Annotated in this window: 51 protein-coding genes and 4 pseudogenes (2 of these 55 cut by a window edge); 30 read left to right on the forward strand and 25 right to left on the reverse strand. The window is 71.8% G+C overall.

What is annotated here, in order from left to right; translation table 11 throughout:
• The 3 genes from ACVDFE_RS19310 to ACVDFE_RS19320 form a co-directional block, all read left to right on the forward strand.
• Positions 1 to 210: the 3' end of an NAD(P)/FAD-dependent oxidoreductase gene (locus ACVDFE_RS19310; RefSeq protein ID WP_360396255.1), read on the forward strand. The gene continues 1158 nt to the left of window position 1, outside the view; 210 of the gene's 1368 nt are visible here — the last part of the coding sequence; the start codon falls outside the window, past its left edge; it ends in the stop codon at positions 208 to 210.
• A 249-nt stretch (positions 211 to 459) separates the two neighbouring features.
• Entirely contained in the window at positions 460 to 1053 is a 594-nt protein-coding gene (locus ACVDFE_RS19315; protein WP_458431303.1) for a hypothetical protein, read from the forward strand.
• An 11-nt stretch (positions 1054 to 1064) separates the two neighbouring features.
• Positions 1065 to 3302: a type VII secretion system-associated protein gene (locus ACVDFE_RS19320; protein ID WP_458431304.1), complete on the forward strand. Its 2238-nt coding sequence runs from the start codon at positions 1065 to 1067 to the stop codon at positions 3300 to 3302.
• Positions 3303 to 3420: 118 nt separating this feature from the next.
• On the opposite strand, the gene ACVDFE_RS19325 is transcribed toward ACVDFE_RS19320, so the two are convergent.
• Positions 3421 to 4740 carry a cytochrome P450 gene (locus ACVDFE_RS19325; protein WP_360396261.1) on the reverse strand — a complete coding sequence of 440 codons (1320 nt, stop codon included), beginning with the start codon at positions 4738 to 4740 and terminating at the stop codon, positions 3421 to 3423.
• A 110-nt stretch (positions 4741 to 4850) separates the two neighbouring features.
• Positions 4851 to 5792, reverse strand: a complete 942-nt coding sequence (locus ACVDFE_RS19330) for a beta-ketoacyl-ACP synthase III (RefSeq protein WP_458431305.1) — start codon at positions 5790 to 5792, stop codon at positions 4851 to 4853.
• A gap of 99 nt (positions 5793 to 5891) precedes the next feature.
• Between ACVDFE_RS19330 and ACVDFE_RS19335 the strand changes: the two genes are divergently transcribed.
• Complete coding sequence (locus tag ACVDFE_RS19335) at positions 5892 to 6488, forward strand: TetR/AcrR family transcriptional regulator (protein ID WP_360396265.1); 597 nt, start codon at positions 5892 to 5894, stop codon at positions 6486 to 6488.
• 21 nt (positions 6489 to 6509) lie between these two features.
• Here ACVDFE_RS19335 and ACVDFE_RS19340 read toward each other — a convergent pair whose 3' ends face one another.
• Positions 6510 to 6971 (reverse strand): hypothetical protein, encoded by a 462-nt coding sequence (locus tag ACVDFE_RS19340; RefSeq protein ID WP_360396267.1) that lies wholly within the window; start codon positions 6969 to 6971, stop codon positions 6510 to 6512.
• Positions 6972 to 7087: 116 nt separating this feature from the next.
• On the opposite strand from ACVDFE_RS19340, the gene ACVDFE_RS19345 reads away from it, so the two are divergent.
• From ACVDFE_RS19345 to ACVDFE_RS19380, 8 genes and pseudogenes are all read left to right on the forward strand, one after another.
• A complete protein-coding gene (locus tag ACVDFE_RS19345; protein ID WP_458431306.1) occupies positions 7088 to 8077 on the forward strand; it encodes an AfsR/SARP family transcriptional regulator in 990 nt (329 codons plus the stop codon).
• 907 nt (positions 8078 to 8984) lie between these two features.
• Entirely contained in the window at positions 8985 to 9635 is a 651-nt protein-coding gene (locus ACVDFE_RS19350; protein WP_458434361.1) for a tetratricopeptide repeat protein, read from the forward strand.
• 36 nt (positions 9636 to 9671) lie between these two features.
• Positions 9672 to 10579, forward strand: a pseudogene (locus tag ACVDFE_RS19355) (LysR family transcriptional regulator).
• A gap of 103 nt (positions 10580 to 10682) precedes the next feature.
• Positions 10683 to 11831: a CaiB/BaiF CoA transferase family protein gene (locus tag ACVDFE_RS19360; protein ID WP_458431307.1), complete on the forward strand. Its 1149-nt coding sequence runs from the start codon at positions 10683 to 10685 to the stop codon at positions 11829 to 11831.
• Entirely contained in the window at positions 11828 to 12574 is a 747-nt protein-coding gene (locus ACVDFE_RS19365) for a crotonase/enoyl-CoA hydratase family protein (RefSeq protein ID WP_458431308.1), read from the forward strand. The genes ACVDFE_RS19360 and ACVDFE_RS19365 overlap by 4 nt, the downstream gene beginning before the upstream one ends.
• Positions 12571 to 13296 (forward strand): acetoacetate decarboxylase, encoded by a 726-nt coding sequence (locus ACVDFE_RS19370; RefSeq protein WP_360396276.1) that lies wholly within the window; start codon positions 12571 to 12573, stop codon positions 13294 to 13296. Before ACVDFE_RS19365 ends, ACVDFE_RS19370 begins: the two co-directional genes overlap by 4 nt.
• Positions 13293 to 14141 (forward strand): 3-hydroxyacyl-CoA dehydrogenase NAD-binding domain-containing protein, encoded by an 849-nt coding sequence (locus ACVDFE_RS19375; RefSeq protein ID WP_458431309.1) that lies wholly within the window; start codon positions 13293 to 13295, stop codon positions 14139 to 14141. Before ACVDFE_RS19370 ends, ACVDFE_RS19375 begins: the two co-directional genes overlap by 4 nt.
• Before the next feature lies 1 nt (position 14142).
• Positions 14143 to 15333 (forward strand): acyl-CoA dehydrogenase family protein, encoded by a 1191-nt coding sequence (locus tag ACVDFE_RS19380; protein WP_458431310.1) that lies wholly within the window; start codon positions 14143 to 14145, stop codon positions 15331 to 15333.
• Between the two features lie 47 nt (positions 15334 to 15380).
• On the opposite strand, the gene ACVDFE_RS19385 is transcribed toward ACVDFE_RS19380, so the two are convergent.
• Positions 15381 to 16346, reverse strand: coding sequence for an aldo/keto reductase (locus ACVDFE_RS19385; protein ID WP_360396282.1), 966 nt, complete (start codon positions 16344 to 16346; stop codon positions 15381 to 15383).
• A 157-nt stretch (positions 16347 to 16503) separates the two neighbouring features.
• Here ACVDFE_RS19385 and ACVDFE_RS19390 point away from each other — a divergent pair, with 157 nt between their 5' ends.
• Entirely contained in the window at positions 16504 to 17496 is a 993-nt protein-coding gene (locus tag ACVDFE_RS19390; RefSeq protein ID WP_458431311.1) for a polyprenyl synthetase family protein, read from the forward strand.
• Positions 17497 to 17579: 83 nt separating this feature from the next.
• Here ACVDFE_RS19390 and ACVDFE_RS19395 read toward each other — a convergent pair whose 3' ends face one another.
• Complete coding sequence (locus ACVDFE_RS19395) at positions 17580 to 17882, reverse strand: SH3 domain-containing protein (RefSeq protein ID WP_360396285.1); 303 nt, start codon at positions 17880 to 17882, stop codon at positions 17580 to 17582.
• Positions 17883 to 18067: 185 nt separating this feature from the next.
• Between ACVDFE_RS19395 and icmF the strand changes: the two genes are divergently transcribed.
• Complete coding sequence (icmF, locus tag ACVDFE_RS19400) at positions 18068 to 21286, forward strand: fused isobutyryl-CoA mutase/GTPase IcmF (protein ID WP_458431312.1); 3219 nt, start codon at positions 18068 to 18070, stop codon at positions 21284 to 21286.
• Positions 21287 to 21471: 185 nt separating this feature from the next.
• Here the strand turns inward: icmF and ACVDFE_RS19405 are convergent, their stop codons facing one another.
• A complete protein-coding gene (locus ACVDFE_RS19405; RefSeq protein ID WP_458431313.1) occupies positions 21472 to 22152 on the reverse strand; it encodes an MOSC domain-containing protein in 681 nt (226 codons plus the stop codon).
• 4 nt (positions 22153 to 22156) lie between these two features.
• Positions 22157 to 22591 carry a nuclear transport factor 2 family protein gene (locus ACVDFE_RS19410; RefSeq protein ID WP_360396291.1) on the reverse strand — a complete coding sequence of 145 codons (435 nt, stop codon included), beginning with the start codon at positions 22589 to 22591 and terminating at the stop codon, positions 22157 to 22159.
• An 85-nt stretch (positions 22592 to 22676) separates the two neighbouring features.
• Between ACVDFE_RS19410 and ACVDFE_RS19415 the strand changes: the two genes are divergently transcribed.
• Both ACVDFE_RS19415 and ACVDFE_RS19420 read left to right on the forward strand, forming a co-directional pair.
• Complete coding sequence (locus ACVDFE_RS19415; protein ID WP_458431314.1) at positions 22677 to 23231, forward strand: CGNR zinc finger domain-containing protein; 555 nt, start codon at positions 22677 to 22679, stop codon at positions 23229 to 23231.
• 110 nt (positions 23232 to 23341) lie between these two features.
• Positions 23342 to 24499 carry a hypothetical protein gene (locus tag ACVDFE_RS19420; RefSeq protein WP_458431315.1) on the forward strand — a complete coding sequence of 386 codons (1158 nt, stop codon included), beginning with the start codon at positions 23342 to 23344 and terminating at the stop codon, positions 24497 to 24499.
• 59 nt (positions 24500 to 24558) lie between these two features.
• Here the strand turns inward: ACVDFE_RS19420 and ACVDFE_RS19425 are convergent, their stop codons facing one another.
• Entirely contained in the window at positions 24559 to 25212 is a 654-nt protein-coding gene (locus ACVDFE_RS19425; protein WP_458431316.1) for a hypothetical protein, read from the reverse strand.
• 156 nt (positions 25213 to 25368) lie between these two features.
• On the opposite strand from ACVDFE_RS19425, the gene ACVDFE_RS19430 reads away from it, so the two are divergent.
• The gene (locus tag ACVDFE_RS19430) at positions 25369 to 26943 is read left to right on the forward strand and encodes a GAF domain-containing protein (protein WP_458434362.1); all 1575 of its coding nucleotides are present in this window, start codon (positions 25369 to 25371) and stop codon (positions 26941 to 26943) included.
• Between the two features lie 6 nt (positions 26944 to 26949).
• Here ACVDFE_RS19430 and ACVDFE_RS19435 read toward each other — a convergent pair whose 3' ends face one another.
• Both ACVDFE_RS19435 and ACVDFE_RS19440 read right to left on the reverse strand, forming a co-directional pair.
• Entirely contained in the window at positions 26950 to 27600 is a 651-nt protein-coding gene (locus ACVDFE_RS19435; RefSeq protein WP_458431317.1) for a response regulator, read from the reverse strand.
• Between the two features lie 173 nt (positions 27601 to 27773).
• Positions 27774 to 28331: a YceI family protein gene (locus ACVDFE_RS19440; RefSeq protein ID WP_360396300.1), complete on the reverse strand. Its 558-nt coding sequence runs from the start codon at positions 28329 to 28331 to the stop codon at positions 27774 to 27776.
• Between the two features lie 95 nt (positions 28332 to 28426).
• On the opposite strand from ACVDFE_RS19440, the gene ACVDFE_RS19445 reads away from it, so the two are divergent.
• Entirely contained in the window at positions 28427 to 28960 is a 534-nt protein-coding gene (locus ACVDFE_RS19445; protein WP_360396302.1) for a MarR family winged helix-turn-helix transcriptional regulator, read from the forward strand.
• Here the strand turns inward: ACVDFE_RS19445 and ACVDFE_RS19450 are convergent.
• Positions 28865 to 29810 (reverse strand): annotated as a pseudogene (locus ACVDFE_RS19450) (GlxA family transcriptional regulator). The gene ACVDFE_RS19445 and the pseudogene ACVDFE_RS19450 overlap by 96 nt on opposite strands.
• 70 nt (positions 29811 to 29880) lie before the next feature.
• Between ACVDFE_RS19450 and ACVDFE_RS19455 the strand changes: the two are divergent.
• The gene (locus tag ACVDFE_RS19455) at positions 29881 to 30030 is read left to right on the forward strand and encodes a hypothetical protein (RefSeq protein WP_360396306.1); all 150 of its coding nucleotides are present in this window, start codon (positions 29881 to 29883) and stop codon (positions 30028 to 30030) included.
• On the opposite strand, the gene ACVDFE_RS19460 is transcribed toward ACVDFE_RS19455, so the two are convergent.
• The gene (locus tag ACVDFE_RS19460) at positions 30023 to 31132 is read right to left on the reverse strand and encodes a citrate/2-methylcitrate synthase (RefSeq protein WP_458431318.1); all 1110 of its coding nucleotides are present in this window, start codon (positions 31130 to 31132) and stop codon (positions 30023 to 30025) included. The genes ACVDFE_RS19455 and ACVDFE_RS19460 overlap by 8 nt on opposite strands.
• 50 nt (positions 31133 to 31182) lie before the next feature.
• On the opposite strand from ACVDFE_RS19460, the gene ACVDFE_RS19465 reads away from it, so the two are divergent.
• A complete protein-coding gene (locus tag ACVDFE_RS19465) occupies positions 31183 to 32301 on the forward strand; it encodes a citrate synthase (RefSeq protein WP_458431319.1) in 1119 nt (372 codons plus the stop codon).
• A 633-nt stretch (positions 32302 to 32934) separates the two neighbouring features.
• Here ACVDFE_RS19465 and ACVDFE_RS19470 read toward each other — a convergent pair.
• The 9 genes and pseudogenes from ACVDFE_RS19470 to ACVDFE_RS19510 all read right to left on the reverse strand — a co-directional run bounded on the left by ACVDFE_RS19470 (position 32935) and on the right by ACVDFE_RS19510 (position 43465).
• Complete coding sequence (locus ACVDFE_RS19470; RefSeq protein ID WP_458431320.1) at positions 32935 to 34641, reverse strand: 1-deoxy-D-xylulose-5-phosphate synthase; 1707 nt, start codon at positions 34639 to 34641, stop codon at positions 32935 to 32937.
• Positions 34631 to 35572, reverse strand: a complete 942-nt coding sequence (locus ACVDFE_RS19475; protein WP_360396314.1) for a 4-hydroxy-3-methylbut-2-enyl diphosphate reductase — start codon at positions 35570 to 35572, stop codon at positions 34631 to 34633. Before ACVDFE_RS19475 ends, ACVDFE_RS19470 begins: the two co-directional genes overlap by 11 nt.
• A 27-nt stretch (positions 35573 to 35599) precedes the next feature.
• A complete protein-coding gene (locus ACVDFE_RS19480; protein ID WP_458431321.1) occupies positions 35600 to 36646 on the reverse strand; it encodes a family 2 encapsulin nanocompartment cargo protein polyprenyl transferase in 1047 nt (348 codons plus the stop codon).
• A gap of 14 nt (positions 36647 to 36660) precedes the next feature.
• Entirely contained in the window at positions 36661 to 38061 is a 1401-nt protein-coding gene (locus ACVDFE_RS19485; RefSeq protein WP_360396318.1) for a family 2B encapsulin nanocompartment shell protein, read from the reverse strand.
• 37 nt (positions 38062 to 38098) lie between these two features.
• Entirely contained in the window at positions 38099 to 39109 is a 1011-nt protein-coding gene (locus ACVDFE_RS19490) for a terpene synthase family protein (protein WP_360396320.1), read from the reverse strand.
• A gap of 22 nt (positions 39110 to 39131) precedes the next feature.
• Positions 39132 to 40181 (reverse strand): annotated as a pseudogene (locus ACVDFE_RS19495) (terpene synthase family protein); the annotation flags it as partial.
• Positions 40182 to 40184: 3 nt separating this feature from the next.
• Positions 40185 to 41592, reverse strand: a pseudogene (locus tag ACVDFE_RS19500) (family 2B encapsulin nanocompartment shell protein).
• A 402-nt stretch (positions 41593 to 41994) separates the two neighbouring features.
• On the reverse strand, positions 41995 to 42444 hold the full coding sequence (locus tag ACVDFE_RS19505; protein WP_458434363.1) for a heme-degrading domain-containing protein: 450 nt from the start codon (positions 42442 to 42444) through the stop codon (positions 41995 to 41997).
• A gap of 13 nt (positions 42445 to 42457) precedes the next feature.
• The gene (locus ACVDFE_RS19510) at positions 42458 to 43465 is read right to left on the reverse strand and encodes a Gfo/Idh/MocA family protein (RefSeq protein WP_458431322.1); all 1008 of its coding nucleotides are present in this window, start codon (positions 43463 to 43465) and stop codon (positions 42458 to 42460) included.
• A gap of 37 nt (positions 43466 to 43502) precedes the next feature.
• Here ACVDFE_RS19510 and ACVDFE_RS19515 point away from each other — a divergent pair, with 37 nt between their 5' ends.
• The 7 genes from ACVDFE_RS19515 to ACVDFE_RS19545 all read left to right on the forward strand — a co-directional run bounded on the left by ACVDFE_RS19515 (position 43503) and on the right by ACVDFE_RS19545 (position 49075).
• Positions 43503 to 44480: an ROK family transcriptional regulator gene (locus tag ACVDFE_RS19515; RefSeq protein WP_458431323.1), complete on the forward strand. Its 978-nt coding sequence runs from the start codon at positions 43503 to 43505 to the stop codon at positions 44478 to 44480.
• A gap of 51 nt (positions 44481 to 44531) precedes the next feature.
• Entirely contained in the window at positions 44532 to 44927 is a 396-nt protein-coding gene (locus tag ACVDFE_RS19520; RefSeq protein WP_458431324.1) for a GntR family transcriptional regulator, read from the forward strand.
• Positions 44924 to 45823, forward strand: a complete 900-nt coding sequence (locus tag ACVDFE_RS19525) for an ABC transporter ATP-binding protein (RefSeq protein ID WP_458431325.1) — start codon at positions 44924 to 44926, stop codon at positions 45821 to 45823. Before ACVDFE_RS19520 ends, ACVDFE_RS19525 begins: the two co-directional genes overlap by 4 nt.
• Positions 45820 to 46785, forward strand: coding sequence for an ABC transporter permease subunit (locus ACVDFE_RS19530; RefSeq protein WP_458431327.1), 966 nt, complete (start codon positions 45820 to 45822; stop codon positions 46783 to 46785). The genes ACVDFE_RS19525 and ACVDFE_RS19530 overlap by 4 nt, the downstream gene beginning before the upstream one ends.
• A 55-nt stretch (positions 46786 to 46840) precedes the next feature.
• Positions 46841 to 47650: a helix-turn-helix domain-containing protein gene (locus ACVDFE_RS19535; protein ID WP_458431328.1), complete on the forward strand. Its 810-nt coding sequence runs from the start codon at positions 46841 to 46843 to the stop codon at positions 47648 to 47650.
• Positions 47651 to 47654: 4 nt separating this feature from the next.
• Positions 47655 to 48053 carry a VOC family protein gene (locus tag ACVDFE_RS19540; RefSeq protein WP_360396340.1) on the forward strand — a complete coding sequence of 133 codons (399 nt, stop codon included), beginning with the start codon at positions 47655 to 47657 and terminating at the stop codon, positions 48051 to 48053.
• Positions 48054 to 48334: 281 nt separating this feature from the next.
• Positions 48335 to 49075, forward strand: coding sequence for a class I SAM-dependent methyltransferase (locus ACVDFE_RS19545; protein ID WP_458431329.1), 741 nt, complete (start codon positions 48335 to 48337; stop codon positions 49073 to 49075).
• On the opposite strand, the gene ACVDFE_RS19550 is transcribed toward ACVDFE_RS19545, so the two are convergent.
• The 3 genes from ACVDFE_RS19550 to ACVDFE_RS19560 form a co-directional block, all read right to left on the reverse strand.
• Positions 49072 to 50733: a DEAD/DEAH box helicase gene (locus ACVDFE_RS19550; protein ID WP_360396346.1), complete on the reverse strand. Its 1662-nt coding sequence runs from the start codon at positions 50731 to 50733 to the stop codon at positions 49072 to 49074. The two genes, ACVDFE_RS19545 and ACVDFE_RS19550, sit on opposite strands and share 4 nt — an antisense overlap.
• 127 nt (positions 50734 to 50860) lie before the next feature.
• Entirely contained in the window at positions 50861 to 53986 is a 3126-nt protein-coding gene (locus ACVDFE_RS19555; protein ID WP_458431330.1) for a phosphodiester glycosidase family protein, read from the reverse strand.
• A 54-nt stretch (positions 53987 to 54040) separates the two neighbouring features.
• Positions 54041 to 54316: a hypothetical protein gene (locus ACVDFE_RS19560; protein WP_360396350.1), complete on the reverse strand. Its 276-nt coding sequence runs from the start codon at positions 54314 to 54316 to the stop codon at positions 54041 to 54043.
• Between the two features lie 199 nt (positions 54317 to 54515).
• Here ACVDFE_RS19560 and ACVDFE_RS19565 point away from each other — a divergent pair, with 199 nt between their 5' ends.
• From ACVDFE_RS19565 to ACVDFE_RS19575, 3 genes are read left to right on the forward strand one after another with little or no spacing between them, the layout of a single operon-like run.
• Positions 54516 to 55025 carry a hypothetical protein gene (locus tag ACVDFE_RS19565; RefSeq protein WP_458431331.1) on the forward strand — a complete coding sequence of 170 codons (510 nt, stop codon included), beginning with the start codon at positions 54516 to 54518 and terminating at the stop codon, positions 55023 to 55025.
• A gap of 50 nt (positions 55026 to 55075) precedes the next feature.
• Positions 55076 to 55420 (forward strand): AAA family ATPase, encoded by a 345-nt coding sequence (locus ACVDFE_RS19570; protein WP_458431332.1) that lies wholly within the window; start codon positions 55076 to 55078, stop codon positions 55418 to 55420.
• Between the two features lie 45 nt (positions 55421 to 55465).
• Complete coding sequence (locus ACVDFE_RS19575) at positions 55466 to 56323, forward strand: ornithine cyclodeaminase family protein (protein ID WP_458431333.1); 858 nt, start codon at positions 55466 to 55468, stop codon at positions 56321 to 56323.
• Between the two features lie 125 nt (positions 56324 to 56448).
• On the opposite strand, the gene ACVDFE_RS19580 is transcribed toward ACVDFE_RS19575, so the two are convergent.
• Positions 56449 to 56858, reverse strand: the end of a protein-coding gene (locus ACVDFE_RS19580; RefSeq protein ID WP_458431334.1) for a family 16 glycosylhydrolase. It continues 814 nt past the right edge of the window; 410 of the gene's 1224 nt are visible here — the last part of the coding sequence; its start codon lies off the right edge, out of view — the gene reads right to left on this strand; the stop codon is at positions 56449 to 56451.

The raw sequence follows: 56858 nt of genomic DNA on the forward strand, positions 1-56858 counted from the left end.
CTCAGCCGTCCGGTGTGGACCCAGCCGGCCGAGGAGACCCCGCAGCCGCTGCCCACCACCCAGATCCCCGTTCCCGAACCAGTCGCCGCCCGCGCATCGTCGGTTCCCCCGTCGGTCTCGTCGTCGACGTCCCCGCCTTTGCAGCGGCGGAGGCACTCGCGGTCGAGGCCGGAGATGGTGCGCTCGGGCGGAGGACGCGCGAGGCCCTAGATCCGAGGCCGGCCCCACCGGTACAGGGCAAGCGGCGACGAGCGACTCCGACGCGCCGCGCGGCCAGGTGGCGGACCAGACGCCCGCGGCGTGCGCTCGTACCGCGCCGGTGGGGCCGGCCTCGCCCTCTCGCGTCCACAGCGGTGTGGCGGCCCGGCGGGCTCCCGGGCCGCCACACCGGCCTTTCCAGTCCCGCGGTCAGGTGGAATCCACCACTGGGCCCGCCGGTGCCCCGATAACGTCGTCGCCATGAGCGATCCGCCGGTGCGCAACGAGATCGGAACCGTCAACGGCGTCGCCCTCCAGGTGGGCACGATCAACGGCCCGGTCACCGTGCACGTGCCACCCGAGGTGCCCGAGGACGATCCCGGCGCCGACCCGCTCGTGGTCGACGTGCGGCTGCGCAACCTCGACTACGTCTCCCTCACCGACGGCGACCGGGTCGTGGACGTGCCGGCCAGCGGCCACTCCGTGCAGCTGATCATCACCGGCGTGTCCAGGACCCCGGTGGTGCTCGCCGAGCTGCGGGTCGAGGTGCTCACCAGGACCGACCGGTCAGGGCCGCTGAACCGGCACGCCGCCGCGGTGCCCCGCCGCCGGTTCGAGGTGCTGCTCGACGCCACGCCTCCACGGCTGCGTGCGCTGGGGGACACCGACTTCCCCTACGAGGTCGGCCTGCACGAGTCGGAGGCGTTCGACCTCAAGGTCGTCACCGAGCAGGGCGACGTCGAGTGGGTGCTGCACCTGGACTGGGTGTGCGGGCGGCGCAGCGGGTCCCTGCGCGTCGGGCTCGGGCACTGGCCGTTCCGCACCGCCGCCCGCTACCCCGGGGCGGTGCGGTGACGGGAGGTCGCGTGTACGTGCTGACCCACCCCGTCCGGGTCGTGCCGGTGGTGGTCGAGGACCCCGCGTTCGCCGGCGTGGTCGAGGTCAGCACCCGCACCCACATGAGCGCGGTCATCGCTCCGGGACCGGTCACCGGGCCGGTGGCCGAGCACGTCCCGCTCACGGGGCACAACGTCGTGCTGCGGGTGCGCGGCGCGGTCGTGGTCGAACGGGTCGGCATCGCGCAGGTCCTGGAGCTGCCGCTGGACGCCGACGGGGTCAGCCTGGTCCACAACCACCACACCGCGCCGCTGACACCGGACTTCGTCGAGGAGGTGGTGCGGTCGGGCGCCGCGTACGCGCCGCTGGCGGCTCCCGACGTCGAGGTGGACCTGGACCGCGGCACCACGCGCGGACTCGACGGCGCCACGACCCTGCCGTTGCGGGTGGCGGCGGGGGAGGTCGCCGAGCTGGTGCTGGCCCCGGTGACGAACGTGGTCGACCTGGTGCGGTGGACGCTGGTCGTGCACCTGCGCCGCGGCGAGGACACGGCCGCGGTCACCGCCGGGCTCGCGGTCACCGCGGAGACCTCGATGGGGAACGGTGCCACCGGGGAACGTGCCGCGGTGCAGGTGTTCTACCCGGACCACTGGCACCGGGGTGCCACGCGGGAGGACGTCGTGGCACGGCAGGGGGCGGCGGAGTTCTACGCCTTCGCGGCCCACCTGACGGCGGACGGTTCCGGGTTCGTCCGCTTCCCGGAGCTGGACGGGGACCCGGAACCCGCAGAGGCCACCCGGCTGTGCGCGGAGGCCGACCGGATCGCGGAGGAGGGCGACCGGGACGCCGCGCTCGCCGCGTACACCGCGGCGGCGGAGGCCGGCAGCGGTGCCGCCGCGTTCCGGCTGGGCCACCTCGCCGACGTGACCGGGGCCGTCGAGGACGCCGTGCGCTGGTACACCCTCGCGGCGCGGCGGCAGTTCCGGCCCGCGTTCAACGACCTCGCGGCGCTGTACAACCGGCTCGGCCGCCTCGACGAGGCCGAGCACTGGTACCGGCGGGCCGTCGAGGTCGGCGACTGGGTCGCGGTGAGCGGGCTGGGGGTGGTGCTCGTGCGGCGCGGTGCGCCCGAGGCGGAGGCCGTGCTCCGGATGGCCATGACCACCCCGGCCGGCGAGGCGATGGTCAGGACCACCGGCGACGAGTACGCGCACCGGGTGCGGCAGGCCGCGGCCGTCGCGGCGGGTCTGCTGGGCGACCTGCTGGTGGCGCGGGGCCGCGTCGACGAGGCGGCCGAGGTGCTGCGGGAGGCGGTCCGCGGTGGCAACGCACTCGCCGCGCACTCGCTCGGGCAGCTGCACCACGACCGCGGCGACCTCGACGCGGCACGGCGGTGGTGGCGGGAGTCGGCCGAGGCCGGGTTCCCGTTGAGCGCCCACCACCTGGGCCGGCTGGCCGAGGAGGAGGGGGACGCCGCCGAGGCCGAGCTCTGGTGGCGGCGCGCGGCCGCGGCGTTGCCGGCGACGCTGACCCGCGGCACCTTCGCCCTGGACGGGGAGCACGGGGTCAGCTTCGTGATCGGCGACCTCGCGGAGTCCGGGGAGGTGCTGGCCGCGTACGCGCTCGGCATCCGGTTGCGCTACCGCGGCGAGGCCGAGGAGGGCGGCCACTGGCTGCGGCTCGCGGCGCGCGCCGGTCACCGGGCCGCCCGCTACGAGCTGTCCGACGAGCCGGACTGGACGCAGGTGGCCGAGGTCCACCTGCTGGAGCCGCACCGGCTCGCCGTGCGGCAGGACGGCTGGTACCGCCTGCCCGACCCCGGCTGGACGGCGGGCGCACCGGTGCCGGTCGACGCGCTCGTGGGCGCGTACGCGGTCGACGGGGACGGTGGGCTCGGCCCGTTCCAGCCGAACCCGCTGTACGTGCCGCAGACCAGGGCGCTGCCGACCGATCCGGTGCACGCACTGCTGAGGCGGGTCCTGACCGACGAGACCGCCGGTGCGCGGCTCCTCGGCCTGCTCGCCGGCACCGTCGTCGAGATCGCCACCGACGAGCGGGGCCACCTGCGGCTGCTGCGGTCCCCGGACGGCCGGCCGTGCGTCGCGGTCGTGACGGCGGAGCTGCACAAGCGGCGGCTGCCCGCGGTGCGGTGGCACCGGGTCGTCGGCGACCGGCTGGCCGAGGTGGTCCCGGACGAGGTCGAGATCCTGCTCAACCCCGGTGACACCGCTCAGCTCCTGCTGCTGACGGCCGCCTTGCGCCCATGACCGGCACGGTCCGCGTCGGGCACGGCGCACCGGAGGTGGTCACGGCCGGGAGCCGAGCGGGCACGCGCAGGCGCAGGCGCAGTCCGAACAGGACACCGGCACGACCGCCCGCCGTGGCTCAGCTGAGCAGCTCGTGCGCCGACGTCGTCGGTTTGCCGGGGTGGACCGGCAGCGACTCCAGGCCGTACACGATCGACAGCCTGCGGAACGCGAGCGCCCCCGGTTCGACGGCCAGGCGCATCTGCGGGAACCGCCGCACCAGCGCCGGGTAGGCGATCCGCAGCTCCATCTTGGCCAGCTCCGCGCCGATGCAGCGGTGGGCGCCGTAGCCGAACGCCAGGTGCTGGCCCGCCGCGCGGGACGGGCAGATCCGGTCGGGGTCGGAGTACACGTCGGTGTCGCGGTTCGCCTGCGACAGCGAGCACACGACGATGTCGCCCGCCTTCACCCGCGTGCCGGCCACGTCGACGTCGCGGCGGGCGATGCGCGGGAACGCGACCTGCACGACCGTGTGGTGCCGCAGCAGCTCGTCGACCAGCGAGCTCACCGCCTTCTCATCACCGTGGACCTGCTCCATCAGCTCGGTGGAGCGCAGCAGTGCGAGCGTGCCGAGCGAGATCATGCTGGCGGTGGTCTCGAAGCCGCCGGTGAGCAGACCGTCGGCGAGGCCGGCGAGCTCGTCGTCGTCCAGGTCGTCGCCGTGCTTGCGGATCAGCTCGCCGAGCAGGCCGTCGCTCGGGTTGGACCGCTGTGCGCGCACCAGCTCGCGGAAGTAGACGATGGACTCCGACACCGCCGACAGCGACGCGGTGGCGGCGCCGGCCAGGTCGAAGCGGGCGACGCTGCGGCGCTGGAACTCCTCGCGCTCGCTCAGCGGCACGCCGAGGAGCTCGCAGATCGTCAGCGCGGGCACCGGCAGCGCGAAGTCCTCGACCAGGTCGACGGCGCCGTCCTTCATCGACATCAGGTCGAGCTGGTCGGCGACGATCTGCTCGATCCGCGGCACCAGCCGCGACAGCCGGCGCATGGTGAACTCCGGCGTCAGCACCTTGCGCAGCCGGGTGTGCTCCGGCGGGTCGCTGAAGCCCAGGCCACCCGGCGCCTCGTCGGCGAACAGGCCCAGCTCCTTGAGGTGGCCGAAGTCGTTGCTGAACGCCTCGACGTCGACGAGCACCTGCTTGGACGCCTCGTGGCCGGTCACCAGCCAGACCGGCACGGGCAGTGGCAGCCTGGTCACCGGGCCGTGCGCGTGCATCCGCGCGAGCTCCGGGACCGGGTCCACACCGTTGCGGCGCAGCGGGGCCAGCACGCGCGAGGGCACGAACCACGACGACTCCAGGTCGAAGCCGGTTCGGCTGAGCCGGGCGAGCAGGCGCCGTCCCACCCACTCGGTCAGTCGGGAGCGCACGTCCGTGCCCGACCGCAGCATCTGCTTCATGAGACGGTTTCCCTTCGGCGGCAAGGGGGCTGAGGGATCGGACAATAGCGACAGGACCGTGCGCGTGTCGTCATACCTGAGATCTAGTACCCAGGTAGGTACGCCCGTTCTCAGGGAGTGGTGACGACCTGGCCGGCCCACGACAGCCCGCCGCCGAAAGCGAAGAGCAGCACCGGAGCACCCGAGGGCAGCTCGCCGCGTTCCGCCATTTTGGACAGCGCGAGCGGGACGGAGGCCGCGGAGGTGTTGCCGGAGTGGACGACGTCACGTGCGATGACCACGTCATCGGACAGGTCGAGCTTGCGGGTGAGCGCCTCGACGATCCGCAGGTTGGCCTGGTGCGTGACGACGCCGGCGAGGTCGGTGGTGGCGATGCCCGCCCGCTCGCAGGCCTGCCTGGCGATCGCGGGCAGCTCGCTGGTGGCCCACCGGAACACGGCCTGGCCCTCCTGGGCGAACCGCGGCTGCCACTCGTCGACGAGCCGGACGGCGCCGCTCCTGGTCGGGTCGGAGCCCCACACCACCGGGCCGACCGCCGGGTCTTCCGAGGCGCTGAGCACGGCGGCGCCCGCGCCGTCGCCGAGCAGGATGCACGAGCTGCGGTCGGTCCAGTCGACCAGGTCCGACATCTTCTCGGCGCCGACCACCAGCGCGTGCCGGGCGGCACCGGCGCGGATGGTGTGGTCTGCGGTGGCGAGCGCGGTGCAGAAGCCGGCGCAGGCGTTGTTGAGGTCGAACACGACCGCGGAGGGGATGCCGAGCCGGGCGGCGACCTGGGCCGCTGTCGACGGGCTGCGGTCGATCGCCGAGCACGTGGCCACGATCACCTGGCCGATCTCGGCCGCCGGCACCCCGGACGCGGCGAGGGCCTTGGCGGCGGCCGCGGCGGCCATGTCCGTGACGGACTCGTCGTCGGCGATGCGGCGCGTGGCGATGCCGGTGCGCTGCAGGATCCACTCGTCGTTCGTGTCGACCATCTGCTCCAGGTCGGCGTTGGTCAGCACCCGTTCCGGCTGGTGGTGGCCGAACGCGACAACACGGGATCCGGACAAGGTCAGCTCCTTCAGCAGGCGGGTCGCCGGGAATATAGCAACCGATCGGTCGGTAGCTGAAGGGCCTGTGATCATCGTCGGCGCGGCTATCATCAGGCCGTGAGCCCGCGCCGATCTGCCGCCGACACCCGTGAGACGCGGCAGCGCATCCTCGGCCACAGCCTCGCGATCGCCTCGCAGGAAGGCCTGGAGGGGCTCACGATCGGCCGGCTCGCGACCGAGCTCGGCATGAGCAAGGCCGGGCTGCTGGGCCACTTCGGCACCAAGGAGGCGTTGCAGCTCGCCGTCGTCGACGCCGCCGCGGAGGTGTTCCTGCGCGAGGTGCCGCGCCGGGTCAAGCAGCTGCCGTCCGGGCTGCCGCGGCTGAAGGACGTCTGCGAGGCCTGGGTGTCCTACCTGGAACGCAACGTGCTGCCCGGCGGCTGCTTCTTCACCGCGGCCACGGCCGAGTTCGACGGCCGCAGCGGACCGGTGCGCGACGCGCTGGCGGGCATGAACGCGTTGTGGCGCCGCGACTTGCGCATCCACATCCGGCGCGCGGTGTCCGACGGGGACCTGCCGCCCGACACCGACGTCGAGCAGCTGATCTACGAGCTGCTCGGGATCATGCTGGCGCTCAACCACTTCCTGCAGCTGGAGAAGGACCCGGCGGCACCGGCGCGGGCCCGTCGCGCGCTGGAGCGCCTGTTCCGCTGACCGCTCAGGTCCGAAGTGGACTCACGTGTTCCGCCGCTGCGCCAGCCGGACCTGGATCGACTCGACGGTCACGCCGCCGTCGGCGTGCCGCTGCAGCTTGCCGCGGCTCACGAGGTCGTGCACGCCCTGCCGGGTGATCCCGAGCATCGCCCCGGCCACCCCGAACGACACGTGCTGCCGGCTCGGGTGACCGGCCCTGCGCGCGACGACCCGGCCCAGCGGGGTGGCCCACCAGCCCTCCGGCGGGTCGAACGGGGTGTCGCCGGGGTACAGCACCGTCATCAGCCGGATCGCCAGGTGTCGCGCCTGCTCGTCGCGGCCGCCGAGCAGCTGCTCGGCCCACGTGTTCGCGTCGGCGTGCACCTGGTCGTGCAGCGCGTCGAGGTCCGCGGTGGGCAGCAGGATCTCCAGCGGGTCCAGCAACCGGCTGGTCACCAGGCGGATCAGGTCCACGCGCAGTTCGAGCTGCTCCTGACTGCTCACTTGACAGAAGATAGCAAGTACTTGACGGCTTATGTCAAGTACTTGCGCCGTCCCAGCCACCACCACGAGCGCGTGGCATGTGTCCGGTACGCGTCCGGTAGTTACGATCAGGCGCTGTGGAGTTCCGGGTGCTGGGGCCGGTGGAGTGCTACGGCGACGACGGCGCGCGCCTGAACCTGGGCCCGCCCAAGCAACGGGCCGTGCTCGCGCTGCTGCTCGCCCAGGCCGGGCGGGTGATCCCGGTCGACCGGCTGATCAGCGTGCTGTGGGACGACGCACCGCCCAAGACCGCGCTGAAGAACCTCCAGGTCTACGTCTACCAGCTGCGCAAGGTCGTCGGCTCACGGCTGCTGTCGCGCGCGCCCGGCTACCTGATGTCGGTCGACGCCGCGGAGCTCGACCTGACCCGGTTCACCGGGCTGCTGGAGGTGGCCCGCCGCGAGCGGACCCCGCAGCGCTACCGGGAGGCGCTCGCGCTGTGGCGCGGGCCCGCGCTGGCCGACCTCGCCGCGTCCGGGCTGCTGCGCGGGGTGGTCGCCCGGCTGGAGGAGCTGCGGCTGGCGGCACGGGTCGAGTGCGCCGAGGCGGAGCTGGACCTGGGACGGCACGTCGAGGTCGTCGCGGACCTCTCCGAGTGGGTGCGCGAACACCCGTTGAACGAACGGCTGCGCGAGCAGCAGATGACCGCGCTGCACCGCGCGGGCAGGCCGACCGAGGCGCTGGCGGCCTACCAGGAGTGCCGCGGCGTGCTGGCCGACGAGCTGGGCGTGGAGCCCGGTGAGCGGCTGCGCCGGTTGCAGGCCGAGCTGCTGCGGGCGAAACCCGTTGGCGCGCAAGCGGTCCGGCAGCTGCCGCCGGACGTGGTCGCGTTCGCGGGACGGTCCCGCGAGCTTCGCGCTGATCCGCTCGCAGGTCCGGTCCGACCGGGTCGCGGTGTGCGTGGTCACCGGGCAGGCGGGCATCGGCAAGTCGGCGCTGGCCGTGCGGGCGGCGCACGAGATCGCCGGGTCGTTCCCGGACGGCCGGCTGTACGCGGACCTGTCCGACGGCGCCGCGGACCGGGTGCTCGGCCGGTTCCTGCGGGCGCTGGGCGACCGGCCCGGTGACGAGGAGGCGGTGCGCTACCGGTCGCTCACGGCGGGGCGGCGGCTGCTCGTGGTGCTCGACAACGCCGCCACGGCCGATCAGGTCCGGCGGCTGCTGCCGACCGGTCCCGGCTCGGTCGTGCTGATCACGTCGCGGCGGCCGCTGACGGCGTTGCCCGGCGCGTCCTGCGTCCGGCTCGGCGCGCTGCCGCTGGACGAGGCCACGCAGCTGCTGCCCGGGGTGGCCGGTCCGGTCGGTGCCGCCACCGAGCTGGTGCGGTGGTGCGGCGGGGTGCCGCTGGCGCTGCGGATCGCGGGCGCCCGGCTGGCAGGTAGTCCACAGTGGACGGCCGGGGTGCTGGCCGCGCGGCTGGCCGGCGAGACCCGGCGGCTCGACGAGCTGCGGCTCGGTGACGTGGCGGTGCGGTCGGCGTTCTCGGTCAGCTACGCCGAGCTCGGTTCTCCCGCCGCGGCACGGGTCTTCCGGTTGCTCGGGCTGCTCGACGGCCCCGACTTCGCGGTGGCCGCGGCGCGGGCGCTGACCGACGTGCCGGACGTGGAGGAGCTGCTCGCCGAGCTGGCCGGCGCGCACCTGGTCGAGGAACCGGTGCCGGGCCGGTTCGCGGTGCACGACCTGCTGCGCCTGTTCGCCCGCGAGCGGTGCCGCGCCGCGGAGTCGCCGGCCGAGCGCGCGCTCGCGCTGGAACGGCTGCACAAGCACTACCTGGAGGCGCTGGCGGACAACCCGGGCGACCTGTGGCTCGCGGAGGAGCGCGACAACCTCCTCGCCGCCGCCCACCAGGCGTCCCCCGCCGACGCGATCGCCTTCGCCGCCGGGCTGTCGTGGTACTTCCGGCGGCGCTCCGAGGTGGCCGACTGGGCGGAGCTGAACGTGCTGGCGCTGGAGGCGGCGCGGTCGCTGGGGGACGTGCGGGCGGAAGCCCTGGCGTTGAAGGAGCTCGGCGCCGCCTGCGAGCGCGGGTTCCGGTTCGCCGAGGCGCTGGCGCACTGGACCGGGGCACTGGAGCTGGCGCGGTCGTTGCACGACCGGCAGCTGGAGGCGGTGCTGCTGAACAACCTCGGCATCGTGCACTGGCGGCGGCGTGACCTGGCGGCGGCCCTGTCGTCGCTGGGTGCCTCGCTGGCCCTGCGGGAGGAGCTGTCCGACGCGCGGGGTGCGGCGTACGTCCGCACGAACCTCGGGCTGGTGCACGCGGCCTCGGAGGACCTGTCGGCCGCTCTGGGGTGCTACGAGGAGACCCTGCGGACGTTCCGGGCGTGCGGTGACCGCTCCGGCGAGCTGCACGCGCTCGCGAACATGGCCGACGCGCACCGCCGGCTGGGGTCGCTCGACCGGGCGCTGGAGCTGGCGGCCGAGGCGCTGGCGCTGGCGCGGTCGGTGGGGGACCGGCAGATCGAGGCCGGGGTGCTGCTCGACCGGGGGAGCGTGCACGAGCTGGCCGGGCGCGCCGGTCCGGCGCGGGAGTCGTACGCGGAGGCCGGGGAGCTGTCGCGGCGGATCGGGTTCCGCTGGGGCGAGTCGGAGGCGGCGCGCAAGCTGGCGGCGCTGGACGGCTGACCGGGGAGCGCGGCCGAACGGCCTAGTCTGGGGTCCGTGGAACTGCTGCACCTCAGGTACTTCGTCGCGGTCGCCGAGGAGCTGCAACTTCTCCGCGGCCGCCCGCAAGCTGCACATGGCCGCCTCGCCGCTCAGCCAGCGGATCAAGGACCTGGAGCACGAGCTGGGCAGGCAGCTGTTCGACCGCAGCACCCACCACGTCGCGCTCACGGAGGCGGGCACGGCGCTGCTGCCCCTCGCGCGGGACGTGCTCGACCGGGTCGGGTCGATCCGGTGGCGGCTCGACGAGGAGACCGGGCCGCAGCGCGCGACGGTGTTCGTCGGCATGCCCCCCGGCGTGCACCCGGCCCTGCGCGAACGCGTGGCGGTCCTCGCGGAACGGGTGTGCGGGCGGTTCGAGCTCAAGCGGTGGCCGGGGTCGAGCACGGACCTCGTCGAGGCGGTGAAGGACGGCAGGCTCGGGCTCACGCTGGCCAGGCTGCCGGTGCAGGAGCCCGCGCTCGAGACGGTGCACGTGATGTCGGAACGGCTCGGGGCGGTCGTCCCGGCCGACCGGTTCGCCGGGCACGACTCCGTCAAACTGGCCGAACTCACCGATCTCGCCTATGCGCGGTCGCCCGAGGAAATCATGCCGTCGTATTTCGAGCAGCTCGACGCGCAATTGAACGAGCTGGGCATCAGGAAGCGCATCCAGCTCACGAACACCGGTTACGGCGGCGTGAGCGAGCTGGTGTCCGGCGGGCTCGCGTTCTCCGTCTCGATGCTCGACGAGGAGAAGCTCGATGCGGGGCTACCAGCTGGAGAACATGGTGGTCCTGCCGTTCGCCGACTTCCGCGCCCAGCTCGACACCGGCCTGCTGTGGCGGCACGACCGCGGCGAGGGCGACCTCCGGGAAATCGTCCGGATCGCGCAAGAGCTGTTCGTCGAACCGATCGCGAAATAATGGTGTGACCGCCGTGGTCATGCCATTGTGAGCGACTTGATCGTTCCCTTCGGAGAAAACCCGCACTAACTTCGGTGGTGCAGGAACTTCGAAAGGACGAACGATGCAGGACATCACCACCGGTCCGTTGGACGGCGTGCGGGTGATCGACCTCTCGACCGTGGTCATGGGCCCGTACGCGGCCCAGATCCTCGGAGACCTCGGCGCCGACGTGATCAAGATCGAGTCCCCGGTCGACACCGTGCGCAACGGCCGCCACCGCACCACCCCCGGCATGACGCCGCTCAGCCTCAACGTCAACCGCAACAAGCGCAGCATCGCCCTGAACCTGAAGGACGAGGACGACCGCGAGTGCGCGCTCAAGCTGATCGACACCGCCGACGTGCTGATCACCAACATGCGGCCCGGCGCGCTGAGCAGGCTCGGCCTGGACTACGCCGACGTCGCCGGGCGCAACCCCGGTCTCGTCTACGCCCACGCCCAGGGCTTCCGCGGCGACTCCGACCGCGCCGGCACCGCCGCCTACGACGAGACGATCCAGGGCGCGTCCGGGCTGGTCGACATCGCGAACCGCGCGCTGGGCCGGCCGGTCTACCTGCCGACGATCATCGGCGACAAGGTGTCGTCGCTGACCATCGCCTACAGCGTGCTCGCGGCGCTCGTGCACCGGGACCGCACCGGCCAGGGCCAGCGGGTCGAGGTGCCGATGGCGGACACGATGATCGCGTTCAACCTGGTCGAGCACCTGTCGGGCCACGCGTTCGTGCCGGAGGAGGGCCCGACTGGGTTCGGCCTGTCGATGGCCAGGGGCCACCACGCCGTGCACACCGAGGACGGTCTCGCCTGCGTCGTCCCGTACACCCCGCAGAACTTCCGCGACTTCTTCGCCGCCGCCGGACGCCCCGACCTGGTCGAGGACCCGCGGGTGGCCGGTGAGCGGATCGACCCCGGCGACAGCGACGACCTCATGGGCCTCGTCGACGGGTGCGCCGCCGCCCTGCCCACCGAGGAGTGGGCCGAGGTGTGCGCGAAGCACAGCATCCCGTTCGGGCCGGTGCTGGAGCTCGACAAGGCGCACGAGGACGACTACGTCCGCGACGGTCACCTGCTCGACACCGTGCGGCACCCGACCGAGGGCGAGATCCGCTCGATCGGCATCCCCGTCCGGTTCTCCGCGACCCCCGCCACCGTCCGCCGGCTCGCCCCCGTGCCCGGCCAGGACACCGCGGAAGTCCTGAAGGAGCTCGCATGACCGCCGAAGTCCGCACCGAACGCATCGGCTCGGTGCTGCTCATCACCCTCGACCGCCCGCAGGCGCGCAACGCCGTCAACGCGGCCGTCGCCGGTGGCCTCACCGCCGCACTGGACGAGCTGGAGACCACACCCGAGCTGCGGGCCGGCGTGCTGACCGGAGCCGGTGGCACGTTCAGCGCCGGCATGGACCTCAAGGCCGCGCTGAAGGGCGAGTCGCCGTCGGTGCCCGGCCGCGGGTTCGGCGGGCTGACCGAGGCCGAGCTGACCAAGCCGCTGGTCGCCGCCGTCGAGGGCGTCGCGCTGGGCGGCGGGTTCGAGCTGGCACTGGCCTGCGACCTGATCGTCGCTGCCGAGGATGCGCGGTTCGCGTTGCCCGAGGTCAAGCGCGGTCTGATCGCCGCGGGCGGCGGAGTCGTGCGGCTCACCGACCGCATCCCGCACCACCTGGCGCTGGAGCTGCTGCTCACCGGCGAGCCGATCGACGGCCGCCGCGCGGGTGAGCTGGGCCTGGCGAACCGGGTCGTGGCACCGGGTGAGGCCGCCGCCGTAGCAGTGCAGCTGGCCGAGCAGATCGCGCGCAACGCACCGCTCGCGCTGGCCGCCGTGAAGACGGTCGTGCGGTCCGCCGACCGCTGGACCGCCCAGCGCGAGGAGATCGCGAAGTTGATGAGCACCGCCGATGTGCGCGAGGGCATGACCGCGTTCGCCGAGCGCCGGGCTCCGCAGTGGACAGGAGAATGACCGTGCTGGGTGTCACACCGTTGAGCGCACCGGCGTTTCCCGCCGTGCAGCCCCGGTTCTTCGACCGCGAGTACCTCAACATCGTCTACCGCACCGATCCCGAGGCGCTGCGCGCCGTCGTGCCGCAGCCGCTGGAGGTCGACGAGCCGCTGGTCCGGTTCGAGGTCATGAAGATGACCGACGTGACCGGCTACGGCCCCTACACCGAGGCCGGTCAGGCGATCCCGGTCGTGTTCGACGGCGAACGCGGCGAGTACCTGCACGCGATGTACCTCGACAGCTTCGCCGCCACCGCGTCCGGCCGCGAGGTGAGCGCCTACCCGAAGGTGATGGGCTCGCCGTCGCTCTACGCCGACCGCGGTGCCCTGGTCGGGACCCTCGACTACGGCACCGTCCGGGTGGCCACCGCGACCATGGGGTACAAGCAGTACGAACTGGACACCCGTCTGGCTGAGGCGGAGATCACGGTTCCAACGTTCATGCTGAAGACCATCCCTGGATATGACGGAACGCCGCGGGTCCAGGAGCTCGTGCGCACGCGGATCACGGACGTCGTGGTCAAGGCCGCGTACACCGGGCCCGCGCGCCTGCAGCTGTTCCAGCACGTCCTCGCACCGCTCGCCGACCTCCCCGTGCTGGAGGTCGTGTCCGCCAGCCACATCGTCACCGACCTGACGCTCGCTCCCGCCAAGCCGGTCCACAACTACTTGGAGGAAGCGTGAACACCGGGAAGAAGGTCAGCACCGTCGCCGTCATCGGTGCGGGGGTGATCGGCCTGTCGTGGGCCCGCCTGTTCTGCGAGCACGGCCTGACCGTGCGCGTCGCCGACCCCCGCCCCGACCTGGTGGTCCCCGACGGCGTCGAGGTCGCGGCGACCGTCGCGGACGCGGTGCGGGACGCGGACCTCGTGCAGGAGAACGGCCCGGAGGACCTGGAGTTCAAGAAGGCCCTGTTCGCCGAGCTGGTCCGCGAGGCCCCCGCGCACGCGTTGCTGCTGAGCTCGTCGTCCGCGATCCCGTCCACCGCGTTCACCGAGGGCATCGACGGATCGCGTGTCCTGATCGGACACCCGTTCAACCCGCCGCACGTGATCCCGCTGGTCGAGGTCGTGCCGGGCGAGCAGACGACCGAGGAGTCGGTCAGCCGCGCCGTCGAGTTCTACCGCTCCGTCGGCCGCACGCCGGTCGTGGAGCGCAAGGAGGTCCCCGGCTTCGTCGGCAACCGGCTGCAGGCCGCGCTCTCCCGCGAGGCCGCCTACCTCGTCGAGCAGGGCGTCGTCACACCGCAGGACCTCGACACCGTCGTGACCAGCTCGCTCGGCATCCGCTGGGCGACCGTCGGCCCGTTCCTCGGCGCCCACCTCGGTGGCGGCCCCGGCGGGTACCGGCACCTCGCCGAGCACATCGGCAGGTCCATGCGGGACCTGGCGCTCGGCACCCCCTCGGACGACCCCGAACGGCTCATCAGGGCCGTGGAAGACGCTTACGGCTCCTCCACGTACTCGGCGCTGGCCGAGGCGCGCGACCGCAAGCAGCTCGCCGTTCTGACCGCAGTGGAGGACAACTGACATGGACCGCATCGAAGACCAGCTCGTCGCCGACTTCTACGACTACGAGGCGCTGCTGAGCGACGAGGAGCGCAAGATCCTGCTGCACGCCCGCGAGTTCATGGCCACCGAGGTCAAGCCGATGGTCAACGAGTTCTGGGCGCGCGGAGAGTTCCCGCCGGAGCTCATCGACAAGTTCCGCGGCGCCGGTCTCACCGCGTTGTCCTACGAGGGCTACGGCGAGCACCCGGCCGCCGTCAGCAACCTGCTCACCGGCATGCTGGCGATGGAGCTCACCCGCACCGACGCCTCGGTCGCCACGTTCTTCGGCGTCCACAACGGACTCGCGATGTACTCGATCTACTCCGGCGGCTCGCAGGAGCAGCGCGACCGCTGGCTGCCCGCCATGGCAGCGATGGACAAGATCGGCGCGTTCGCGATGACCGAACCGCTCGGCGGCTCCGACGTCGCGGGCGGCATGCGCACCACGGCCCAGCGCGACGGCGACACGTGGGTGCTCAACGGCGCCAAGAGGTGGATCGGCAACGCCACCTTCGCCGACTACGTGGTCGTGTGGGCGCGCGACCTGGACGACAACCAGGTCAAGGGTTTCGTGGTCGAGAAGGGCATGCCCGGCTTCACCGCGGCCAAGATCGAGGGCAAGATCGCGTTCCGGATCGTCGAGAACGCCGAGATCACCCTCACCGACGTCCGCGTGCCCGAGGCGAACCGGTTGCAGAACATCAACTCGTTCCGCGACGTCGCGGAGATCCTGCGCGCCACCCGCGGCGGTGTCGCGTGGCAGGCGCTCGGCGTGATGATCGGAGCCTACGAGGCCGCGCTCGCCTACGCCCGTGAGCGCGAGCAGTTCGGCCGCCCGATCGCCGGTTTCCAGCTGGTGCAGGACCTGCTGGTGAAGTCGCTGGGCAACATCACCGCCTGCTGGGGCATGCTGGTGCAGCTCGCCCGGCTCCAGGACGCCGGCATCTTCCGCGACGAGCACTCCTCGCTCGCCAAGGCGTTCGTCACCGCGCGGATGCGCGAGGTCGTGGCGTGGGCGCGGGAGATCTTCGGCGGCAACGGGATCGTGCTGGAGCACGACGTGGCGCGGTTCTTCGCCGACGCCGAGGCCATCTACTCGTTCGAGGGCACGCGGGAGATGAACACCCTGATCGTGGGCAAGGCGATCACGGGCGAGAGCGCGTTCGTGTAGGCACGGCGCAGAAGGGCCGCCGGTGCGCACCGGCGGCCCTTGCCATGTCAGCCGTGCCCGGCGACGCGGTGCGGCTGGTAGGCCTGCTCCAGCGAGCGCGCCTCGTCGTCGGTCAGCTCGAAGTCCAGCGCCGCCACCGCGTCGTCCAGGTGCGCGGGCTTCGTGACGCCGACGATCGGCGCCGTCACGACCGGGTTGCGCAGCAGCCACGCCAGCGCCACCTGCGCCCGCGACACGCCCCGCGCGGCGGCGACCGCGGCCACCTGCTCGACGATCGCCCGGTCCGACTCGACGTACAGCGTCGACCCGAACTCGTCGGTCTCCGCGCGTGCGGTCGTGGCGTCCCAGTCGCGGGTCAGCCGCCCGCGCGCCAGCGGGCTCCACGGGATGACCGCGATGCCCTGGTCCGCGCACAGCGGCAGCATCTCGCGCTCCTCCTCGCGGTAGAGGAGGTTGTAGTGGTTCTGCATGGACACGAACCGCGTCCAGCCGTTCGCCCGCTGCGTGTACAACGCCTTGGAGAACTGCCACGCGTACATCGACGAGGCGCCGAGGTAGCGGGCCTTGCCGGACTTCACGACGTCGTGCAGCGCCTCGAGGGTCTCCTCCAGCGGGACGGCGGGGTCGAAGCGGTGGATCTGGTACAGGTCCACGTAGTCGGTGCCCAGCCGGCGCAGCGAGTTGTCGATCTCGGCGAGGATCGCCTTGCGCGACAGGCCGGCGCCGTTCGGGCCGGCGTGCATGCGGCCGTTCACCTTGGTGGCGAGCACGACCTCGTCGCGGCGGGCGAAGTCCTTGAGCGCGCGGCCGGTGAACTCCTCAGACGACCCCGCCGAGTAGACGTTGGCCGTGTCGAAGAAGTTGATGCCGGCTTCAAGGGCGTTCTTGATGAACGGCCGGGCCTCCTCCTCCGGCATCGACCACGGGTGCGTGCCCAGCGACGGATCGCCGTAGCTCATCATGCCGAGACAGATCTCCGACACGTCCATGCCGGCGAGCTTGGTGTAGCGCACGTTCAGCCCCTCAGGAAAACGACGGTCACGGTCGGGTGATGGCGACAACAACCCGTTCAACATCAACGTAGTCCCGATCGCCGGATCGTGCCCCTTCTCGACACGACAGTGGCTGCGCACCCGGAGGAACCGGCTCGCGGGTCTAGCTTCTGTGGGCATGACGAGCACCGACGTGGTCACCGCGGCGCGACCCGCTGGAGAGGTGCTGGCCTGGAGCCGTGCCGTGGTCGAGGCACCGCTGACGGCCGCCATCGCCACGTTGCCGGACCAGACCCGCGCGGTCGTCGGCCACCACCTGGCCGGGCAGGACCCCCTCGTCGCCGCTCTGGCCCTGCTCGCTGCGGAGTCCGTCGGCAGCGCGGATGCCGCTGTCGAGGTCGCCGTGGCGTTGCAGCTCGCGCACCTGCACGACCAGGTGCACGCCGACCTGATGACCCGCGCGGCCCGCCGCGGCTCCCGGCCGAGCGCGTGGGTGGAGTTCGGCGACCGCCGGGCCGTCTCGGCGGCGGACGCCCTGCTGACGCTCGCGTTCACCCACCTCACCGGGCCCGGGGTGATGGCGCTCAACGCGGCACTGCTGTCCGTTGTGGACGGTTACGTGCGGGAGGTCGAGATGCCCGGCGCCGTCGAGGTCACCGAGCACCTGCGCGTCGCCGCCGCCCAGCACGCCTCCCTCGCGGCCTGCGCGTGCGAGCTGGGCGCACTGGCCGCCGGCGCGACCCGTGACCAAGCCGCTCGCCTCCGCGCGTTCGGCGACCACCTCGGCCTGGCGCGCAAGCACGTCGACGACGTCCTCGCCCTGTGGGGCGGCCCCGCGGTCTCCGGCCGTCCACTGCACGACGACCTGGCGCACGACCGCCGCACGCTTCCCGTGGTGGCCGCGCTGGCCGCCGGTGCCGAGTTGACCGGCTCACCCGCGGAGCAGGCCCGCGCGGTCGAGCAGGCGGGCGGGCGCCGGTGGTGCGAGCAGCAGGCCGGGGTGTTGCTGGACAGCGCGCTCGGTCACCTGCGCGCGGCGGGTGTGCGGCAGCGGGCGGTGGACGAGCTGGCCGGGCTGGCGGTGGCGGTGACGACCGGCCGGTTCTCGCCGGTGCGCGTTCCCGCGGTCGTCGTGCCCGCTCAGGCGACCGCGGATCAGGTGCCGTCGTGAGGTAGGTGGTTCGGTTGCTCGCTGGTCCCGGTCGGCCACCGTGTTCCGGCAGGACGACCGCCCTGCCGGAACACCGGCCGGAATCAGCTGCAGTAGGCGTACATCAGGTCGTTCTTCGCCCAACCGCGGACACCCGTCGCCACGTTCTGCACCTCGATCCACTCCCAGCCGGACACGGCCTGCCCGCAGGACAGGTACGCGTACTGACCGGGGTAGCCCGAGCCCAGGACGGTGTACCCCGTGCCGGGCCCGGAGCGGATGTTGACGCCGGCGACCTTGAAGTCGCCCGAGTTCTGCAGCGGGTCGGCGCTCGCAGGAGCGGCGACGAGGGTGATGGCAGCCGCGGACACCACGGTGGCGGACGCGAGCATGCGGAACAGAGACATTCGAAACCCCCCAGGTTTGAACGATCTGCACACATGCCTACCGGATCTGCCGCCGGGAGCGCAACCGCCCGCCGAGTCCCGGTCGAGGCGTGCGGAGCACAGTCGGGGTGCCGGGTTCGGGTTCGATACAGAGACCTGGACCACCCTCGGTTGCACGTCCAATAGTAGGAAGTCAAACTATTCTCATGACGACGTCCCTCGCGCCCGCGTTGCACAAGCCGGTCAACCCGGTGCGCTTCGTGACCGCGTCCAGCCTCTTCGACGGCCACGACGCGGCGATCAACATCATGCGGCGCATCCTGCAGGCACAGGGCGCGGAGGTCATCCACCTCGGGCACAACCGGTCGGTCGCCGAGGTCGTGACCGCGGCGGTCCAGGAGGACGCGCAGGGCATCGCCATCAGCGCCTACCAGGGCGGGCACGTCGAGTACTTCTCGTACCTGGTCGAGCTGCTGAACGAGCGCGGTGCCGGGCACATCCGGGTCTACGGCGGCGGTGGCGGCGTCATCGTGCCCGAGGAGATCGAGCTGCTGCACTCCCGCGGGGTCGCGCGGATCTTCTCGCCGCAGGACGGGCAGACGCTCGGCCTCGCCCGCATGATCAACCTGATGATCGAGGAGTGCGACCACGCGCTCACCGCGCCGTTCAGCCACGACGCGCTGCTGACGGGAGCCGACGAGGCCCTGGCGCGCGCGATCACGCACATCGAGGCGGGCACGGCCGAGCCGCTGGAGGCCACGCGCAAGGTCCCGGTGCTCGGCATCACGGGCACCGGTGGCTCCGGCAAGTCGTCGCTCACCGACGAGCTCGTCCGCCGCTTCCGGCTCGACCAGCAGGACAAGCTGCGCATCGCCGTGCTCGCGGTCGACCCGACCCGGCGCCGCGGCGGTGGCGCGCTGCTCGGCGACCGGATCCGGATGAACTGCCTCGACGGCGACCGGGTGTTCTTCCGCTCGCTGGCCACGCGCCGCGCCGGCAGCGAGATCCCGGACGGCCTGGAGCAGGCCATCGTGGCGTGCAAGGCCTCCGGTGCCGACCTGGTCATCGTCGAGACCCCCGGCATCGGCCAGGGCGACGCGGCGATCGTGCCGTTCGTCGACTTCTCGCTGTACGTGATGACGCCGGAGTTCGGTGCCGCGTCGCAGCTCGAGAAGATCGACATGCTCGACTACGCCGACGCCGTGGCGATCAACAAGTTCGAGCGCCGCGGTGCCGAGGACGCGCGCCGCGACGTGGCCCGCCAGATGGTGCGCAACCGCGAGGCGTTCGGCGTGAAGTGGGAGGACATGCCGGTCTACGGCACGTCCGCCGCGACGTTCAACGACGACGGCGTCACCGCGCTCTACCAGTTCCTGCGCGACGGCCTGAAGGAGCACGGCCTGCACGTCGAGGACGGCGCGCTGGCACCGGTCTCCGGCAAGACGTCGACCAGCGCGTCCACCGTCGTGCCCGCCTCCCGCGCCCGCTACCTCAGCGACATCTCCGACACCGTGCGCGGCTACCACCGCCGCACCGAGGAGCAGGTCGCCGCGGTCCGCGCGCACACCCAGCTCACCGCGGCGCAGAAGGCGCTGGAGGCAGCGGGGAAGGGCGTCGCGGACATCGCGGAGCTCGCCTCCGCCGCCGAGCGCGGCCTCGACCGCGACACCACCGACCTGCTCGGTGCGTGGCCCGCGACCGTCGAGCAGTACAGCGGTGACGAGCTCGTGTTCACGGTGCGCGACAAGGAGATCCGCACCAGGCTCACGCGGGAGACGCTGTCCGGCAACCAGGTCCGCCGCGTCAGCCTGCCCCGGTACGACGACGAGGGCTCGTTGCTGCGGTTCCTGCGCAAGGAGAACCTGCCGGGCTTCTTCCCGTTCACCGCGGGCGTCTTCCCGTTCAAGCGCGAGGGCGAGGACCCGGCGCGCATGTTCGCGGGCGAGGGCGACGCGTTCCGCACCAACCGCCGCTTCAAGTACCTGTCGAAGGGCAACCCGGCCACCCGCCTGTCGACCGCGTTCGACTCGGTGACGCTCTACGGCCGCGACCCCGACACCCCGCCGGACGTCTACGGCAAGATCGGCACCTCCGGTGTCTCGATCGCGTCGCTGGACGACATGAAGGCGCTCTACGACGGCTTCGACCTGGTCGCGCCGACGACGTCGGTGTCGATGACGATCAACGGCCCGGCGCCGACGATCCTCGCGTACTTCCTCAACACCGTGATCGACCAGCAGGTCGCGAAGTTCACCGCCGAGGAGGGCCGCGAGCCGTCCGCGGAGGAGCACGCCCGGATCAAGGCGTTCGCGCTGGGCAACGTCCGCGGCACCGTGCAGGCCGACATCCTCAAGGAGGACCAGGGCCAGAACACCTGCATCTTCTCCACGGAGTTCTCGCTGCGCATGATGGCGGACATCCAGGAGTGGTTCATCCAGCAGCAGGTGCGCAACTTCTACTCGGTGTCGATCTCGGGCTACCACATCGCCGAGGCCGGGGCGAACCCCATCAGCCAGCTCGCCTTCACGCTCGCCAACGGCTTCACCTACGTCGAGTCGTACCTGGCGCGCGGCATGAACATCGACGACTTCGCGCCGAACCTGTCGTTCTTCTTCTCCAACGGCATGGACGCGGAGTACAGCGTCATCGGCCGCGTCGCCCGGCGGATCTGGGCCGTGGCCATGCGCGACCGCTACGGCGCCTCGGAGCGGTCGCAGAAGTTCAAGTACCACGTGCAGACCTCGGGCCGTTCGCTGCACGCGCAGGAAATGGACTTCAACGACATCCGCACCACGCTGCAGGCGTTGTGCGCGCTGTACGACAACTGCAACTCCCTGCACACCAACGCCTACGACGAGGCGATCACCACTCCCACGGAGTCGTCCGTCCGGCGCGCGATGGCCATCCAGATGATCATCAACAAGGAGTGGGGCCTCTCAGCCAACGAGAACCCGCTGCAGGGCTCGTTCGTCATCGACGAGCTGACCGACCTCGTCGAAGAGGCCGTGCTGATGGAGTTCGACCGCATCTCCGAACGCGGTGGCGTCCTCGGCGCGATGGAGACCGGCTACCAGCGCGGCCGCATCCAGGACGAGTCGATGCTCTACGAGCAGCGCAAGCACGACGGCTCGCTGCCGCTGGTCGGCGTCAACACCTTCCTGCCGGAGGACGGCACCCGCGAGGTCGTGAAGATCGAGCTCGCGCGCGCCACCGAGGAGGAGAAGGAGTCGCAGGTCGAGCGGACCCGCGCGTTCCAGGCCGTGCACCGCGACGAGGCCCAGAAGGCCCTCGCACGCCTGCGCGAGGTGGCGCAGACGAACGAGAACGTGTTCGCCGTGCTGATGGACGCCGCACGCGTGTGCACGCTCGGTCAGATCACCGAGGCGTTCTTCGAGGTGGGCGGCCAGTACCGCCGCAACATCTGACCCCTGCTTCTGCGAGTACCACCAACTCAACATCAACAGGCACTTTTCTACTACCAACAGCGCCTCCGACCGCCTGCCGACGCGATCCTAGTTCGGTGGACGACGAACATGTTGGTAGTAGTTGGCGGCGGTTTGATCAAGGGTTGGTGGTACTTGCAGACGCCCTTGCCGACAGGGGCAAGGGGCTAGACGGCGTAGGGGCGGCCGACGATCCACCCGCCCACCCGGTCGGGCAGCTCGTCGGTCGGCACCAGCTCGACCGGGTCGCCCACGTTCACCACGCCGGGCCGCACCACCCAGCTGTCCAGGCACAGCACCCCGCCGAACTCGTGCCGGATCCGCCGGTGCACGTCCAGGTCCTGCGCCCCGGTGTCGGGGTCGATCGTCGTCACCACGCACCGCGCCCGCTGCCGGTACATGCCGATGACGACGTCGCCGACCACCAGCGCGTGCCCCGGCCAGCTCTCCTCCTCGCCGGCCTCGACCCCGCCGACGAGGATGTTGGGCCGCAGCCGCCGCACGTCCACGCCCGCCGCCGCGACCTGGCCGTCGGTGGCCACCAAGACGTTGAGCACGTCGAAGCGCTCCGGCCCGGTGTAGCGGGTCAGCCGGCCGCCGAACGGCAGCACCCGCTCGTGCGCTTCCCAGCTGTCCCACGGGTGCCCGTCCACGAGCGGGCCGTCCGGCCCGGTCGTCGCGGGGATGGTCAGCAGGCCGTACCGGGTGCGGCCGGTCAGGACCCCGCGCGGGCCCTGCACGTGCACGAGCCGGTCGCCCTCGACCCCGTCGGAGGTGAAGGCCGCCGACTTCAGCGGCTCGCCGCCGAGCGACTTCACCGGGTAACGCCACAGTCCTGAGACGTGCATCGGTCTACTCCGTCGGGAGGTCGTGGGTGGAGGTGGGGTCGACGCGCCGGTCCGCGGCGGCGATCCGCACGTCGTTGATGCTCGCCTCACGCCGGGACATCAGGCCGGACGGAGCGAACTCCCAGTTCTCGTTGCCGTAGCTGCGCCACCACTGGCCGTCGTCGTCGTGCCACTCGTACTGGAAGCGGACGGCGATGCGGTCGTCGCCGAACGCCCACAGCGACTTGCGGAGCGCGTAGCCGTGCTCGCGCTCCCACTTGCGGGTCAGGAACGCGACGATCTCGCCGGTCCCGCGCACGAACTCGGACCTGTTGCGCCACACCGAGTCCGGTGTGTAGGCGCGGGCCACGCGCTCCGGGTCGCGGGTGTTCCAGGCGTCCTGCGCGGCCTGCACCTTCTGCCGGGCGGTGTCGGCGTCGAACGGTGGCACGAGGGTCACGGCGGCATCCTTTCCAACGGTTGGAAGACGCCGCAAACGTTAGAACATGGCACTAACGGATGCAAGGACGTGTTACCGTTAGGTCGTGTTGCTCACGCCCGACGAACCCCGGCCGGTCCTGCTCATGAACACGATCTGGGCGAACCGGTCGCAGGTGAACGACGACCTGGTGACCGTCGCTGGGCTGAACGGGTTCCTCGGGTTCGCCGCCGGTGAGACCGGCGAGGACGACCTGCGCGCGTTCCGCACGCTCCGCCAGGCCCTGCGGGACCTCGCCGCCGTGCTGACGCAGGACACGCGTGCGGTCGCCCAGGACCGCGACCTCGCGCGGGCCGTCACCGACCTCAACCTCGCCGCCAAGCGCGCCACCGAGTGGCCGCAGCTCGCGGAGGAAGACGGAAAACTGGTGCGGCGCAACGAAGTCCGCGGTTCGCGGGTCGACCGCGCGCTGGCCTCTATCGCGGCCGAGGCGGTGGAGCTGTTCACCGGCGAGCAGCAGGTGCTGTTGCGAGCCTGTTACGCACCAGGGTGTGTGCTCTACTTCGTGAAGGACCACCCGCGGCGGGAATGGTGCTCACCAGGCTGCGGCAACCGGGTCCGCGCGGCCAGGCACTACCGGCGCAACCGGGCGGGCGAGTGAGCGAACCGCCTGGTCCGAACGGGTTTTCCTGATCGCACGGCCTACACGTGAGCCGCCCGAGTTCCGATAAGTGGACAAGGGAGCGCTTTTTTGTGTGGTGGTGATCCGCGATGTCCCGAGAATCCGTACCAGGCCACGACATCAGCTATCACCTCGTCTGCTTCGACGAGACCGGCAACGAGCGGGGGCACGACAGCGCGGACGTCCTACGCGACGCACGCGCCGGTGTCACCGATGTTTTCTTCTTCGTGCACGGGTGGAACGGTGACGTCCCGGCCGCCCGGCACCAGTACGGCCAGTGGGTCGAGACGATGGCCGCCTGCGGGGCGGAACGTGCGGCGGCGCACCGGCTTCCGGGCGGGTTCCGCGCACTGCTGGTCGGCCTGCACTGGCCGTCGAAGGCGTGGGGCGACGAGGACGTCAGGTCGGAGGAGTTCGTCAGGGCCTCGGCCGCGCGGCTCGGCGGGGGAGCGGCCCGCACGGCCGCGGTGCGCACGATCGTGCAGGCCGCACTGCACCACCCGTGCCGGATGTCGCCCGCCGTCAAGGAGGCCTACGTCTACCTCGAAGGCTCGGTGCCGGACCTGCCGGGCGAGGACGGGATGCCGTTCGACCCCCAGCAGCTCTACCGCGCGTGCCTGGAGGACCCCGCGCTCGGCGGCATCCTGTCGCCGTTGCGAATCCTGACGTTCTGGAAGATGAAACGACGCGCGCGGGTGTTCGGCGACAGCGGTGCGGCCCGGATCGCCCGCGAGGTCGCCCAGGCCGCACCGGACGCGCGCATCCACCTGATGGGCCACAGCTTCGGCTGCATCACCGCGACCGCCATGGCGACCGCGGTGCCGGCGGCGACGCTCACCCTGGTGCAGGGCGCGATGTCGCTGTGGTCGTTCGCGGAACGGCTGCCGGACGAACCGGGAGCCGGTCACTTCCGCGGCGTGCTCGGCCGGGTGCCCGGCCCTATCGTCGTGACCACCTCGGCGCACGACCACGCGATCGGCCGGTTCTACCCGCTGGCCGCGCGGTCGGGCCGGCAGCTCGACCTCGACGCGTACCCGAAGTACGGCGGCATCGGAGCCCATGGCGTGCAAGGCACCTACGTCCACGGCCACCACGTCGGGTCGGTCGGCGACTTGGTCAGGGGTCAGGTGCACAACGTCGACTGCTCGTCGGTGATCCGCCGCGGCGACGGGATCGCGGGTGCGCACAACGACATCTGCCACCCGGAGCTGGCACGCGTGCTGTGGCGGGCCGTGCTGGCCCGCTGACGGGGTCGTGCCCGTCCGTGCCGCGGGCTCGACCCCCGCGCGGCACGGGACGGGCACGGTCACCCCGTGCCCAGTCGCAGGACCACCTGCGGCACCAGCCTGCTGCCCAGGCACGGGCGCAGGTCCGCGCGCAACGCGGACAGGCTCACCGGCGGCTGCGCGGGCAGCACCGCCGCACCGACCGTCGCCGCCGTCAGGACGACCCGCTGCATCGCCTGCCCCGCACGGATCTCCGCCGCGGCGCCCTGCGCGAACGTGCACAGCACCAGGTCCTGCCCACCGGGTGTCACGTGCAGCCACGCGCGTTCCACCTCCGCGGCCCGCGACAGCAGCCCGCGCCAGGGGCCCACCCCGGGGAACGTCGTCCACGTGCGACGGTTTGCGCGCAGGGCGTGCATCAGCGCGAGCACGTCCGGGTCCGGGTCCTGGTGCCCGCCCAGCCGCACGGCCGCGGCGGCGTCGTGCGCACCGGCCCCCGGCAGCAGCGTCACCAGCGGGCGGATCCCGTGGCCCTGCAACGCCAGCCGGACGTTCAGCAGCGCCACACCGCACGCGATCCTGGCCTCCCGGCTGTGCGGGCTCGTGGTGTGCAGCTCGATCCGCTCGGGCCGCACCTCGAACCGGACCTGCGGCGCGGCGTGCGTGGCGAGCGCGAGCACCCCGCGCACGTCCTCACCCGCCAGTCCGAGCGATTCGGGCACGACGGTGGTCATGCCCTCACTGTCCGGGCAGCGCGGTGCGCGGACCACGGCCGAAGGTCCTCACTTGCCAGGGCCGTGTGATCGCGGGATGTGTGCGACGCTAGCGGCGTGCCCACCCCTCCCGGCCGCCGTGACCTCGACGAACTGCTCGACGAGGTGCGGGATCGCATGGACGAGATCGTCACCACCCGTGACCACATGCAGGAGCTGCTCGGCGCCGTCCTCGCCGTGGCGTCCGGGCTGGAGCTCGACTCGACGCTGCAGCGGATCGTGCAGGCCGCCGTCGACCTCGTCGGTGCCCGCTACGGCGCGCTGGGCGTGCTGGGGACGCGCGACGACCTGTCCGAGTTCGTCCACGTGGGCGTGGACGCGGAGACGAGCGCGAAGATGGGCCACCTGCCCGAGGGCAAGGGCCTGCTGGGGCTGCTGATCAAGGACCCGACCCCGTTGCGGCTGCACGACCTGGCCCGGCACGACATGTCGGTCGGCTTCCCGCCGAACCACCCGCCGATGCACAGCTTCCTCGGCGTGCCGGTGCGGGTGCGCGACGAGGTCTTCGGCAACCTCTACATGACCGAGAAGATCGACGCCGCCGAGTTCACCGCCGACGACGAGGCGGTCCTGCAGGCACTGGCCGCGGCGGCGGGCATCGCGATCGACAACGCCCGGCTGTTCGAGAAGTCCCGGATGCGGGAACGGTGGCTGGAGGCCATCGGCGAGGTCAACTCCGAGCTGCTGGGCGGCGCGTCCGGTGAGTACGCGCTGCGCCTGATCACCCAGCGGACCGTGGAGCTGGCCTCCGCCGACGCGGCGCTGGTGGTGCTCGGCGACGGCCGGCACGCCCCGCTCGCGGTGGCCGCGAACGCGGGCGCGCGGCTCGGCGACTTCGACCCCGCCGACTACGCCCTCGACGAGGTGGTCCGCACCGGAACACCCCTGCTGTCCGACGACCTCACCGCCGCCTTCGGCTCCGTGCTCGCGGTGCCGCTGCGGTCGGGTTCCGCCGTCACCGGCGCCCTGGTCGTGCTGCGCCGCGGCACCGAGTCCCGCTTCCTGCCCGACCAGGTCCCGGTGCTGGCCTCGTTCGCCCACCAGGCGGCGGTGGCGCTGGAGTTCGCGGAACAGCAACGCTCCCAACGGTTGCTGTACGTGCTGGAGGACCGCGACCGCATCGCCCGCGACCTGCACGACCACGTGATCCAGCGGCTGTTCGTCACCGGGCTGACCCTGCAGGCCACCCTGCGCCGCATCACCGAACCGGAGGTCGCCGCCCGCCTGCGCACCGCCGTGGAGCAGCTCGACGAGACCGTGCGCGAGATCCGCACCTCGATCTTCGACCTGCACTCGACCGACAACACCTCGCTGCGCCGCCGCCTGCTCGACCTCGTCGCCGGCTTGACCGAGTCCACGCACCTGTCCCCGGCCGTGCGGATGTCCGGCACCGTCGACAACTCCGTGCCGCCCGAGCTCGCCGAACACGTCGAGGCCGTGGTGCGCGAGGCCGTCACGAACGCCGTGCGGCACGCGGAGGCCACCGAGCTCACGGTGCTGGTCGACGCGGGCGACGACGTGGTGATCACCGTGCAGGACAACGGGATCGGCATCGCACCCGACGTGGCGCGCAGCGGGCTGCGCAACCTCGCGCACCGGGCGGCGCAGTTCGGCGGAACGTTCGCGGTGCGCGCGGCCGACGGCGGGGGAGCGCGCGTGGTGTGGCGGGTCCCGCTGGACCGGTCGTCCTAGCCCGTTCTAGCGGGGCTTCTCGCCGTCCCTGCGGAACTGCGACGCGAACACCGCCGCCTGCGTGCGGCGCTGCATGCCGAGCTTCGCCAGCAGATGTGAGACGTAGTTCTTGACGGTCTTCTCCGCGAGGAACATCCGCTCGGCGATCTGCCGGTTCGTCAGCCCCTCGCCGATGAGGTCGAGCACCGTGCGCTCCTGCTCGCTGAGCACGCGCAGCGGGTCGCCCTCCTCGCGTTCGCGGCGGATCCGGTTGAGCAGGGCGCTGGTCGTGCGCGCGTCGAGCAGCGACTGGCCGGCGGCGACCGTGCGGACCGCGTTCACCAGGTCGGCGCCCAGGATCTGCTTGAGCACGAACCCGGAGGCACCCGCCATGATCGCGTCGAACAGGGCCTCGTCGTCGGCGAAGCTCGTCAGCATCAGGCACTGCAGGCCGGGAACGCGGCTGCGCAGCTCCCGGCACAGCTCGATGCCGTTGCCGTCGGGGAGCCGGATGTCGAGCACCGCCACGTCGGCCTGGGCCTCCGGCACCGCGGCCAGCGCCTCCGCGACCGTCGCGGCGTCACCGACCACCTCCAGGTCGGGCTCCTCACCGAGCAGGTCCGCGATGCCGCGGCGGACGATCTCGTGGTCGTCGACGAGGAAAACACGCGTCGCCATGGGGTTCACGGTAGTCCAAGGACACTGCTCCGAGGGGCCTGGAGGCACTCGCCGCACTGGGCCGATCGGGCGTCGTCCGGGGCTGCTGGAACGCGGGAGGCCCGCCCGCTGGAACGCGAAAGGTCCGGGTCGCTGGAAAGCGCCCGGACCTGTCACGACGTGACCGGCTGCGGTCAGCCCTGCTTGATCGCCGAGATCTCGAACTCGAGGACGACCTTCTCGCTCACCAGCACGCCGCCGGTCTCCAGCGCCGCGTTCCAGGTGACGCCGTAGTCCTTGCGGTTGATGGTGTGCGAGCCCTCGAAGCCCACGCGGGTGTTGCCGAACGGGTCCACGGCCACGCCCTCGAACGCGAACGGGATGGTGATCGACTTGGTGACGTCCTTGATGGTCAGGTCACCGGTGATCTCGAAGTTGCCGTCGTCGACCTGCTTCGCGGAGGTCGAGACGAACTTGATCTCCGGGTAGGTCTCGACGTCGAGGAAGTCGTTGGTGGTGAGGTGGCCGTCGCGCTGCGCGTTGCGGGTGTCGATCGTCGCGACCTTCACGGTCACCTCGGCGGTGGTGTTCTCCGGCTTGTCACCGTCGATCTTGATCTTGCCGTCGAACTCGTTGAACGCACCACGAACCTTGGTGACCATCGCGTGGCGGGCGACGAAGCCGATGCGGGAGTGCGACGCGTCGATGACGTAGTCGCCGGTCAGTTCGGAGAGGTTGGTGGGCGTGGTCATGGCGGTATGTCCTTCGGTCGGTCGGGTTGGTTGAACTGTCATCTACCTTGCACCAACCATGGATGATGTGTCAACTATTCCCGTATGCTGAGCGTGTGACCCGATGGCTTGAACCTGAACAACAGCTGGCGTGGCGTGCCTACGTCCGCATGCAAGGGGAGCTGAACGCCCACCTGAGCAGGCAGATGTCCGCCGACTCCGACATTTCCATGGCCGACTTCGCCGTGCTCGTCCAACTGACCGACACGCCGGACGAACGCGTGCGCGTGCTGGAGCTGGCCCGGTCGCTGAACTGGGAGAAGAGCCGCATCTCGCACCACCTCGGACGGATGGTGAAGCGCGGGCTCGTCGCCCGCGAGGGGTGCGCCAGCGACGGGCGCGGCTCCTACGTGGTGCTGACCCAGCAGGGCCGCGCGGCCATCGAGGCGGCGGCGCCCCGGCACGCCGAGACGGTCCACCACCTGGTGTTCGACCTGCTCGGTGACGAGGAGGTCGCGGCGCTGCGGTCGATCTCGGAGAAGATCTTCACGCGGTTAACGACAGGCGAATGTGCGGCGGTAGTCGCTCGGTGCGACGCCGACGACCCGGTGGAAGTGGTGGCGCAGGAGTGCGGCGGTGCCGAAGCCTGACCGGGTCGCCACCGCGTCGACGTCGAGGTCGGTCTCCTCGAGCAACCGGCGCGCGTGCAGCACCCGTTGGAGTGACAGCCACTTGTTCGGCGTGGTGCCGGTCTCCGCGACGAACCTCCTGGCGAACGTCCGCTCGGACATGACGGCGAGCTTCGCCATCGACGCCACCGTGTGATTGTCCGCGATCGTGTCGAGCACCTGCTCCAGCACCGGTTCGAGGCTGTCGGCCGAGCAGTCGGGGATGGGCAGCTCCACGAACTGCCGCTGACCGCCGTCGCGCTGCGGCGGCACGACCATCCTGCGCGCGATGGTCGTGGCGACCCTGGTGCCGAGCTCGCGGCGCACCAGGTGCAGGCAGGCGTCGATGCCGGCGGCCGTGCCCGCGCTGGTGATGATGTTGCCGTCGTCGACGAACAGCACGTCCGGGTCGACCTGGGCCCTGGGGAAGCGCTCCTGGAACGCCTTCGTCTCACGCCAGTGGGTGGTGCACCGGCGGTCGTCGAGCAGGCCCGCCTCGCCGAGGATGAACGCCCCGCTGCAGACGCTCAGCAGCGTCGCGTCGGTCTCGCGCAACGTCTTGAGCAGCTTCTCCGGGTAGGCCTCGCGGATCTTGGCCGCGGGCAGCGCGACCAGGTCGGCGTCGAGCAGGGCTTCGAAGCCGTGCTCCGGGGTGATGGAGACACCGGGGACGTCCGTGTGCACCGGCTCGTTCGGGAAGCTCGCCGCAGACCCGGAAGTCGATCAGCGGCACGCCCTCCTCGGTCCGGTCGACGCCGAACACCTCGCAGAGCACGCCGAACTCGAACGGCGCGACGCCGTTGATGAGCGGAACCGCCACCGATCGGAGCATGGCAGGATTTTAGCGCGCATCGTCAGATCTGCCACTGTTGGCGGGATTTTGTCGGCCGCAAACTTTCTACATGACTCTTGCAGCGATCCTCCTGGTAGTGGCAGTCCTCGCCGTCTGGCTCGACCGGCACCGCGACCGCAGTGCCGGCCTGGCGGGCTCCTCCGACGTCGTCGACCGCGACCGCATCCGCGTGCGCAACGACATCCGGTACCTCACTTGATGAGCGGCTGCGGTCCCGTGTAGCGGGCGATCGGGCGGATGATCTTCGTGTCCTCGGACTGTTCCAGGGCGTTGGCACACCACCCGATCACCCGGCTGCACGCGAACGTGGGCGTGAACATGTCGCGCGGGATCCCGCACTGCTCCATCACGACACCCGCGTAGAACTCGACGTTCGCGTACAGCTGCCGGCCCGGCTTGAGCTCGGCCAGCAGCTCGGTCACCCGGCGCTCGACCGTCGTCGCGAACTCCGTCAGCGGCGTCGGCCGCTCCAGCGCGATCTCCCTGAGCAGGCGTGCCCGCGGGTCCTCCGTCCGGTAGACGGCGTGGCCGAAGCCCATGATCCGGTTGCCCTGCTCGATCTGCTCGCGCACCCAGGCGTCGACGTCGTCCGGCGAGCCGATGAGGTCGAGGCTCTCCAGCGCCCGGTCCGGCGCGCCGCCGTGCAGCGGCCCGGAGAACGTGCCGATCGCCGCCGTCACCGCCGACACGACGTCAGCTCCCGAGCTCGCGACGACGCGTGCCGTGAACGTTGACGCGTTGAAGCCGTGGTCGATCGTCGCGATCAAGTACTGCTCGACTGCACGACTCGTCCACGTTGACGGCTCCTGTCCAGTCAACATGTACAACCAGTTCGCTGACGTTGACAGCTCAACCCTGGGGCGGACGGGCTCAAGCCCGAGCTTGAGCCGGTGCAGTGCGGCCAGGATCGTCGGCGTCACAGCACACACGCGCAGCGCGTCGGCCCGGCGTGCCGCCATCGGCGCGTCCCACATCGGCTGCGACGGCAGCAACGACAACGCCGTCCGCAGCCCGGCCAGCGGCGTGACCCCGGCCTGCGCAATGGCGGGCAGCACGGCAGCGATGCCGTCGGGCAGCTCGCGCAGCTCCGCGGTCCGCCGCGCGAACAGCTCGCTCTCCGCCGCGTCCGGCAGCCGGCCCTCGGCGAACAGGAACCACACGTCCTCGAACGACCGGGTCCTGGCCAGCTCGATCGCGTCGTGCTCGCGGTAGTGGTAGTAGCCCGCGGCCCCATTCACATCCCCGATCAGGGTGGTGGTGACGACGACGTCCTTCAACCCTTTGGGTGCATCAATCAACATGGACAAGAGGCTCCGTCAACCTCCAGGTACAGTCAACGTTGATGGAATCAATGCTGACGACAACCCAGACCGCTCGCCGCCTCGGCGTGAAGCCGGCGACGGTGTACGCCTACGTCAGCCGCGGCCTGCTGACCAGCACGAAGCTGAACCGCGCGAGCATGTTCGACGTCGCCGAGGTCGAGGCCCTGGCGCAGCGCACTGGTGCGCGCGGAGCAGTGGCCGCTGTGACCGATCGCATCCGCACCCGCATCTCCCTGCTGGAGCACGACCGGCTGTTCTACCGCGGCCGTTCCGCCGTCGAGCTGAGCGGGACGCGCCGCTTCGAGGACGTGGCGCAGTGGCTGTGGACCGCCGTGGAGACCACCGGCGTCGAGTTCCCCGAGGGCCAGGAGATCTGGATGGCCCTCCCCGACAGCGCGACCCTCACCGACCGCGTCCGCGTGGCCGTGGCCCTCGCCGGCGCCGGTGACCCGCTGCGCTTCGACCTCGACCGCGCCGTCTCGACCGCCAAGGCCCTCATCGCCGACGTCGTCGAGTCCCTCCCGCTCATCCAGCGCCCGCAGGGCACCGACATCGCCGACCGCCTCTGGGCCCGCCTGTCACCCGAACCACCCCAGCCCGCCGTCCTCAACGCGGCCCTGGTCCTGCTCGCCGACCACGACCTGGCCGTCTCCACGATGGCCGCCAGGGTCGCCGCCTCCGCCCGCGCCCACCCGTACGCCGTGGTGTCCGCGGGCCTCGGCGCCATGGAGGGCCAGAAGCACGGCACCGCCAGCACCCTCACCCACCGCTTCCTCCTGCAAGCCGCCCCCGACCCGATGGCCGCGGTGGCCGAACGCCTGCGCGCAGGCGAGCCGATCCCCGGCTTCGGCCACGCCGTCTACGAACGCCACGACCCCCGCGCCGACCACCTGCTCGCCCTCCTGCGCACCCACGGCGACGCCGACCTGGTGGCGGACCGCGTCATCGCCACCCAGCCACTCACGTTCCCCAACGTCGACCTGGCCCTCGCCCAACTCGGGGTCACGTTCCAGATGTCCCCCGACGCCGGCGAGGCGATCTTCGCCATCGCCCGGATCGTCGGCTGGATCGCGCACGCGATCGAGGAGTACGCCGAGCCGGGACTGCGGTTCCGGACGCTGGGCGTGTACACGGGCGATCGCCCGTAGCCGCCCGGCGCAACCGTCGCGGTAGCCGCCAGGACAGCTGGCGAGGTAACTGCCGGGACAGTTTCGGAGCAGCCGTCGGGGCAGACGCCAGGGCAGCTGTCGGGCGCGGGTGCGCGGCACGGGCGTCGGGGCGCGCAGTTGGGCACGGCACCGGGCGCTGGACGGTGCGGTTGGGCACGGCACGGACGCTGGGCAGTGCGCTTGCATGTCGGCGGCGAGCCGGTGGGCGCGCCTCGCCTGCACCGTCGCTCGTGTCGCCCCGGCCCGACGCGGCCGCTGTCAGCTCGTGCTGCGCTGGCCGCATCGCCGTGCTTGCGCCGCTCCGCCCGCCTGCTCGCCCCGCTGCGACTGCGTCACGCTGGACGCGTCGCCCGCGCCGCGTCGCCCGCGCTCTCTTACGCCGCGCTGACGATGCCACTCCGTTCGTGCCGCCCCGCCTGCCTGCGCTGCCCAGCCCGCCCACGCCGCCCAGCCTGCTCCGCGCCGCTCCGCCCGCGCCATGCTGGCCGCGTCGCGCTGCTTGCTCCCCGCCGCGCTACCGCCCTGCTTGCTCCACGCCGCCCTGCCTGCACCACGCCGCGCCGCGCCGCGTGGGGGCGGGTGCGGTCGGCCTTGCGTTCGCGGCGCGGGTGGTCAGCGCACGCCGAGGCGCTTCAGCACGCTCGTCGTGATGCCCGCGGCGTCCAGGCCGTGGGCGCGCAGGATGCGGGCGCGGGAGTCGTGCGGCAGGAAGCGCGGGGGCAGGGCGAACGTCGCCACGCACGTCGGGCCGCCTGCCAGCGCCTGGCCCAGGCGGGCGCCCAGCGCGCCTGTCGAGGTGGTGTCCTCCACGGCCAGCACCAGGCGGAAACCGCTGCTGTACTTCACGAGGTGCGGGTCCAGCGGCGCGGTCCAGCGCGGGTCGACGACCGTGACACGGACGTCGTGTCCAGCCAACTCCTCCGCGGCTGCGAGGCACGGGCCGGCGAGCGGGCCGACCGCGACCAGCAGGACGTCGGCGTCCGGGGTCTCGTGCAGCACGTCGAAGTGGCCCACCCGCCGCACCGCGGGCACGTCGGGGCCGGCGGACGCCTTCGGGTAGCGCACGACCGTCGGGCCGTCGGAGACGTCGACCGCCTCGCGCAGCAACGCGGCCAGCGACGCCGGGTCCCGTGGTGCGGCCAGGCGCAGGCCCGGCACCACGGGCAGCACGGAGGCGTCCCACATGCCGTGGTGCGAGGCACCGTCCGGGCCCGTGACACCCGCGCGGTCGAGCACGAACGTCACCGGCAACCGGTGCAGCGCCACGTCCATCAGCAGCTGGTCGAAGGCGCGTGACAGGAACGTCGCGTAGACGGCCACCACCGGGTGCAGGCCGCCCATCGCCATGCCCGCCGCCGACGTCACGGCGTGCTGCTCGGCGATGCCGACGTCGAACACCCGGGAGGGGAAGCGCGCCGAGAACGGCCGCAGGCCGACGGGTTCGAGCATCGCCGCGGTCACGCACACCACGTCGGGCCGGTCGGCGCCGATCGCCACGATCTCGTCCGAGAACACGTCGGTCCACGTGCGCGCCGAGGTGGTACCGGCCGCGCCGACCGCGTGCATGCGGTCCGCCTCGTCGGCCTCGGCCGCGTCGTACCCCTTGCCCTTCACCGTCCTGCAGTGCACGACCACGGGACGGCCCAGCGACTTGGCCTCCCACAGGGCGTTCTCGACGGCGTGCACGTCGTGCCCGTCGACCTCGCCGAGGTAGGCCAGGCCCAGCGCCTCGAACAGGCAGCGCGCCGTGCCGTCGAGCAACGACGCCGCGAGCCCGCCGGCCGTCGGGTCGTAGGAACGGCCGTTGTCGTTCAGCAGCACCACGACCGGCCGCGACGACCCGCCGATGTTGTTCAGCGCCTCCCAGCACATGCCGCCGGTCAGCGCGCCGTCACCGACGACCGCCACCACCCGCCGGTCGACGCCGCCGAGCTCGAACGCCTTCGCCAGACCGTCCGCATAGGACAGTGCGGTGGAGGCGTGCGAGTTCTCGACGACGTCGTGCGCCGACTCGGCCGCGGACGGGTAGCCGGACAGGCCACCGGCCTGCCGCAGCGAGTCGAAGTCGGCGCGGCGACCGGTCAGCAGCTTGTGCACGTACGACTGGTGCCCGGTGTCGAACAGCACGACGTCGACCGGGGACGAGAACACCCGGTGCACCGCGATCGTCAGCTCCACCGCGCCCAGGTTCGGGCCGAGGTGCCCGCCGGTGCGGTGCACCTTGGCGATGAGGAACGACCGGATCTCCGCGGCCAGCCGCGCCAGCTCGGACGAGGACAGCGCCCGCACGTCCGCGGGCGAGATGATGTCAGCCAGCACGGCGCACCGCCAGCGGCAGTGTGAACGAGATCGTCTCGGTCGCCGTCGTGTGCGTGGACACCGACACCGTGCCCAGCGCCTCCAACGCCGCCACCACCTCGTCGACCAGCTCCGGTGGCGCCGACGCACCCGCTGACAGGCCCACCGTCGTCACGCCCTCCAGCCACGCCGGATCGATCTCCGAGGCGTCGTCGACCAGGTGCGCCGGGGTGCCGGTGCGGGCCGCGAGCTCCACCATCCGCACCGAGTTCGACGAGTTGCGCGACCCCACCACGAGCACGAGGTCGGACTGCGCGGCCACCTCCCGGATCGCGATCTGCCGGTTGGTGGTGGCATAGCAGATGTCGTCCGAACCGGGACCGCGCACGTGCGGGAACCGCCGCCGCAGCGCCGCGACCACCTCGGACGTCTCGTCGACCGCCAGCGTCGTCTGCGTCAGGTACGACACCGGCCCGGTGATCTCCAGCGCCTCGACGTCGGCGACGGTCTCCACGAGCACCATCCGGTCGGGCGCCTCGCCCAGCGTGCCCTCGACCTCCTCGTGCCCGGCGTGTCCGATGAGGACGATCGTGTCACCGCGGGCGGCGAACCGCCGCGCCTCCGCGTGCACCTTGGTCACCAGCGGGCAGGTCGCGTCCAGCACCTCCAGCGACCGCTCCGCGGCCTCGGCCCGCACGGCGGGGGAGACGCCGTGCGCGGAGAAGACGGCCGTGGCACCGGGCGGAACCTCCGACAGCTCCTCCACGAACACGGCGCCGCGGGCCTCCAGACCGCGCACCACGTGGACGTTGTGCACGATCTGCTTGCGCACGTAGATCGGGCCACCGCGCTGGTCGAGCAGTCGTTCCACGATCTCGACGGCCCGCTCCACCCCGGCGCAGAACGACCGGGGTGAGGCGAGCAGCACCGAACGCGGCGGGTGTTCCGTCATCGGGCGCCTTCCGGGGAAGAGGGGCGGTCAGTGGTCTCGGTGGGTGACCAGCTGGGCGAGCGTGCCGAGCTCCACGGCCGCCCGCGCGGCCGGCGAGGACTCGCCCAGGTGCAGCAACGCCCGCGTGTGCAGCTCGTCGGCCTGCTCCTGGCTCCACGCCCGCCCGCCGGCGGAGTCGACCAGCGAGGCCGCCAGCGCCAGCTCGGCCGCAGACAGCTCGCCCGCCCGGAAGTACAGCGCCGCCAGCTGCTCCGACGCGGGCGTGCCGGCCGTGAGCGCCCGCACCACCGGCAGCGACTTCTTGCGGCTGTGCAGGTCGGTGTGCGCGGCCTTGCCCGTCACCGCCGGGTCGCCCCAGATGCCGAGCAGGTCGTCCACGTGCTGGAACGCGAGCCCGAGCTGGGTGCCGTAGCCGCGCAGCGACTCGACCTGCCCGTCGGTCCCGCCGCCGTACAGCGCGCCCAGCGCGGTCGAGGCACCCAGCAACGCGCCGGTCTTGCCCAGCGCCATCGTGACCACCTCGGGCACCACCACGTCCGTGCGGTTCTCGAAGTCGAGGTCGTGCGCCTGCCCGTCGAGCAACGCGACGACCGCGTCGCCCAGCACCCGGATCGCCTCCAGCGCCCGCGGGTGCCCGGACGCCGCGAGGACGTCCACCGCGAGCGCCTGCAGCGCGTCACCGGCCAGGATCGCCGCGTTGACGCCGAACACGGTCCACGCCGTGGCGCGGTGGCGGCGGGTCTCGTCACCGTCCATCACGTCGTCGTGCAGCAGCGAGAAGTTGTGGATCAGCTCCACCGCCACCGCCGCCGGGATGGCGGCCGCCGCCTTGCCGCCGACGGCCTCGGCCGCCAGCAGCACCATCGCCGGCCGGATCGCCTTGCCGCTGTTCTCCAGCACCGGGTTGCCGTGCTCGTCGCGCCACCCGAAGTGGTACTCGGCGATCACGCGCATCGACTCGGGCAGCTGACTGACGGCCCTGCGCAGAGCCGGGGTCACCAGGCTCCGGCTCCACGCGAGCACCTCGCCCGCGGGGCGTCCCGCGGCGAGCCGTTCGGTGCTGTGGGAGGACATCTCCGCTGTCATCGCTAGAGACCGATCTCCACGTTCTCCAGCACGCCCAGCGCGTCCGGCACGAGAACGGCGGCCGAGTAGTAGGTCGACACCAGGTACTTGAGCATCGCGTGCTCGTCGACGCCCATGAACCGCACGTTCAGGCCGGGCTCGTACTCGTCGGGGATGCCGGTCTGGCGCAGGCCGACGACGCCCTGCTTCTCCTCGCCCAGGCGCATCGCGATGATCGACGTCGTGCCGTTCTTGCTGACCGGGATCTTGTCGCACGGCGCGATGGGCACGCCCCGCCACGTCTGCATCGGCTTGCCCTCCACCACGGCCGTCGGCGTGTAGAGGCCGCGCTCGGACAGCTGGCGGCCGAACGCCGCGATCGCCCTGGGGTGGGCCAGGATCAGCTTCGTGTTGCGGCGCCGGGAGATCAGCTCGTCCATGTCGTCCGGCGTGACCGGTCCCGACCTGGTGCTGAGCCGCTGCTTGAGGTCGGCGTTGTGCAGCAGGCCGAACTCGCGGTTGTTGATCAGCTCGTGCTCCTGCCGCTCCCGCAGGGCCTCGATGGTGAGCCGCAGCTGGTGCTCGACCTGGTCCATCGGCTGGCTGTAGAGGTCGGCGACGCGGGTGTGCACGCGCAGGACCGTCTGCGCCACCGACAGCTCGTACTCGCGCGGCCGCAGCTCGTAGTCGACGAACGTGCCGGGCAGCACCGGTTCGCCGTCGTGACCGGAGGCGATGTCGATCTCGGCCTCGCCGTGCTTGTTCTGCGGGTTCGTCGGGTGCGCGAGCTGCTGCTCGATGTGCGTGCGCAACGGCTCGACCTGCTGGTTGAGCTGGTTGAACACCGAGCGCGGCAGCTCGACCACGGTCGTGTGGGTGAGCGCGCGGGCGGTGAAGCTCCACGCCACCTCGGCACCGGACAGCACCTCGTTGTCACCGAAGTGCTCACCGTCGGCCACGGTGCCCAGCGCCACGTCGTCGCCGAACTTGCCGCGACCGGTCTTGGCGACCTTGCCGTGCGCGATGACGACGATGGTGTCCACCGGGGTGCCGCGCTCGGCGATCACCTCGCCCGGCTGGTACTCGCGCTGCTCGAACCGGCTCGCGAGGGCCACCAGCGAGTCCTCGTCCTCGAACCCGCGCAGCAGCGGGAACTCGGCCAGCTCCTGCGGCACCGGGCGCACCTCGGAACCGACGCTGGTGAACGTGACCCGGCCGTCGCCGATCGCGAACGTGAGCCGCCGGTTGACCCGGAAGGCACCACCCTTGGCCTCGACCCACGGCAGCAGTCGCAGCAGCCACCGCGGGGAGATGCCCTGCATCTGCGGCGCGGACTTGGTGGTCGACGAGAGGTTGCGGGCGGCTGCCCTGGAGAGGCTCAGCTGCTTGTCGTCGACCCCGAGACCCGGATCGGTAACAGTCACTGCGAGTCCTGCCAATCTTGTTCAGCGGGAGGAGGGATCAGCGGACCAGCACCGCGGCGGTGCCGAGTCCGGACGGCGCGTGGAACGACCGTCGGGTGGGGGTGGTGGTGGGGCGGTAGCGGCCGGAGCGCTGCGTCCACAGCAGCTCACCGGCCAGCCACGACCGCATGGCCTCGGCGTACCGGGACAGCCCGGCCGTCGCCTCGGCGTCGAGGTCGTACTCGGTGGCCAGGGCAGGCAGCTCGGCCATGATCGTGCCGATCTGCCGCAGCCGCGCCGAGATCAGGTCGCCCACGAGGTCCACGGCCTGCTGCAGCTCGCAGTCGAAGAACTGCCGCACCGCCAGCACCGCGCTGGTCGTGCTGCCGCCGGTGGCGTGCACGCGGTCGTGGTTGAAGAGGTCCATCCGCAGCGACGGGACGTCGCCGAACGAGTCGACCAGCGCCCTCATCGTGGAGTTGCGCAGCAGCTCCTCCGGCAGGTCGGCGCGGGCGGCCTTGCGCACGAGCCGGGCCGACAGCTCACCCATGATCGACCTGCGGCGCATCTCCACCAGGTCGACCGGGTCGGGAACACGGCCCTGCACGGTGTTGTGCAGCTCCCACAGCAGTGCGTCGAGGTAGTCGAGCAGCATCGCGCGGTCGGCCTCGTCGGGGGTGCCGCGGGACAGCAGGTCCGCGAGCCCCCTCTCGGCCGGGTTCACCGCCGGCACCGACGGGTCCGCGAGCACCGCCTTCAGCCGGGCGGCGAACGCCCGGCCGCCCGCGAGGTTGCGCGGCCGCAGGAAGCCGTCGAGGAACGCGTCGTCGACGTAGAAGCCCCAGACGCCCCAGTCGTTGACGTACCGCAGCTCCTCGGCCGGCAGCGCCGGGAACGCCAGCGGCGTGAAGCCGCCGTAGTCCGCGGCGTCGTAGAACGCCTCCGTCCACGGCGAGCCGGTGAACATGCCCATGTCCCGCGCCCACGCCCTGCTGTGCTGCCGGACGCGGTCCACGTGCGGCGAAAGCCGTGCCGCGTAGGGCATCTCGAACTCGGGAAGCTCAACCACGGGCCACCCCGAGCCACGCGCCGGACGTGCCCAGGCCGGTCGGCCCGCGCAGGATCGTGCGGAAGAACGCGCTGTTGCCCGCACCCGAGTCGGACTTGGTGTAGCGACCGGCGTGCAGGTGCCACTCGTGGCCCCCGGACTGCCAGTCCTGCAGCCCCTTCACGTACTTCAGCACGCGGGCCTGCTCGGACGGGTCGGTCCCGTGCTCGGCGAACAGCACCGGCAGCTCGGTGAACACGGTGTTCTCGAACTGGTGCAGGCGGGAGGTGAGCAGCTTGTTCACCGCCTCGACCGCCGTCTGCGTGTCGTGGCCGAAGAACTTCTCGAACACCAGCACACCGTTGGAGTTCTCGCCCTCGCGCAACACTTCCCGCTCGTAGGAGAAGATGTCGTTGCGCAGGTGGATCGCGTCGGAGAACGTGTCGGAGAGGACCCGCAGCGGGCGGGTGCCCGCGATGGACGCGGGCACCTCGGCAGCTTCGGAGACCTCCACCAGGTTCGCCGACCAGGGCGCGCCGCCGACCTTGCGGCGCATCTCGATGTACTCGATCGGGTTGGCGACCGTGCCGCTCTCGATGTTCTTGATCTCCCACATGCACTCGAGCAGCAGGTTGTGGGTGCTCGTGGTGAACCGGCGCCGCCAGTCCTGCGACATCAGCGGAATCGTCCGCTGCCACAGGTCGACGAGACCGCGCTCGGTCGGGTTCTGCGGCTCCGGCCACGGATCGGTGCCGTTGAGCGGCATGAACGCCGGCAGCCGGTCCAGGTAGGCCTTCGCCCCCGCCACGTCCTTGGTCTGCTTGAACTCCGCGAAGAACTCGTCGTCGAAGTAGAAGACCCAGACGTACCAGTCGGTGATGAGGTCGAGGACGTCCGCGGGGGCGTCGGGGTGGGTCCACGCGCACATGAACCCGTAGTCGTCGCCCGCGAGGACCTCCTCGGTCCACACCCCGGTGTCGAGCATCCCCATGTCCCGCGCCCACTGCGTGGAGTGGACGCGGGCCCGTTCGAGGTGCGGGTTCATCCGCGCCGGGTGCGGCACGTAGAACTCCGGCATGGTGAAGGAGGCCAAGACCTACCCCTCGCGACCGAGCTCGACGTGCTCCAGCACGCCGATCGCGTCCGGCACCATGATGGCGGCGGAGTAGTAGGCGCTGACCAGGTAGTTGATGATCGCCTGGTCGTTGATGCCCATGAACCGCACCGACAGGCCCGGCTGGTACTCGTCGGGGATGCCGGTCTGGTGCAGGCCGATGACGCCCTGGTTCTGCTCGCCGACGCGCATGAGCATCACCGACGACGTGCGGGTGTCCGAGATGGGGATCTTGTTGCACGGCAGCACCGGGATGCCGCGCCAGGCAGGCACCTGCTGGCCGTTGAAGTCGATGTGCTGCGGGTAGACGCCGCGCTTGTTGCACTCGCGGCCGAACGCGGCGATGGTGCGCGGGTGGGCCAGGAAGTACGAGGGATCCTTCCACACCACCGAGAGCAGGTCGTCGAAGTCGTCCGGGGTCGGCGGGCCGGTGCGGGTGTGGATGCGCTGCTTGAGGTCGGCGTTGTGCAGCAGGCCGAACGACCGGTTGTTGACGATCTCGTGTTCCTGGCGTTCGCGCAGGGCCTCGATCGTGAGCCGCAGCTGCTGCTCGACCTGGTCCATCGGGTGGTTGTAGAGGTCCGCGACGCGGGTGTGGACCTGCAGCACGGTCTGCGCGACGCTCAGCTCGTACTCGCGCGGCGAGAGCTCGTAGTCGACGAACGTGCCGGGCAGCACCGGCTCGCCGTCGTGGCCGGCCGCCATGTCGATCTCGGCCTCGCCGTGCTTGTTCTGCGGCTTGTTGCGGCTGTTGTAGGCCTGCTGGATGTGCGCGCGCAGGCCGCCGGCCTCACCGTTGAGGGCCTGGAAGTCCTCCCACGACAGGGTCAGGACGGTGACCGGGGTGACCGCCTTCGCGGTGTACTCCCACTCGCCCTGCGGCCCGGCGAGCACGGTCTCGCCGAAGTACTCGCCGTCGGCGAGGTTGCCCAGGACGGTCTGGCCGCCGTACTCGCCGGTGCCGACCTTGTCGACCTTGCCGTGCGCGATCAGCACGACCTGGTCCTTCGGGCGGCCCTGCTCGACGATGACGTCGCCGACGCGGTACTCGCGCTGCTGGAACCGACCGGCCAGCGCGGCCAGCACGGCGTCGTCGTCGAACCCGCGCAGCAGCGCGAGCTCCGCGCAGCTCCATCGGGATGACCCGGATCTCGGAGCCGGTGTTGGTGAACGAGACGCGGCCGTCGCCCAGCGTGTAGGTGAGGCGCCGGTTGACGCGGTAGGCGCCACCCGCCGCCTGCACCCAGGGCAGCACCTTGAGCAGCCAGCGGGAGGTGATTCCCTGCATCTGGGGTACGGACTTGGTGGTCGTGGCCAGATTACGAGCGGCGGCCGTACCCAAACTCAGCTGCTGACGGCCCTCATTGAGGTCAGAATCCGTCACAGTCACAACCTGCACCCACCTATCTCAATGCGCTGATGGACCAATCCGACAAAGGCCGGAATGGACGTTAGTTCTCGCGGATGAGAAGTGGGAAGCGGCCAAGAAGGCGACATTCGGGTGGGTGGTTTACGCCTATGGGTGCTACGCAGGGTACAACTTCTGCCGTACCGGCGATCGTGGTATCGGCAGAAGAGTGAAGAGGCTTGATTCTTCGGAGTTCCGAAGCTGTCACTCGTTTGGTCCTGTAAGACCACTCCATTGTGGTATTGGTGGACGGCAGTACCCTGCTATATGAAACCGCTTCGAATGCAATCGAAATCCACCCGAAGCGGTGTGCGTCAATGCCACTCCCGGGAACTCGTCGCACACTGCGGCGAAAACCCGGTTTTGGGCCGGACGTCATTCGTGCTATTGCGCTCCCGTGGCGTTCAGGAAAGCTTCCAGCTGGCTGACGACGAACGCGTGGTCCTCGGCCTGCGGCAGGCCGGACACGCCGACCGTGCCCACCGGCCCCGTGCCGCGGACGATCACGGGGAACACGCCGCCGTGCGCCGCGTACCGGTCGGGGTCGAGCCGTGACGCCGCCTCGAACGTCGTGCCCTTCTCCCGGAACGACGTGCCCACCTGGAACGAGCTGTGGCCGAACAGCTCGACCACGCGGGCCTTGCGCTCCAGCCACCGGTCGTTGTTCGGCGCGGTGCCGGGCAGGGAGGCGTGGAACAGGCGGTGCCCGCCACGGCACACCGAGATCGCAATGGGCAGGCCCTGCTCGCGAGCCGCCCTGAGCAGGTGCAGGCCCAGTTCGATCGCGGTGTCGTTGTCGAAGGAGCCGAACTGCAGCCGTTCTTCTTGCGCCAGAGCTCTTCGCTGGTCACAGGGTCACCACCCGGTTGTCGTGTGCGGACGTGAAAGCGGCCTCGATGACCTGCAGCGCGTGCACGGCCCCTGCCGGGTCGACCGGGATCCGCCCGGCCTGCAGCTCGCGGTAGAAGTGCTGGTAGGCGCCGTGTTCGAGGGGCACCTCGGTGGCGTCGCCGAGCACGCCGAGCCGGCCGGTGCGGGGCTCCGCGCCCCAGTCCGGGTCCGCCGGGCGGCCACCGGCGGCGAGCGCGTCCTCCTGCCCGTCCAGGCCGTCGACGACGAACGCGCCCTCGCTGCCCAGGACGCGGAACCTCGGCCCGTGGTGGGCGGCGTGCGCGTTGGCCCACAGGTGCGAGCGGACGCCGTTCTCGTGCGTCAGCGCCACGAACACGTCGTCGTCGACCCGCACGCCGGGGCGGCGCAGGTCGAGCTCGGCGTAGACGTGCCGGACCGGCCCGAACAGCTCCAGGGCCTGGTCGACGAGGTGGGCGCCGAGGTCGTAGAGCAGCCCGCCGGCCTCCTCCGGCGCACCCCGCTCGCGCCAGTTGTCCCAGACCTCGGGCACCCAGCGCTCGAAACGGGACTCGAACCGGCGGACCTCACCCAGCCGCCCGACGACCTCCCGGACGGTCAGGAAGTCGCTGTCCCAGCGGCGGTTCTGGAAGACCGTCAGCGGCACGCCCTTCGCGCGGGCCGCGTCGACCAGCTCCCGCGCCTCGCTGCTCGTGGGTGCGAACGGCTTGTCGACGACGACCGCGACGCCCTTCTCGACCGCCCGCCGCGCGTACTCCACGTGCGTCCGGTTCGGCGTCGCGACCACCACCAGGTCGAGGTCCATGGCGAACAGCTCGTCCGCGGTGACGATGCGCGCCCCGGGGTGGTCGGCGCGCACCTGCGCCTGCCGCTCCGGGTTCGCCGTCACGACCGCGGCGAGCTCCATGCCCTCGGTCGAGGTGATGAGCGGGGCGTGGAAGACGCGTCCCGCGATGCCGTACCCCAGCAGTCCTGCCCGTGTCATGGTCCCGATTAAAGCAACGCTGTTGCATAATTGCCAGGTGGACCTCGCCGCAGTGCGCTCGCACAACGACCGGACAGTGCTCGGGCTCGTGCGTTCAGGGGCTCTGAGCAGGGCCGACATCGCCGACCGCGCCGGGCTGACCCCGCAGGCGGTGTCGAAGATCGTGGCACGGCTCCTGGCGGCCGGCCTGCTGGAGGAGACCGGCACCGTGCGCGGCGGCGGTCGCGGCAAGCCCCGGACGTCGCTGCGGCTGCGCGCCGACGGTGCCTGCGCCTACGGCGCGTACGTCGACCGCGACGAGCTGCGGGTCGTGCGCCTCGACCTCACCGGCGCGCAGGTGTCGTCGTCGGTCGTGCCCCTCGCGCCGATGTTCGCGCCCGCGGACGTGCTGGACGCGCTCGCGCCGCTGGTCGAGCCGGGCGGGAACGTGCTGGGCCTGGGCATCGCCATCGCGGGCCCGCTCGACTTCCGCGACGGGGTGGTGTCCCCGAACGGGCTGCCCGGCTGGTCGGCGGTGCCGTTGCGGGTGCTGGCCGAGGAACGGCTGGGACTGCCCGTGGTGGTCGACAAGGACACGAACGCGGCCGTGCTCGCCGAGGCGTGGGCCCGGCCGTTGCGCGACGCGGCACTGGTGTTCGCCGGCACCGGCCTGGGCATGGGTCTGCTGCTCGGCGGCGAGGTGCACCGCGGCGCGCGGTCGGGGGCGGGCGAGTTCGGGCACACCACGATCCAGCTCGACGGCCCGCTGTGCGTGTGCGGGCGGCGCGGGTGCGTGGAGGCGGTGCACAACGCGGCGGTGTCCGGGACGGAGGCGGCACGGGTGCTCGCGGCCGCGGTGGTGAACCTGGTGCAGCTGCTGGACCTCGACCAGATCGTCCTCAGTGGACGGCGGGTCCTGGAGTCGCCGGAGCTGTACCTGCGGGCACTGGCCGGTGTGGACGTGAGCGTGTCGGCGCACGGCCCGGACCTCGTGCCCGTCGGCGCCGCGCTGCTCGTGCTGGGGGAGCTGTTCTGACGGAACCCTCACTGCTTTACTATGCTACTAGGAAAGCAGTAAGGGGCTCCCGTGTTCGTCTTCCGGCTCGACACCCACTCCGGCGTGCCGCCGTACCTGCAGCTCGTCCAGCAGGTGCGCCAGGCGGTGCTGCTGGGCTTCCTCCACCCCGGTGACCGCCTCCCGCTCATCCGCGAGGTGGTCGAGGACCTGGCCATCAACCCGAACACCGTCGCCAAGGCGTACCGGCAGATGGAGCAGGAGGACCTGGTCACCGGCCGGCCCGGCCAGGGCACGTTCGTCAACGAGCAGCAGTCGCCCGTGATGCCCGCCTCGACGTACACGTCGCTGCGCCGCGGCCTGGCGACCTGGCTGCGCCGTGCCTACGCGGCGGGCCTCGACGAGCAGGCGGTCACCGCGCTGCTCACCTCGGTGCACCAGCAGGTCAGGAACGAGGACGTGGCGTGACGGCGGCCGGGTTTGCGCTGCGCACCGACGGTGTCGGCAAGAGGTACCGGAAGGGCTGGGCGCTGCGCGACTGCACCCTGTCCCTGCCCGCGGGCGGCGTGATCGCCCTGGTCGGGCCGAACGGCGCGGGCAAGACCACGTTGCTGCGGCTGGTCGTCGGGTTGCTGGCGCCGAGCACCGGCACGGTGGAGGTCCTCGGCCACGACGTCACCGCCAGCACCCCGCACACCCTGTCCAGGATCGGGTTCCTGGCCCAGGACCACCCGCTGTACAAGCGGTTCACCGTCGCCGAGATGCTCCGCTTCGGCCGGACCTGCAACCTGCGGTTCGACCAGGGGCTGGCCGAACGCCGGCTGGCGGCGCTGGGCATCCCGCTCGACCGCAGGACCGGCACGCTCTCCGGCGGACAGCAGGCCCAGGTCGCGCTGGCACTGGCACTGGCGAAGCGGCCGGACCTGCTCGTGCTCGACGAGCCGGTGGCGAGCCTCGACCCGCTGGCCCGGCGCGAGTTCCTCCAAGTCCTCATGGGCGCGGTGGCCGAAGGAGGCGTGACCGTCCTGTTCTCGTCCCACGTCGTGCACGAGCTGGAACGCGTCTGCGACCACCTGGTCGTGCTCAACCAGGGCCGGGTCACGCTCACCGGCGACATCGACACCCTGCTCGCCGAGCACCGGCTGCTCGTCGGCCCGCGCACGGCCACCGACCTCGACCGGGCCGGCACCGTCGTGGAGGCCGTCCACAGCGACCGGCACACGACCCTGCTGGTCCGCGACGGCGGGCTCCCGGTCGCGCCGGGGTGGCAGGCCCGGCCGGTCGCGCTGGAGGACCTGGTGCTCGCGTACCTGAGCCGGCCGTCGGAGCCGGGTGCCGCGGTCACGCCGGTGGGGGCGTCATGACGTGGTTGCTCTGGCGTCAGCACCGGACCGAGGTCTGCGTCCTGGGCCTGCTCGTCGGCGCGTTCGGCATCGCCCTGCTCGTGCTCGGGATGCAGGCCCACGACCTGTTCCCCGGCGGTCCCGCCCGGTGCGAGGGGCAGGCCGGTGTCAGCGACGCCTGCACGGCCGCGTTCCGCCGGCTCGACGACGAGTACGGGTTCGTCGAGAACCTCCTGGCCGCCTTCTACCTGGTCCCCGTCGTCATCGGCGCGTTCCTCGGGGCGCCGCTGCTCGCGCGCGAGCTGGAGGACGGCACCTGGCAGCTCGCCTGGACGCAGGCCGTGCCGCGGATGCGCTGGCTCGCGGCCAAGCTCCTCGCACTGGCCGGCGTCACCGTCGCGCTCACCGGCCTGTTCACCGCGGTGCTCACGTGGTTCCGCCGGCCGTTCGACGCGTGGGAGGGGCGGTTCCAGTACGACGCCTTCGACCTGCAGGGGCTCGTCCCGGTGGCGTACGCGCTGTTCGCGTTCGGCGTGGCCACCGCCGCCGGTGCGGTCCTGCGGCGCAGCCTGCCCGCGTTCGGCGTCGCGTTCGGTGCGTTCCTCGCCGCCCGGATGTCGGTGGCGCTGCTGGCCCGTCCCGCGTACGCCACACCGCTCACCGCCACGAAACCGGTCCCCGTCGGCGGTTCCCAGGACCGGGCCGCACCCGGCTTCGCCGACTGGACGGTCGAGCGCGGCTACGCGGACGCCACCGGGCGCAGGCTGAGCTCCACCGAGTACCTCGCACTGGAGGACAGCGCCGACCGGGCCGGCACCAACCTCAACCAGTTCCTGCACGAGCGGGGCATCCAGCGGTTCGAGGTCTACCACCCGGCCGACCGGTTCTGGACGTTCCAGCTCATCGAGTCGGCCCTGTTCGCGACCGTCGCGGCGGTCCTGCTCGGCGTGGTGGTGTGGCGGGTGCGGCGCCGCCTGCTCTAGACCCCGCATCCCCCTTGCAGATGCCGGGGCAGGCAGGGAGGGGAGGAGCGCGGCGGTGCTTACCATTGGGGGCGTGGACGTCGAGCACGTCGTCGGGCTGCCGCACCCGCGGTTACGGCCGTTCGTGACGCGGTACTCCGGCTACCGGATGCGGACCGCGCCTGGCACCCACCGCGGCCTGCCCTCGCGGTCGCTCACGCTCGTCGTCACCCTGGACGGCACGGTCGACCTGCCGGAGGGCCGCTTCTCCGCGTTGTGCGGCGGGCTGCACGACGAGGCCGTGCTCATCACCCACGACGGGTTCCAGCACGGCGTGCAGTGCGACCTCACGCCACTGGGCGCACGGGCGTTGTTCGGGGTGCCCGCGGGGGAGCTGGCCGGGGTGTCCGTCGGGCTGGACGCGCTCGACGCGCCCGCCGGGGAGCTGCGCGAGCGCTTGCGGGCCGCACCGACGTGGCTGGACCGGTTCGCGCACCTGGACCGGGTGCTCGGCGGGCTGCTGCGGCCGGTGCGGCAGCAGGTGGAGGTGGCGTGGGCGTGGCAGCGGCTCGCCGACGGCGCCGGGGTAGGTGCCATCGCCGCGGAGGTCGGGTGGAGCCGCCAGCACCTCAGCGCCCGCTTCGCCGCCGAGTACGGGCTCACGCCGAAGGTCGCGAGCCGGGTGATGCGGTTCGAGCGGGCGAACCGGATGCTGCGCGGCGAACGCAGGCCCACGCTCACCGAGGTGGCCGCCGCCTGCGGGTACGCCGACCAGGCGCACCTCAACCGGGACTGGCGGGCGCTGTGCGGGGCCACGCCCACCGAGTGGATCACGGCCGAGCTTCCATTCGTCCAAGGCAGCGAGGGCCCGCACGTCGCAAGGTAGTCCCATGACGACACCCGCACCCACCTGCTGGCCCACGCTGACCTACCGGGACGCACCCGCCGCGATCCGGTTCCTGGTCGAGGGCTTCGGTTTCCGCGAACACCTCGTCGTGCCGGGGCCGGCCGACGGCGAGGTCGTGCACTGCGAGCTGGTCTGGCCCGAAGGCGGCGGCGTGATGCTCGGGTCCGCGCAGCGGTCCGCCGGCGAGCCAGGAGCGACCGCCGCCGGCCGCGCGTCCGTGTACGTGGTGACCGACCGCCCGGACGAGATCCACGCCCAGGCCTTGGCGCACGGCGCGACGGAGATCCGCGGGCTGCGCGACGAGGACTACGGGTCGCGCGGCTTCACCGTGGCTGATTCCGAGGGCAACCGCTGGAGCTTCGGCACCTATCGCGGCGCCTGACGCAACCCGCCGCACCGGTCGCGGAGTGTCCTGGGGGCAGCTCGGTGGACCAGACCGTGCTCCGGGCCTACCGCCTGCGGGACTGAATCGGGTGACTAGGCCGGACGGTCGCTGGAGTTGCGTCTCAAAGGCGTAACCGGGCGGTCGTTCGGTCGTTGTCCTCGCTGCGGCACCTGTCCGGGGCAGTGCACGGGACGATGAGGACGCGGGCGTCTCGCGCACGGGCAGGTGCCGCTGTATTCGGTGGCCGGCACCGGCCCGATGTGGTGGCATCTGCGGTCATGAGGTTCGAGGAGCTGGTCGCCGAGGGGGCGGCGGTACCGCTGGAGGGCTGGGACTTCTCCTGGTTCGACGGCCGTGCCACCGAGGAACGACCGCCGTGGGGCTACGCGGGGCTGATCGCCGAACGGCTGGCGCGGGTCGGGACCGCGCTGGACCTGCAGACCGGCGGGGGAGAGGTCACGGCGTCCGCGCCGGTCAAGCCGCCGGTGCTGGTGGCCACCGAGTCGTGGGCGCCGAACGCTGCCGTGGCCCGGCAGAACCTGCCCGGCGCCGCGGTGCTGCGGGTGCCGGACGAGGGGCCGTTGCCGTTCCGGGACGCCGCGTTCGACCTCGTCCTCAGCCGCCACCCGGTCGTGACGCCGTGGGCCGAGGTCGCGCGGGTCCTGCGGCCCGGTGGCACCTACCTGTCGCAGCAGATCGGGGCCGGCACGAACCGCGAGCTCACCGACTTCATGATGGGGCCGCAGCCGGTCAGTCAGGCGCGCAGCACCGAGAGCGCGCGGCGGGACGCCGAGGCCGCCGGGCTGGAGGTGCTGCGGCTCGAACCCGTGGCGCTGCGGGTGGCGTTCTTCGACGTCGGCGCGGTGGTGCACTTCCTGCGCAAGGTCCTGTGGACCGTTCCCGGCTTCACCGTCGAGGGGTACCGGGAACGGCTCAAGGCGATGCACGAGCACATCGAGGCGCACGGCGAGTTCGCGTGCACCTCGACGCGCTTCCTGGTAGAAGCCCGCCGGCCCTAGCGGGGCTGGCGCTCCCGGCGCACGGTCACGCGCTTGCCCTTGATCGTCGCGTCGCGCAGCTGCGTGATCACGTCGTTCGCGGCCTCGCCGGGCACCTCGACCAGCGAGAACCGGTCCGCGATCTCGATCGCGCCGATCTCGCGGCCCTTCAGGCCGGTCTCACCGGTGATCGCGCCCACGATGTCCTGCGGGCGGATGCCCGACGAGCGGCCGGCACCCAGGAACAGGCGGGTCATGCCCTCGGACGGGCCGCGGCGCTCCCGGCGGGGACCGGCGGGGGCACCGTCGCGGCGCGGGCGGTCCTCGCGCGGGCGGACCTCGGGGATCTCCTCCTCGTCCGCGGCGGCACCGGAGGCCTCGTGCGCGAGCTTCACGGCGGCGAGCGCGATCTCCATCACGTCGAACTCGTCGGCCAGCGTCTCGACCACGACGCGGAAGCGCGACAGGTCGTCCTCGAGCAGCGACTCGTGCAGCGACGAGCGGGTGAGCTCCAGCTGGCGGGCGCGCAGGTCGGCGACCGTCGGCACCTTCTCGACCGGGATCTTGGTCTTGGTGACCCGCTCGATCGTCTTCAGCATCGAGTTCTCGCGCGGCTCGACCAGCGTGATCGCCACGCCCTCGCGGCCCGCGCGGCCGACGCGGCCGATGCGGTGGGTGTAGGCCTCGGGCGCGGACGGCACGTTGTAGTTCACGACGTGCGTGAGCTGCTCGATGTCGAGACCGCGTGCGGCGACGTCCGTGGCCACCAGCAGGTCGGCCGTGCCGGAGCGCAGTCGCGCCATGACCCGGTCGCGCTGCTCCTGGCTGATGCCGCCGTGCAGCGACTCGGCGCGGTAGCCGCGGCCGTTCAGCGTCTCGGTGAGCTGGTCGACCTCGTCGCGCGTGCGGCAGAAGACGACGGCGGCGGTCGGCGACTCGACGTCCAGCACGCGGCCGAGCGCGGCCGGCTTGTGCTCGCGGCGCACCAGGTACGCGGTCTGGCGCACCCGCGGCGCCTCGCCCGGCTGGGTCTTCTCGCGCTCGATCTGGATCAGCTCGGGGCTGCGCAGGTGGCTCTTCGCCATGCGGTCGATGCGCGGCGGCATCGTCGCGGAGAACAGCACCGTCTGCCGGTCGGCCGGGGTCTCGGTGAGGATCGCGTCGATGTCCTCCGCGAAGCCCATGTCGAGCATCTCGTCGGCCTCGTCGAGGACCACGATCCGCAGCGCGTCGAGCTGCAGCGTGCCGCGTCCCAAGTGGTCGATGGCACGGCCGGGGGTGGCGACCACCACGTCGACACCGCGGGACAGCTCCCGCAGCTGCCGCCCGATCGGCTGGCCGCCGTAGATCGGCAGCACCCGCGTGCCCAGGTGCCGGCCGTAGCGGTGCACCGCCTCCGACACCTGCACCGCCAGCTCACGGGTCGGGGCGAGCACCAGCGCGAGCGGCTTGTCGCTCTTGCCGATCTGGTCGGCGATGCGTTCGAGCAGCGGCAACGCGAACGCCGCCGTCTTGCCGGTACCGGTGGCCGCCTGGCCGAGCAGGTCACGGCCCGCCAGCAACGGTGGGATGGCTTCGCTCTGGATCGGCGTCGGCTCCTCGTAGCCCAGCGTGGTGAGCGCGTTGAGGATGTCGGGCCGCAGCCCCAGGTCGGCGAAACCGTTGTCGGCGGTGGTCATGGCGCACATCTTCCCTTACCGGCGGTTGTCACACCCGACTAGGTCCGCTGGTCGGCGCCGGAGCGGGAAGTGAGAGAATCACCCCGAGGCCGTGCGCACCCGCCGCCGGCACCGGGGTGGTGCGCCGCTACCGGCGCCGCACCGAGATCCCCGCTCGCGCCACGACACCGTTCACCGCGACCGCGATCTCCACCTGTCCAGACCGGACAGCCGTGAGCACGTCGGTCTCCGGGTCGAACCACGCCACGTGCCACGGCCGCAGCCCCTGCGCCCCGCCGACGTGCAGCGAGCGGGAGCCGGTCCAGGTGGCGGCCATCGGGTAGTCGAGCCGGACGGTCCGGTCGCCCTGCGCGATGGTGGGCTCGATCCGCACCTGGCCGCGCACGGTCGCGGGTGCGTTGAGCGCCAACGAGTCCACGTGCGGCCGGATCTCCGCCCGCACGCCGTGCTCGCCGACGCCCACCAGCGTCCAGCCGGTGAACCCGCCGACCTCGGCCGGTGCCTTGCCGGAGTTGCCGTTGACCACGTAGTGGACGCCGTCCACTTCGGACGCGAAGAACCCGCCGACGTGGCCGCCGATGAACGTGGCCCTGCCGTTCTCCGCCAGCAGCCGTTCGAAGTACCGCGCCTCCAGCGGGTCGGCCAGCTGGCTGGTGCGCGCGGGCGTCGGGTCGCGCGGCGGGTGGTGCATCAGCACGACCGTGTGACCGGGCGCGGTGCCGAGTGCGCGGCCGAGCATCTCGACCTGGTCGGTTCCGCCGCCCCTGAGCGTGCCGGTGGACGAGTCGAGCAGCACGAACCGGGTGCCCCGGTGGTCGAACGTGCGGTGGGTCGCCCCGAACTCGCGCCGGAACCCGTCGATCGTGCCCGGTCCCATGACCTCGTGGTTGCCCGGCACGTAGTACCAGGGGAGGTCGCCGAGCTCCTCGGTCAGCACCCTGCGGGCGAACGCGAGGTCGGCGGGGGAGGCCTCGTCGACCAGGTCGCCGTTGACGACGACGAACTCGGCACCGGAGGCCCTGATCTCCCGCAGGGTCCTGCGCGCCGCCCGCACCAGGGCGCTGTCCGGAGCCCTCGCCACGAACTGCGCGTCGGACATGACCGCGAACCGCCAGCCCGTGGCGGGGCCGATGACCTCCTCGCGCGGTTCGGCGACCGGTGGGAGCGCGACCGCGGGCGGCACCCGAGCGGTGATGTCGTCCACGACCAGCTCGCCCCGGTACGAGCGGTCCGCTCTCGTCTCGATCGCGTAGAAGCGGGTGACCGCGATCGGGAACTCCAGCTCGCCCGGCACCGGGACGGAGAGCCGCTGCCAGCCGGTCCAGGTGATGTGCGGGCCGTAGAGGGAGCGGGACTGGCCGCTCGCGTCGGTGACCGTGAACGCCGTCCACTCGCCCCGTGCGCTGCCGTGCACCCACGCGGAGAGCTCCAGCGGTTGTCCGTTGACCCGCAACGGTTTCGGCGGCACCGCGTAGGCCGTGCGGGTGCCGGTCGACCTCGTGAAGTCGTAGCTCAGCCGGAGGCCGGTGCCGGTGTGGCCGGCGGGCTCGGGTGCGGCGGAACCGGTGGCGCGCGCCGACCCGAAGCTCCACTGCGGAGCGTCGTCGAACGGGGCGAGCAGCTCGTCGGCCGCGCCGACGGTGACGGCCGTCAGCGCCTCCCTGCCCTGCGCCCGTGCCCTGATCGTGGTCGCGCCGGGCTTCTTCGCGACGACCTGGAGGTCGGGCGTGACGTCGACGACCGAGCGGTCGTAGTCCAGGTCGAGGTCGGCGCGTTCGATCGGCGCGCTGTAGCCGGCGGCGTCGAACCCGTTGATGCGCAGCGGTTTCCGCCCGTCCGGCGCGAGACTGATCCGCTGTTCCGCCGGGGCGAGCCGCGCGAGCTCGCCGAGCACGGTGAGGCCGACCGTCTTGTGTGTCGAACCTTTGTGGACGGTGAACGAAGCCTTGCCGGGGCGCTGCGCCGCGTGGAAGGTGTCGCCGACCGCCCACCCGCCGGTGGCGCGCGTGAGGTGCGGGCTCGTGGCCGGTCCGAACGTCTCGTCGTGGCCGCGGACGGTGATCCTGCGGGTGAGGCCGGGGAACACCCGCTGGTCGGCCGGCTGGACGTGGAACCCGGTGAGCCGCCCCGAGCCCGGCGGCGCGTAGAGCGCGAGCCCGTTGGCCACCGGGCGTTCCGCGCCGTCCGACGGGGTGTTGACCACCTTGAGCGCGGTGCTGCCCGGTTCCCGCGCGAGCATGGTCGACGACCCGCCGCCGTCGAGGTTGAGCGCGTTGTGGGCGCCCAGCTCGATCATCGTGTCGGCCAGGTCGCGCAGGTCCAGGCCCGGCAGGTGCGCACCCTGCCGCCCGTCGACGGTGAGCAGCACCATCTTCCTGCCGTCCCGCGAGAAGCCGACCGCCGTGCGCGGGTGGAGCGCGTCCACCGGAGCGACGTTCCTGCCGTCCTTCACCAGCAGCTGCCGCCCGCCGATGGCCGTGACGGGCTCGCTGCCGTCGCTGGTCCGGCTCGCGTAGGTGACCTCGACCCGGTCACCCGGCTTGAGCTGCCGGAGCACGCCCGCACCCCGGTCGCGGCCGACGAGCACGTACCCGCTGATGGGCCGGTCACCCGGCGCACCGACCTCCTCGACGACGTCGCCGGAAACCCTGACCTCGGCCGTGTCCGCGGCACCCTGCACGGCCCGCGCCCTGGAGTAGCCGCCCCACAACGGGGTGAACACGCCGATGCCGTCGAAGTCGATCTGCGCGCTGTTGAGCTGCGTGATCCGGTGGACGCCGTTCAACGTGCCCTCGAAGAACGTCTCCATGACGCTCCCGACCCCGGCCGCGTCGATGCCGACAGCGCGCCCGTGCCCGGACTTGACGAGCCGCCCGTCCCGGACGCCGACGCCTTCGGGCGCGTTGGAGTTGCCGATGTCGAAGAAGTCCCCGTTGACCGCCGCGACCGCCCTCGGCGTCTGCAGCGAGAGCGGCCGGGCCGCGCTCACCGAGCCGGCGTCGACGTACCCCACCCCGGTGCCGCCGGTGAGGTCGACCGTCATGGCGTCACCGCGGGTCCACCCGCCGGGGCGGTACCAGTCGAAGGAGCTGAGCGTGACGCCGGGGGCGACCGGTGTGGTGGTTCGTTCCGTCTCGATGTGACCGCCGATGCCGGCATGGGCCGGGGCGGGCGCCAGGACGGCGGTGGGCGTCAGGAGGGCGGGCGTCAGGAGGGCCGCGGCGACCATCACCGGCAGTGCGCGTCTCGTCACAGTTCGCGACCATAGACCGGTGCGGTGAAGATCCGCCTGACGGACCGCGCCCGGTCACCCGGCCCGGCGCACTTCTTCGTCCGGTGCACGGTCTTCCGGAACTGTCCGCAGCTCGTTCGCCTCGGCCAGGTACAGGTGCCCGAGGTCGATGAGCAACGTGCCGAGCTCCTCGAAGTGCGCCGCCCGTTCCGGGTCCGGTGCCGTTCCACAGGTCAGCAGCATGTGGCGGGCGAGCAGCTCGCCGAACTCCGGGTGCGTTGCCACCACCTCGCGGGAGAGGCGGGACAGCGACGTGCGCAGCAGGTCCTCGGTCAGAACGTCGACGGCCACGGCAAGATCCCCTCGCTCTTGCGGTACTTCACAGAATCATTCTGGATCGTGGAACAATTCCAAGGCGGGGTCTTACGGGTTGTTTCGAGGTCGAGTGGTATCGAAAACATAACTGCGGTGATGTTCAGGCGCCGGCGTTCAAGCATGCCTCCTGAGTAGGCTTGATCCGCTCGCCTCGACCACTTCGCCTGGGGGGACAGTGCACCGCATCAAGGCCAGTCCTGCCCTGGCACGGCTGGAATGGGTCCTCGACGGCCTGGACGGGAAGTCCGGCTGGGGAGCTGACGCGTCCGACGTGCTCGCGCCGGAGTTCACCGCCGTCGTCACAACCGAGAGGTACGTCGAGGTGACCCGCGGTCGAGCTGCCCGTTACGCGCCGGTCGTCGTGGTCGGTCTCGACGTCGGCGAGACCACCGCCCAGGCGCGGATCCGCCGCCACGACGGCACCGTCGATGTCGTTTCCTGCGTCGTCGAGACCGCCCGGCCGCATCGAATTGCCGGCACGTGGGTCACCGAACTCGTGCCGACGGATCTGACACCGAGGTTGCCGGCCGATTTCACGGACTACGACTTGCCTTCCGCCGCCACGAAAACGCGGCTTGTCGTGTTCTCCGGGGTGCCCGGCAGCGGGAAAAGCACCTTGGCCGACGCGGCAGGCGCCGAGCTGGGATCCCGGTCTTCGCCACCGACTGGCTGCTCGGCGCGCTGACCCCGTTCGGCGGTCGCCACTTCGAGGCTCCGCTGGCCATCGCTGAGGAAGTGCTGACCACGCTCGCCCTGCGGCAGCTCGTCGCCGGGCAGTCCGTGATCCTCGACCACCCCACCGAAGAGGTGGCGACCAGGAACCGCTGGCGCAGCCTGGCACGCCGAGCCGGTGCGGAGCTCCGCGCGGTCGTGTGCCGCTGCTCCGACCCGGAAATCCACCGCGGCAGGCTCGAAGGGCGCAGCCGCGGGATCCCCGGTTGGCATGACGCCGGCGACTGGTCCAACGTGCGGCAGCGGCTGGCCGGCTTTCCCCCTTGGCACGGGGAGGCGCTCTCTGTGGACACCGTTCAACCACGCGAGCTGACCCTTGCCGCAGTCCTGCGGCACATCACCACCTGACGGCGCACCGCCGAGGTGCCACGGCAGGTCGTTACCATCCGAACCATGACCATGCCCGCAGCGATCGAAGCCGTCCGGGACGCGTTCACCGGCCTCACCGCGGGGGAGTTCGACCTGCCGCCGCGGCAGGCGTTCGGGGAGAGCCGGTCGCTGGTCATGGCGGTGCACCACCGGCCGAGCGCGTCGACCGCGGTGAAGGTCGTCAGCATCGAGGTCGAGCGGGACCCGGTGATCACCGGGACCGTGGTGTTCAGCCACCCCGGCGGGCAGTTCGCGACGGATGCGGTGCCGTTGACGACGTTGCGGACCGGTGCGGTGGTGGGGGTGGCGACGGATCTGCTCGCCGACGAGGACGCCGGGCAGATGGCGTTGCTCGGGGCCGGGGCGCAGGCCGCGGACCAGGTGCGGGCGGTGCACGCGGTGCGGCCGCTCAAGAAGCTCGTGGTGTTCAACCGGCACCTCGGGCGGGCCGAGGCGTTGCTGGAGGGGCTCAGGGACGAGTTGCCGGACACCGTGCTGGACGTGGCGGCCGTGGCCGACGAGGCGGTGGCGCAGGCGGACGTCGTGTGCTGTGCGACGGCGGCGACCGTGCCGTTGTTCCGGATGGAGGCGTTGAAGGAACGGGTGCACGTCAACGCGATCGGGTCCTACCGGCCGGTGATGCGGGAGCTGCCGCAGGAGTTGCTGGCGAGCGCCGAGGTCGTGGTGGTGGACCAGGTCGAGGCGGCGTTGAGCGAGGCCGGGGAGATCATCCGGGCGGTGCGGTCCGGGGTGCTCAAGCTGGAGGCGCTGGTGGAGCTGGGGGCGGCGCTGGGAAACCCGCCGCTGCGGCAGGGGCGGACCGTGTTCAAGTCGGTCGGGATCGCGGTGCAGGACTGGGCGGTCGCCAAGCTGTTGACGTGAACGCACAGCCTGAAGACAAGACCTGACAACGAGAACTGGGCGCGCACCCTCTCCGCCGCGAGGGGTGCACGCCCAGTTCGCACCTCCGCGCGGGCCGTGAACGGTCCGCGCGGAGACTTCTCAGGTCAGACCTGCCACTTCTGGCTGGCCACGCCCAGGCACTGCCAGATGTGCGTTCTCGTGCCGTCGCCCGAGGCGCCACCGACGGTGTCGAGGCACTTGTTGGCCTGCGGGTTCACGATGTCCTGCGCCCCGCTGACGGCCCACTTCTGGGCTGCCGAGCCGTTGCAGTCCCAGAGCTGGACCACTGTGCCGTTCGCGGTGCCGCCGCCGTTGACGTCGAGGCACTTGCCCAGTGCGCGGATGGTGCCGTCACCGGGGCGGCTCCACTTCTGGGCGGCGTTGCCGTTGCAGCCGACGATCTGGATGGGCGTGCCGTTGGCCGTGTTGGCCCAGGGCACGTCGAGGCACTTGCCGCCGATGCCGCGGATCTCCGAGCCACCGGCGGGCGGGGTGGAGTCGCTGGAGGAGGCGC

The organism is Lentzea chajnantorensis (assembly GCF_054300775.1).

What these genes read in the sequence shown, in the direction of transcription:
- ACVDFE_RS19365 (WP_458431308.1), top strand. Translation starts at nt 11,828, where the DNA reads ATGACCGCCGAAGTCCGCACCGAACGCATCGGCTCGGTGCTGCTCATC.
- ACVDFE_RS19465 (WP_458431319.1), top strand. Translation starts at nt 31,183, where the DNA reads ATGCTGACGACAACCCAGACCGCTCGCCGCCTCGGCGTGAAGCCGGCG.
- ACVDFE_RS19510 (WP_458431322.1), bottom strand. Translation starts at nt 43,465, where the DNA reads ATGACACGGGCAGGACTGCTGGGGTACGGCATCGCGGGACGCGTCTTC.
- ACVDFE_RS19545 (WP_458431329.1), top strand. Translation starts at nt 48,335, where the DNA reads ATGAGGTTCGAGGAGCTGGTCGCCGAGGGGGCGGCGGTACCGCTGGAG.
- ACVDFE_RS19440 (WP_360396300.1), bottom strand. Translation starts at nt 28,331, where the DNA reads ATGACCACGCCCACCAACCTCTCCGAACTGACCGGCGACTACGTCATC.
- ACVDFE_RS19530 (WP_458431327.1), top strand. Translation starts at nt 45,820, where the DNA reads ATGACGTGGTTGCTCTGGCGTCAGCACCGGACCGAGGTCTGCGTCCTG.
- ACVDFE_RS19380 (WP_458431310.1), top strand. Translation starts at nt 14,143, where the DNA reads ATGGACCGCATCGAAGACCAGCTCGTCGCCGACTTCTACGACTACGAG.
- ACVDFE_RS19370 (WP_360396276.1), top strand. Translation starts at nt 12,571, where the DNA reads ATGACCGTGCTGGGTGTCACACCGTTGAGCGCACCGGCGTTTCCCGCC.
- ACVDFE_RS19430 (WP_458434362.1), top strand. Translation starts at nt 25,369, where the DNA reads ATGGACGAGATCGTCACCACCCGTGACCACATGCAGGAGCTGCTCGGC.
- ACVDFE_RS19455 (WP_360396306.1), top strand. Translation starts at nt 29,881, where the DNA reads ATGACTCTTGCAGCGATCCTCCTGGTAGTGGCAGTCCTCGCCGTCTGG.
- ACVDFE_RS19425 (WP_458431316.1), bottom strand. Translation starts at nt 25,212, where the DNA reads ATGACCACCGTCGTGCCCGAATCGCTCGGACTGGCGGGTGAGGACGTG.
- ACVDFE_RS19460 (WP_458431318.1), bottom strand. Translation starts at nt 31,132, where the DNA reads ATGTTGATTGATGCACCCAAAGGGTTGAAGGACGTCGTCGTCACCACC.
- ACVDFE_RS19435 (WP_458431317.1), bottom strand. Translation starts at nt 27,600, where the DNA reads ATGGCGACGCGTGTTTTCCTCGTCGACGACCACGAGATCGTCCGCCGC.
- icmF (WP_458431312.1), top strand. Translation starts at nt 18,068, where the DNA reads ATGACGACGTCCCTCGCGCCCGCGTTGCACAAGCCGGTCAACCCGGTG.
- ACVDFE_RS19395 (WP_360396285.1), bottom strand. Translation starts at nt 17,882, where the DNA reads ATGTCTCTGTTCCGCATGCTCGCGTCCGCCACCGTGGTGTCCGCGGCT.
- ACVDFE_RS19480 (WP_458431321.1), bottom strand. Translation starts at nt 36,646, where the DNA reads ATGTCCTCCCACAGCACCGAACGGCTCGCCGCGGGACGCCCCGCGGGC.
- ACVDFE_RS19475 (WP_360396314.1), bottom strand. Translation starts at nt 35,572, where the DNA reads ATGACGGAACACCCGCCGCGTTCGGTGCTGCTCGCCTCACCCCGGTCG.
- ACVDFE_RS19550 (WP_360396346.1), bottom strand. Translation starts at nt 50,733, where the DNA reads ATGACCACCGCCGACAACGGTTTCGCCGACCTGGGGCTGCGGCCCGAC.
- ACVDFE_RS19405 (WP_458431313.1), bottom strand. Translation starts at nt 22,152, where the DNA reads ATGCACGTCTCAGGACTGTGGCGTTACCCGGTGAAGTCGCTCGGCGGC.
- ACVDFE_RS19540 (WP_360396340.1), top strand. Translation starts at nt 47,655, where the DNA reads ATGACGACACCCGCACCCACCTGCTGGCCCACGCTGACCTACCGGGAC.
- ACVDFE_RS19390 (WP_458431311.1), top strand. Translation starts at nt 16,504, where the DNA reads ATGACGAGCACCGACGTGGTCACCGCGGCGCGACCCGCTGGAGAGGTG.
- ACVDFE_RS19325 (WP_360396261.1), bottom strand. Translation starts at nt 4,740, where the DNA reads ATGAAGCAGATGCTGCGGTCGGGCACGGACGTGCGCTCCCGACTGACC.
- ACVDFE_RS19315 (WP_458431303.1), top strand. Translation starts at nt 460, where the DNA reads ATGAGCGATCCGCCGGTGCGCAACGAGATCGGAACCGTCAACGGCGTC.
- ACVDFE_RS19360 (WP_458431307.1), top strand. Translation starts at nt 10,683, where the DNA reads ATGCAGGACATCACCACCGGTCCGTTGGACGGCGTGCGGGTGATCGAC.
- ACVDFE_RS19575 (WP_458431333.1), top strand. Translation starts at nt 55,466, where the DNA reads ATGACCATGCCCGCAGCGATCGAAGCCGTCCGGGACGCGTTCACCGGC.
- ACVDFE_RS19420 (WP_458431315.1), top strand. Translation starts at nt 23,342, where the DNA reads ATGTCCCGAGAATCCGTACCAGGCCACGACATCAGCTATCACCTCGTC.